This window comes from Pseudomonas sp. KD5, from assembly GCF_012932895.1.
GTDB lineage: Bacteria > Pseudomonadota > Gammaproteobacteria > Pseudomonadales > Pseudomonadaceae > Aquipseudomonas.
Map to the genome: position 1 here is coordinate 1 of NZ_JDWJ01000003.1, position 54,070 is coordinate 54,070.

Below are 54,070 nucleotides of genomic sequence, written 5' to 3' on the forward strand. Positions count from 1 at the left end.
TTCACAAAAGCCGCACAAACTATCGCATACCCAATTTGCTGAAGCGTCGAAAGACGGTTCGGTACCCGAATTTCTTGACGACCATAGAGCATTGGAACCACCTGATCCCATCCCGAACTCAGAAGTGAAACGATGCATCGCCGATGGTAGTGTGGGGTTTCCCCATGTGAGAGTAGGTCATCGTCAAGATTAAATTCCGAAACCCCTATCTGCGTACGCAGGTAGGGGTTTTGTTTTGCCCGCAGGAAAACTGACGTTTAGGGTTTCTATGCAACTGCTCGGTGCATGGCTATCATGCGGGCCTCATTGTGAGGCGAGACTTGCATGCTGACGTTGTTAAAGCTTCTTAAGGATGGTCGATTCCATTCGGGCCAGGCCCTGGGCGTCGCCTTGGGCGTCAGTCGTAGTGCTGTATGGAAGCAGCTTCAGCATTTGGAGGCTGAGCTCGGCTTGTCCATTCATAAAGTGCGCGGTCGCGGCTATCAGCTGGCTGCGCCATTGACGCTGCTTGATCCTGTCGAGATATGCGCGCGTGAGCCTTCCTGTGAGTGGCCCATCCTGGTCCTCGACTCAATTGACTCTACCAATGCTGAAGCCTTGCGCGCTATTGAGCGTGGCCAGGTCGCGCCATTTCTGGTGCTTGCTGAGCGGCAAACGGCCGGTCGCGGACGGCGTGGACGCAAGTGGGTGAGTCCGTTCGCAGAAAACATCTATTACAGCCTGGTGTTGCGCATTGAGGGTGGGATGCGGCAGCTGGAAGGCTTGAGTCTAGTTGTTGGGCTCGCCGTACTGCAGGCCTTGCGAGAGCTTGGTATTTCAGGCGCGGGGTTGAAGTGGCCCAATGATGTTCTGGTTGGTCAGAAAAAAATTGCTGGAATATTGCTCGAATTGGTGGGTGATCCTGCAGATGTGTGTCACGTAGTGATCGGTGTCGGGATCAATGTGAACATGCAGATGACTGATGAGGTTGACCAGCAGTGGACGTCCATGCGGCTCGAGTCGGGCAAGGCGGTTGATCGCAATCACCTGGTTGCGAAGTTGGGGGTGATGCTCCGGGCCTACTTGAGTCGCCACCAGGTCGGCGGATTTCCGGCTATCCGGGCGGAGTGGGAGCAAAATCATCTATGGCAGGGACGCGCCGTGTCGTTGATTGCTGGAGCTAGTCAGATAGATGGAGAGGTGTTGGGTATCGATGGTCAGGGTGCCTTGCGCTTGAAGGTGGATGGCGTGGAAAAAGTCTTTAGTGGTGGTGAGCTCAGCCTGAGGTTGCGTGATGATTCTTGAGCTCGATTGTGGAAACAGTTTCATCAAGTGGCGTGTGCTCGGCGCGGATGTCGGGCGGGTGGTTGGTGAGGGTGTCGTTGATTCGGATCTTGCGCTGCTTGAGAGCTTGAGGGGGCTCAAGGGGCTCGCTCTCAAGCATTGTCGGTTAGTGAGCGTCAGAACCGCTGAAGAAACCGGAGCCTTGATCTCTTTGTTGTCAGAGGCTTTCGGTGTTTCCGTGGTGTGCGCCACACCGGCTCGGGAAATGTCCGGGGTTCGTAATGGCTATGAAGAGTTCGAGCGGCTAGGGCTTGATCGCTGGCTAGCAATGCTCGGAGGATTTCACCTGGCTTCAGGTGCTTGTCTGGTGCTCGACTTCGGTACCGCAGTCACTGCTGATTTTGTCGCTAGGGATGGCGAGCATCTTGGAGGGTTCATCTGTCCGGGAATGCCCTTAATGCGTAACCAGTTGCGTACTCATACCCGTAGAATCCGCTATGGCGACCTTGCTGCCGAGCGCGCTTTGGAGAGTCTTGTTCCCGGGCGTACTACCGTCGAGGCGGTCGAGCGAGGTTGCTTGCTGATGTTGAGGGGCTTTGTTCAGGCTCAGCTAGAGTTGGCGCGCAGCTATTGGGGGGAGGATTTCGCTGTATTCCTCACAGGAGGAGATGCTGATCTGGTCTCCGAGATTGTGCCTGAGGCCAGGGTGGTTCCAGATCTGGTGTTTGTAGGGTTGGCTATGGCGTGTCCCTTGTCTTGAGGTTTTTATGCGTTGGTTGTTCCTGCTACTGCTTGTTCTCAATGTGTTCTATTACGTCTGGCACCAACAGGAGGCTCCGCTTCGCGCGAAGGATGTGACCCCCTTGAGTTTGTATCGGGGCTCTCAGCAGGACATTCGTTTGTTGAGCGAGGCGACTGATACGACCCGAGACAAAGGAAAATCCACGCAGACGGAAAGCAGTTGTCTCTATCTGGGCGGTTCTGCCCGGCAGGAAGTCGCTCAGGCAATCGAACATCGATTGAGTGGCATGGACATCAAGTTTCAGTCCTTGCCGAAGGATCTCCCTGAATATGCGGGTTACTGGGTGCGTGTGGCGCCGGAAAGCCGGCGTTTGCTGGATGACTTGCAGTTGCAAAGCCTTTCTAAAGAATTCAATGAGTTAAAACATAAAATAATGCCGTGCGAGGGGGTTGCACCTGTCGAATAGTTTGCATAGAATGGCGCCCGCTTCGCAGTGAAGACCTTTTAAAGGTTGACGGTGCGAAGCGAGGTCAACGCAGCTAACCTCAGGTTTTTAATGAGAAAATGCTTGACAGAAGGCTGGCATAGTATAGAATGCCGGCTCGCTTAGGAGGGGTTCCCGAGCGGCCAAAGGGATCAGACTGTAAATCTGACGTCTACGACTTCGAAGGTTCGAATCCTTCCCCCTCCACCATTTTTAGCGAGAGCTGCAAGCTCCGCGGGTATAGTTTAGTGGTAGAACCTCAGCCTTCCAAGCTGATGATGCGGGTTCGATTCCCGCTACCCGCTCCAGGTTTGCAGGTCCTGCAAAGTGTTACGCTCTTGTAGCTCAGTTGGTAGAGCACACCCTTGGTAAGGGTGAGGTCAGCGGTTCAAATCCGCTCAAGAGCTCCATATAACAAGGCAGATATGAAAATATCTGCCTTTGTTTTAATGGCTTGTAGATGCGCGTTGTTGCCTGAGAGGGTGTTGTGCGTCTTAGGTGCTGGTGTGCATGGCCAGGATCGATGAGTAAATTGTTGTAAAGTCTTTTTCGGGCCGGCATAATGGTCGGCCTGATTTTGTTTTAGGTCAGTAGCTCAATTGGCAGAGCGACGGTCTCCAAAACCGTAGGTTGGGGGTTCGATTCCCTCCTGACCTGCCAGATTCACCAGGTGTGTCTGGCTTTCTTTTCACAGGATCTTCATAGATGACTCCTAAAGCTGAAGCTCAAGGCTCTCGCTTCGATATACTTAAGTGGCTGGTAGTAGTTGCTTTGGTGATTGTTGGCGTTGTTGGCAATCAGTATTACTCTGCTTCGCCGATCCTGTACCGCGTGCTCGCTTTGCTGGTCATTGCTGCTGTAGCTGCCTTTGTAGGCCTGCAGACGGTTAAGGGCAAGTCTTTCTTTGTACTGGTTAAGGAAGCGCGCACCGAGATTCGTAAAGTCGTTTGGCCAACTCGCCAAGAAACTACGCAGACCACGTTGATCGTTGTGGCTGTTGTTCTGGTTATGGCGTTGCTGTTGTGGGGGCTTGATTCCCTGCTCGGCTGGCTTGTTTCCTTGATCGTCGGCTAAGGGTGTCCCGTGGCTAAGCGTTGGTACGTTGTGCATGCTTACTCCGGTTACGAGAAGCATGTCATGCGTTCGTTGATCGAGCGCGTAAAGCTGGCTGGCATGGAAGATGGCTTCGGCGAAATTCTGGTTCCCACTGAAGAAGTGGTTGAAATGCGTAATGGCCAGAAGCGCAAAAGCGAGCGCAAATTCTTCCCAGGTTATGTGCTGGTTCAGATGGACATGAACGAGGGTACTTGGCACTTGGTCAAGGATACTCCTCGGGTGATGGGTTTCATCGGTGGTACTGCCGACAAGCCTGCACCAATCACAGATAAAGAAGCAGAAGCGATTCTGCGTCGCGTTGCTGATGGTAGCGACAAGCCGAAGCCGAAGACGTTGTTCGAGCCGGGTGAGTCGGTACGTGTCAACGACGGGCCGTTTGCCGATTTTACCGGCACGGTTGAAGAGGTTAACTACGAAAAGAGCCGGATCCAAGTGGCGGTGCTCATTTTCGGTCGCTCTACTCCGGTAGAGTTGGAGTTCAGCCAGGTCGAAAAGGTCTAGCTGAGCAAGCATCCCAACCCCGCAGCCCTAGGCTGTGGGGTTTTGTCGTCACTGGGATAAACGCGCAAGTAACCGGGGAGCCTTTCGAGGCGTTTGAACCCGTAATTGGAGTGCCTCATGGCCAAGAAGATTACCGCTTACATCAAGCTGCAAGTGAAGGCCGCTCAGGCTAACCCAAGCCCACCTGTTGGTCCTGCTCTGGGTCAGCACGGCGTGAACATCATGGAATTCTGCAAGGCTTTCAACGCCCGTACTCAGGGTCTTGAGCCAGGTCTGCCGACTCCAGTGATCATCACTGTCTACAGCGACCGTAGCTTCACGTTCGAAACCAAATCCACTCCTGCTTCGGTTCTGCTGAAGAAGGCTGCTGGTCTGACTAGCGGTTCCGCTCGTCCGAACACCGTTAAGGTTGGCACTGTGACTCGTGCTCAGCTGGAAGAAATCGCGAAAACCAAAAACGCGGATCTGACTGCAGCTGATATGGAAGCAGCCGTGCGTACTATCGCCGGTTCTGCTCGTAGCATGGGCCTTAACGTGGAGGGTGTGTAATGGCTAAGCTGACCAAGCGTCAAAAGGCTATCGCCGGCAAAATCGAAGCAGGCAAGGCCTACAACTTTGTAGACGCTGCTGCTCTGCTGTCCGAGCTGTCGACTGTCAAGTTCAGCGAGTCGTTCGACGTAGCTGTGAATCTGGGTGTTGACCCGCGTAAATCCGACCAGGTCGTTCGTAGCGCTACCGTGCTGCCGCACGGTACCGGCAAGACCGTTCGCGTTGCTGTGTTCACTCAGGGTCCAGCTGCCGAGGCCGCTCTGGCTGCCGGCGCTGACCGTGTAGGTATGGACGACCTGGCTGCCGAAATGAAAGGCGGCGACCTGAACTATGACGTAGTGATCGCATCCCCGGATGCAATGCGCGTTGTAGGTCAGTTGGGTCAGATCCTCGGTCCACGTGGTCTGATGCCTAACCCTAAAGTCGGCACTGTAACTCCAGACGTAGCTACCGCGGTTAAAAACGCCAAGGCTGGTCAGGTTCGTTATCGCACCGACAAAAACGGCATCATCCACACTTCCGTTGGCAAAGTCGGCTTCGATGCCGTCAAGCTGAAGGAAAACGTTGAAGCCCTGATCGCTGATCTGAAGCGTATCAAGCCAGCTTCCTCGAAAGGTATTTACGTCAAGCGCGTTACCCTGAGCACTACTATGGGCCCAGGTCTGGTCATCGACCAGGGTTCGCTCGACGCGTAAGACGCAGGTTGGCGCAAGTAATTGCGCCAATTGAAAGATTGGGGTCCCTGCCTGGCGGGGGCTATCCAAGACCGTAGGCGACGCAAGTCTTAAACCTCAAGCCTACGCAGATGGTGCTCCCGGTTCCTTACCGAATCAGACACCAAAACGACATCCGGTTTCGACTGGATGAAACGGTAACAAGCAGGAGTTAAACCCGTGGCAATTAAACTCGAAGACAAGAAGGCCATCGTCGCTGAAGTCAACGAGGCTGCCAAAGTCGCTCTGTCCGCTGTCGTGGCTGATGCCCGTGGCGTAACAGTAGGCGCGATGACCGGACTCCGTAAAGAGGCTCGTGAAGCTGGCGTTTATGTACGTGTCGTACGTAACACCCTGCTCAAGCGCGCTGTTGCTGACACTGAATTCAGTGTCCTCAACGACGTGTTCACCGGCCCTACCCTGATTGCATTCTCCAAAGAACATCCAGGCGCTGCTGCCCGGATTTTCAAAGAGTTCGCCAAGGGTCAGGACAAGTTCGAGATCAAGGCAGCTGCGTTTGATGGCAAGTTCCTTGCCGCTAACCAGATCGACGTGTTGGCTACCCTGCCGACCCGCGACGAAGCTATTGCGAAACTGATGAGCGTGATCCAAGGCGCTACCAGCAAGCTGGCTCGTACCCTGGCAGCCGTTCGCGACCAGAAAGAAGCAGCTGCTGCCTAAGGCACAGCGAGACCTTTCAAAATCATATGTTTAATTTGATGGCTGCGTAAGCTGTCACCCCAATACAGGATTCAAGTCATGTCTCTGACTAACGAACAAATCATCGAAGCAATCGGCCAGAAAACCGTTCTGGAAGTTGTCGAGCTGATCAAAGCAATGGAAGAAACCTTCGGCGTTACCGCTGCTGTTGCTGCTGCTGGTCCAGCTGCTGCTGCCGCTGTTGTTGAAGAGCAAACTGAATTCAACGTCATGCTGACCGAAGCTGGCGAGAAGAAAGTTAACGTGATCAAGGCTGTACGTGAACTGACCGGTCTGGGCCTGAAAGAAGCCAAGGCTGTAGTTGACGGCGCTCCTGCCATGGTTCTGGAAGCTGTTGCCAAAGACGCAGCTGACAAAGCCAAAGCAGCTCTGGAAGAAGCAGGCGCTAAAGTCGAGCTGAAATAAGCATCGACTTTGCTCCTCCAGCCCGAGCGTTAAGCGAAAGGCTGATGGCTGGTGGCTCTTGCCACCGGCCTTTTTCCGTTATTGGCAGCCGACTGGGTCGGTGCTGGTAACGAGCTGTATCCACCCGATGTGGTGGCGCAAACCATGGGGTTTGCACGATTTTCTGGCTGCTCCCGTCGGGAGGGGCCAAACAAGCAGGTGACCAAGCTGGGGAACGCTGATGGCTTACTCATATACTGAGAAAAAACGTATCCGCAAGGACTTTAGCAAGTTGCCGGACGTCATGGATGTGCCGTACCTCCTGGCCATCCAGCTGGATTCGTATCGTGAATTCTTGCAAGCGGGAGCGACTAAAGATCAGTTCCGCGACGTGGGCCTGCATGCGGCCTTCAAATCCGTTTTCCCGATCATCAGCTACTCCGGCAATGCTGCGCTGGAGTACGTCGGTTATCGCCTGGGCGAACCGGCATTTGATGTCAAAGAATGCGTATTGCGCGGTGTAACTTACGCCGTACCTTTGCGGGTAAAAGTGCGCCTGATCATTTTCGACAAAGAATCGTCGAACAAAGCGATCAAGGACATCAAAGAGCAAGAAGTCTACATGGGTGAAATCCCCCTGATGACTGAGAACGGTACCTTCGTAATCAACGGTACCGAGCGTGTAATCGTTTCCCAGCTGCACCGTTCCCCGGGCGTGTTCTTCGACCACGACCGTGGCAAGACGCACAGCTCCGGCAAGCTGCTGTACTCCGCGCGCATCATTCCTTACCGCGGTTCGTGGCTGGACTTCGAGTTCGACCCGAAAGATTGCGTATTTGTGCGTATCGACCGTCGTCGCAAGCTGCCTGCATCGGTACTGCTGCGTGCGCTGGGCTATACCACTGAAGAAGTGCTGGACGCGTTCTACACCACCAACGTCTTCCACGTGCAGGGTGAAAACCTCAGCCTGGAACTGGTGCCTCAACGCCTGCGTGGTGAAATTGCTGTCCTCGATATTCAGGATGACAAAGGCAAGGTTATTGTCGAGCAAGGTCGTCGTATCACCGCTCGCCACATCAACCAGCTGGAAAAAGCCGGGATCAAAGAGCTGCAAGTGCCTCTGGACTACGTCCTGGGTCGCACTACTGCCAAGGTCATCGTGCATCCGGCTACCGGCGAAATCCTGGCAGAGTGCAACACCGAGCTGAACACCGAAATCCTGGCAAAAATTGCCAAGGCGGGCGTTGTTCGCATCGAAACTCTGTACACCAACGATATCGACTGCGGTCCGTTCGTCTCCGACACCCTGAAGATCGACTCCACCAGCAACCAATTGGAAGCGCTGGTCGAGATCTATCGCATGATGCGTCCAGGCGAGCCGCCAACCAAGGACGCTGCCGAGACACTGTTCAACAACCTGTTCTTCAGTCCTGAGCGCTATGACCTGTCTGCGGTCGGCCGGATGAAGTTCAACCGTCGTATCGGTCGTACCGAGATCGAAGGTTCGGGCGTGTTGTGCAAAGAAGACATCGTCGCGGTTCTGAAGACTCTGGTCGACATCCGTAACGGTAAAGGCATCGTCGATGACATCGACCACCTGGGTAACCGTCGTGTTCGCTGCGTAGGCGAAATGGCCGAGAACCAGTTCCGCGTTGGCCTGGTACGTGTTGAACGTGCGGTCAAAGAGCGTCTGTCGATGGCGGAAAGCGAAGGCCTGATGCCGCAAGACCTGATCAACGCCAAGCCAGTGGCTGCGGCGGTGAAAGAGTTCTTCGGTTCCAGTCAGCTGTCCCAGTTCATGGACCAGAACAACCCGCTGTCCGAGATCACCCACAAGCGTCGTGTCTCTGCACTCGGCCCAGGCGGTTTGACTCGCGAACGTGCAGGTTTCGAAGTCCGTGACGTACACCCGACTCACTACGGTCGTGTATGCCCGATTGAAACGCCGGAAGGTCCGAACATCGGTCTGATCAACTCCCTGGCCGCCTATGCGCGCACCAACCAGTACGGCTTCCTCGAGAGCCCGTACCGCGTGGTGAAAGACGCTCTGGTCACCGACGAGATCGTTTTCCTGTCCGCCATCGAAGAAGCTGATCACGTGATCGCTCAGGCTTCGGCCACGATGAACGACAAGAAAGTCCTGATCGACGAGCTGGTAGCTGTTCGTCACTTGAACGAGTTCACCGTCAAGGCGCCGGAAGACGTCACCTTGATGGACGTGTCGCCGAAGCAGGTAGTTTCGGTTGCTGCGTCGCTGATCCCGTTCCTCGAGCACGACGACGCCAACCGTGCGTTGATGGGTTCGAACATGCAGCGTCAAGCTGTACCAACCCTGCGTGCTGACAAGCCGCTGGTAGGTACCGGCATGGAGCGTAACGTGGCTCGCGACTCCGGCGTTTGCGTCGTGGCTCGTCGTGGCGGCGTGATCGATTCCGTCGACGCCAGCCGTATCGTGGTTCGTGTTGCTGATGATGAAGTTGAAACCGGCGAAGCTGGTGTCGACATCTACAACCTGACCAAGTACACCCGCTCCAACCAGAACACCTGCATCAACCAGCGTCCGTTGGTGAGCAAAGGTGATCGGGTTCAGCGCAGCGACATCATGGCCGACGGTCCGTCCACCGATATGGGTGAACTGGCTCTGGGTCAGAACATGCGCATCGCGTTCATGGCATGGAACGGCTTCAACTTCGAAGACTCCATCTGCCTGTCCGAGCGTGTTGTTCAGGAAGACCGTTTCACCACGATCCACATCCAGGAACTGACCTGTGTGGCGCGTGACACCAAGCTTGGGCCAGAGGAAATCACTGCAGACATCCCGAACGTGGGTGAAGCTGCACTGAACAAGCTGGACGAAGCCGGTATCGTTTACGTAGGTGCTGAAGTAGGCGCAGGCGACATCCTGGTAGGTAAGGTCACTCCGAAAGGCGAGACCCAGCTGACTCCGGAAGAAAAACTGCTGCGTGCGATCTTCGGTGAAAAAGCCAGCGACGTTAAAGACACCTCCCTGCGTGTGCCTACCGGCACCAAGGGTACTGTCATCGACGTACAGGTCTTCACCCGTGACGGCGTTGAGCGTGATGCTCGTGCACTGTCGATCGAGAAGACTCAACTCGACGAGATCCGCAAGGACCTGAACGAAGAGTTCCGTATCGTTGAAGGCGCTACTTTCGAACGTCTGCGTTCCGCTCTGGTCGGCCACAAAGCCGAAGGCGGTGCCGGTCTGAAGAAAGGTCAGGAAATCACCGACGAAGTTCTCGACGGTCTTGAGCACGGCCAGTGGTTCAAACTGCGCATGGCTGAAGATGCTCTGAACGAGCAGCTCGAGAAGGCTCAGGCCTACATCGTTGATCGCCGCCGTCTGCTGGACGACAAGTTCGAAGACAAGAAGCGCAAGCTGCAGCAGGGCGATGACCTGGCTCCAGGCGTGCTGAAAATCGTCAAGGTTTACCTGGCAATCCGTCGTCGCATCCAGCCGGGCGACAAGATGGCCGGTCGTCACGGTAACAAGGGTGTGGTCTCCGTGATCATGCCGGTTGAAGACATGCCGCACGATGCCAATGGCACCCCGGTCGACGTCGTCCTCAACCCGTTGGGCGTACCTTCGCGTATGAACGTTGGTCAGATCCTTGAAACCCACCTGGGCCTCGCGGCCAAAGGTCTGGGCGAGAAGATCAACCGGATGGTCGAAGAGCAACGTAAGGTTGCTGAACTTCGCACCTTCCTGGACGAGATCTACAACCAGATCGGCGGTCGTAACGAAGATCTGGATAGCTTCTCCGACCAGGAAATCCTGGATCTGGCGAAGAACCTGCGTGGCGGCGTTCCAATGGCCACTCCAGTGTTCGACGGCGCCAAGGAAAGTGAAATCAAGGCCATGCTGAAACTGGCAGACCTGCCAGAAAGCGGCCAGATGCAGCTGACCGACGGCCGTACCGGCAACAAGTTCGAGCGCCCGGTTACTGTTGGCTACATGTACATGCTGAAGCTGAACCACTTGGTAGACGACAAGATGCACGCTCGTTCTACCGGTTCGTACAGCCTGGTTACCCAGCAGCCGCTGGGTGGTAAGGCGCAGTTCGGTGGTCAGCGTTTCGGGGAGATGGAGGTCTGGGCACTGGAAGCATACGGTGCTGCTTACACTCTGCAAGAAATGCTCACAGTGAAGTCGGACGATGTGAACGGCCGGACCAAGATGTACAAAAACATCGTGGACGGCGATCACCGTATGGAGCCGGGCATGCCCGAGTCCTTCAACGTGTTGATCAAGGAAATTCGTTCCCTCGGCATCGATATCGATCTGGAAACCGAATAACACGTGACGCGAATCGAGAGCGGGGCAGGATTGCCCGCTCTCTGCTCCGCCAGGAGGAAAGGCCTTGAAAGACCTACTGAATTTGCTGAAAAACCAGGGTCAAGTCGAAGAGTTCGACGCCATCCGTATTGGATTGGCATCGCCTGAGATGATCCGTTCGTGGTCGTTCGGTGAAGTTAAAAAGCCGGAAACCATCAACTACCGTACGTTCAAACCTGAGCGTGACGGCCTGTTCTGCGCCAAGATCTTTGGCCCGGTAAAGGATTACGAGTGCCTGTGCGGTAAGTACAAGCGCTTGAAACACCGTGGTGTGATCTGCGAGAAGTGTGGCGTTGAAGTCGCGCTGGCAAAAGTTCGTCGTGAGCGCATGGCGCACATCGAGCTGGCCTCGCCAGTAGCTCACATCTGGTTCCTGAAATCGCTGCCGTCCCGTATCGGCTTGCTGATGGACATGACCCTGCGTGATATCGAGCGCGTTCTCTACTTCGAGAGCTATGTCGTTATCGATCCAGGCATGACCACCCTTGAAAAGGGGCAGCTGCTCAATGACGAGCAGTACTTCGAAGCGCTGGAAGAGTTCGGCGACGATTTCGATGCCCGCATGGGTGCCGAAGCTGTCCGCGAACTGCTGCACGCTATCGACCTGGAGCACGAGATTGGCCGTCTGCGTGAAGAAATTCCGCAAACCAACTCCGAAACCAAAATCAAAAAGCTGTCCAAGCGTCTGAAGTTGATGGAAGCCTTCCAGGGTTCCGGCAACCTGCCAGAGTGGATGGTGCTGACCGTTCTGCCGGTGCTGCCGCCAGATCTGCGTCCACTGGTCCCATTGGATGGCGGTCGTTTCGCGACTTCCGACCTCAACGATCTGTATCGTCGAGTGATCAACCGTAACAACCGTTTGAAGCGCCTGCTTGATCTGTCCGCTCCGGACATCATCGTGCGCAACGAAAAGCGTATGTTGCAGGAAGCCGTCGATGCACTGCTCGACAACGGTCGTCGTGGCCGCGCTATCACCGGTTCCAACAAGCGTCCTCTGAAATCCCTGGCTGACATGATCAAGGGTAAGCAAGGTCGTTTCCGTCAGAACTTGCTCGGTAAGCGCGTTGACTACTCCGGTCGTTCGGTAATTACCGTAGGTCCGACCCTGCGTCTGCACCAGTGCGGTCTGCCGAAGAAGATGGCTCTCGAGCTGTTCAAGCCGTTCATTTTCGGCAAGCTGGAAATGCGTGGTCTTGCAACCACCATCAAAGCGGCCAAGAAGATGGTCGAGCGCGAGCTGCCAGAGGTTTGGGACGTTCTCGCTGAAGTGATTCGCGAACACCCGGTTCTCCTCAACCGTGCACCGACCCTTCACCGTCTGGGTATCCAGGCGTTTGAACCGGTACTGATCGAAGGTAAGGCTATCCAGCTGCACCCTCTGGTCTGTGCTGCGTACAACGCCGACTTCGACGGCGACCAAATGGCCGTGCACGTACCGCTGACGCTGGAAGCCCAGCTGGAAGCGCGCGCGTTGATGATGTCGACCAACAACATTCTGTCGCCAGCCAACGGTGAGCCAATCATCGTTCCGTCGCAGGACGTTGTATTGGGTCTGTACTACATGACTCGTGAAGCGATCAACGCCAAAGGCGAAGGTCGTGTGTTCGCGGATCTGCAGGAAGTTGACCGTGTGTTCCGTGCCGGCGAAGCCGCACTGCACGCCAAGGTCAAGGTGCGGATCAACGAAACCGTGAACGATCGTGATGGCGGCAGCGTGACCAACACCCGTATCGTCGACACTACCGTCGGCCGTGCGCTGTTGTTCCAGGTTGTGCCAAAAGGTCTGTCCTTCGACGTCGTCAACCTGCCGATGAAGAAGAAGGCGATCTCCAAGCTGATCAACCAGTGCTACCGCGTGGTTGGTTTGAAAGAGACCGTGATCTTCGCTGACCAGTTGATGTACACCGGTTTTGCCTATTCGACCATCTCCGGCGTTTCCATCGGTGTTAACGACTTCGTTATCCCGGATGAAAAAGCCCGCATCATCGGTGCAGCCACCGACGAAGTGAAAGAGATCGAAAGTCAGTACGCCTCCGGCCTGGTAACCCAGGGCGAGAAGTACAACAAAGTGATCGACCTTTGGTCCAAGGCGAACGACGAAGTTTCCAAGGCGATGATGGCCAACCTCTCGAAAGAGAAAGTCATCGACCGTCATGGCGTCGAAGTCGACCAGGAATCCTTCAACTCGATGTACATGATGGCCGACTCGGGTGCACGGGGTTCTGCTGCGCAGATCCGTCAGCTCGCCGGTATGCGTGGCCTGATGGCCAAGCCGGACGGTTCCATCATCGAAACGCCGATTACTGCGAACTTCCGTGAAGGTTTGAGCGTACTTCAGTACTTCATCTCTACTCACGGTGCTCGTAAAGGTCTGGCGGATACCGCGTTGAAAACTGCGAACTCCGGTTACCTGACTCGTCGTCTGGTAGACGTGGCGCAGGATCTGGTTGTGACCGAGATCGATTGCGGCACCGAACATGGCTTGGTAATGACTCCGCACATTGAAGGCGGTGACGTTGTTGAGCCGTTGGGTGAGCGCGTATTGGGTCGTGTCATTGCTCGTGACGTATTCAAGCCAGGTACCGAGGAAGTTATCGTTCCTGCCGGCACTCTGGTAGACGAGAAGTGGGTCGAGTTCATCGAGCTGAACAGCATCGACGAAGTGATCGTGCGTTCGCCGATCAGCTGCGAAACCCGCTACGGCATTTGCGCCAAGTGCTACGGCCGTGACTTGGCTCGTGGTCACCAGGTGAACATCGGTGAAGCGGTCGGCGTTATCGCTGCCCAGTCCATCGGTGAGCCGGGTACCCAGCTGACCATGCGTACGTTCCACATCGGTGGTGCGGCAAGCCGGACCTCCGCAGCCGACAGCGTTCAGGTGAAGAATGGCGGTACCGTCCGTCTGCATAACCTGAAGCACGTTGAGCGAGTGGACGGTTGCCTGGTTGCTGTGTCCCGTTCCGGTGAGCTGGCAATCGCTGATGACTTCGGTCGTGAGCGTGAGCGCTACAAGCTGCCGTACGGTGCTGTGATTTCGGTTAAAGAAGGTGACAAGGTCGACGCTGGCGCAATCGTGGCCAAGTGGGATCCGCACACTCACCCAATCGTTACCGAAATGAAAGGTACCGTGACCTACGTGGGCATGGAAGAAGGCATCACGATCAAGCGTCAGACTGACGAATTGACCGGTATGACCAACATTGAAGTACTCGACGCCAAAGACCGTCCAGCTGCCGGTAAAGATATCCGTCCTGCTGTGAAGATGGTTGATGACAACGGCAAGGATCTCTTGCTGCCGGGTACCGACGTAATTGCTCAGTACTTCCTGCCTGCTAACGCCCTGGTCGGTGTAGCGGACGGTGCGAAAATCGCGATCGGTGATGTTATCGCTCGTATTCCGCAAGAGACTTCGAAGACCCGTGACATCACCGGTGGTCTGCCGCGTGTTGCCGACTTGTTCGAAGCCCGTCGTCCGAAAGAAGCCTCGATTCTGGCTGAAGTCAGCGGCACCATCGCGTTCGGTAAAGAGACCAAAGGCAAGCGCCGTCTGGTTATCACCCCGAACGACGGTAGCGATCCGTACGAAGAGCTGATTCCGAAGTGGCGTCACCTGAACGTCTTCGAAGGCGAACAGGTAAACCGCGGCGAAGTTATCTCCGACGGTCCGAGCGATCCACACGACATCCTGCGTCTGCTGGGTGTGAGTGCGCTGGCCAAGTACATCGTGAACGAGATCCAGGACGTTTACCGTCTGCAAGGCGTGAAGATCAACGACAAGCACATCGAGACCATCCTGCGTCAGATGCTGCGTAAAGTTGAGATCGCTGAATCCGGCGATTCCAGTTTCATCAAGGGCGACCAGATGGAATTGACTCACGTGCTGGTAGAGAACGAGCGTCTGAGCAATGAAGACAAATTTGTCTCCAAGTTCACTCGCGTTCTGCTGGGTATCACCAAGGCGTCGTTGTCCACCGAATCGTTCATCTCGGCGGCTTCCTTCCAGGAAACCACTCGCGTACTGACCGAGGCGGCGGTAACCGGCAAGCGCGATTACCTGCGCGGCCTGAAAGAAAACGTGGTCGTGGGTCGTCTGATCCCGGCCGGTACCGGTCTGGCTTATCACAGCGAGCGCAAGCGCCGCCGTGATGCTGACAAACCGTTGCGCGTGAGCGCCAGTGAAGTGGAAGCTGCACTGACCGAAGCGCTGAACTCGAGCGGTAACTGAGTTCTGCGGTAGTAAATGAGTGCAGGCCCTGATCGCTCCGTTCATCCAGTCGAGACAATTTGTCGAGGTTGGATGGGGGGAGAGGTCGGGGCCTTGCCTTGACTGGGGGCAAGATCCTCTTTAGACTCTTGTACCCCTAAATTTGGCGGGGATTCGTTCCTGCCATTTTGCTTTTCTTGCAAGACAATAGCGTCGCAAGACAACAGTGGAGCTAGTAGATGGCAACTATCAACCAGCTGGTACGTCAGCCGCGTAAGCGTATCGTCGAGAAATCCGACGTGCCTGCGCTGCAGAACTGCCCGCAACGTCGTGGCGTATGCACCCGTGTGTATACCACTACGCCGAAAAAACCTAACTCGGCACTGCGTAAAGTATGCCGTGTGCGTCTGACCAACGGTTTCGAGGTTTCCTCGTACATCGGCGGTGAAGGCCACAACCTGCAAGAGCACAGCGTGGTACTGATCCGCGGCGGTCGTGTAAAAGACTTGCCAGGTGTTCGTTACCACACCGTTCGCGGCTCTTTGGATACTTCCGGCGTTAAAGGTCGTAACCAAGGTCGTTCGAAGTACGGTACCAAGCGTCCGAAGTAATAGTCGCTTGCAGCAAAAAACCGATTTCTATTTTTCTGAGTCGATAAGAGTAAGGTCGGAGGCGTCCCGAAAGGGCACCGATTCCGAGCGAACCTGAAGACCGTTTGAGGGCTTATCCATGCCAAGAAGACGCGTAGCAGCCAAGCGCGAAGTGCTTGACGATCCAAAATACGGAAGCCAAATCCTGGCCAAGTTCATGAACCACGTGATGGAAAGCGGCAAAAAAGCCGTTGCCGAGCGTATCGTTTATGGCGCGCTGGAAAAGGTTAAAGAACGCAAGAACAGCGACCCCCTGGAAATCTTCGAGAAAGCTCTCGACGCCATCGCTCCGCTGGTCGAAGTAAAGTCGCGCCGTGTAGGCGGTGCTACTTACCAGGTTCCGGTCGAAGTTCGTCCGTCCCGTCGTAACGCGCTGGCAATGCGCTGGTTGGTAGACTTCGCCCGTAAGCGCGGCGAGAAGTCTATGGCTCTGCGTTTGGCTGGCGAACTGTTGGACGCTGCTGAAGGTAAAGGTGCTGCTGTTAAGAAGCGTGAAGACGTGCACCGTATGGCTGAAGCCAACAAGGCTTTCTCGCACTACCGCTTCTAATTTTAGCTTCACTAATTTTGCGAGGGCTTTATGGCTCGTACTACTCCGATTAGCCGCTACCGTAACATCGGTATCGTTGCTCACGTGGATGCTGGTAAAACCACCACCACCGAGCGCGTCCTTTTTTACACTGGCAAAAGTCACAAAATGGGCGAGGTGCATGACGGCGCCGCGACCACAGACTGGATGGTGCAGGAGCAGGAGCGTGGTATTACCATTACTTCTGCTGCAATCACCGCCTTCTGGAAAGGTTCTGAGAAGCAGTACTCGCACGAACACCGTTTCAACGTTATCGATACCCCGGGCCACGTAGACTTCACTATTGAAGTTGAACGCTCCCTGCGCGTACTCGACGGCGCTGTCGTTGTGTTCTGCGGTACTTCGGGTGTTGAGCCTCAGTCGGAAACCGTATGGCGTCAGGCCAACAAGTACGGCGTTCCACGTCTTGTTTACGTAAACAAGATGGACCGTGCTGGCGCTAACTTCCTGCGCGTGATCGGTCAGATCAAGCAGCGTCTGGGTCACACTCCGGTGCCAATCCAGTTGGCTATCGGTTCCGAAGACAACTTCCAGGGTCAGATCGATCTGATCAACATGCAAGCTGTCTACTGGAATGACTCTGACAAGGGTATGGTCCCTGTTCGCAAGGACATTCCTGCTGAGCTGCAAGAGCTGGCTGAAGAGTGGCGCAGCAACATGGTCGAGGCTGCGGCCGAAGCCAACGAAGAGCTGATGAACAAGTATCTCGAAGGGGAAGAGCTCTCCATCGAGGAAATCAAGGCCGCTCTGCGTCAGCGTACTATCGCTGGTGAGATCGTTCTGGCTGTTTGCGGTTCTTCCTTCAAGAACAAGGGTGTTCCCCTGGTTCTCGACGCCGTTATCGACTTCCTGCCTGCTCCAACCGACATTCCTGCTATCAAGGGTTCCAACCCGGATAACGAGGAAGAGGAAATGGAGCGTCATGCAAGCGACGACGAGCCTTTCGCGGCTCTGGCGTTCAAGATCGCTACCGACCCATTCGTGGGTACCTTGACCTTTGTTCGGGTTTACTCGGGCGTGTTGGCCTCCGGCGACGGCGTGATCAACTCGGTAAAAGGCAAGAAAGAGCGCGTGGGTCGTATGGTGCAAATGCACGCAAACGCCCGTGAAGAAATCAAGGAAGTACGCGCTGGTGACATCGCGGCCTTGATCGGCATGAAGGACGTCACCACTGGTGAAACTTTGTGCAACGCTGACAAGCCAATCATCCTGGTTCGCATGGACTTCCCGGAGCCGGTTATTTCGGTTGCCGTAGAGCCTAAGACCAAGGATGACCAGGAAAAAATGGGTATCGCTCTGGGCAAGCTTGCTCAGGAAGACCCGTCTTTCCGCGTCAAAACTGATGAAGAGACTGGTCAAACGATCATCTCCGGCATGGGCGAGCTGCACCTGGACATCCTGGTTGACCGGATGCGCCGTGAGTTCAACGTCGAAGCCAACATCGGTAAGCCTCAAGTTTCGTACCGTGAGCGCATCACGAAGAGCTGCGAAATCGAAGGCAAGTTCGTTCGTCAGTCCGGCGGTCGTGGCCAGTTTGGTCATTGCTGGATCCGTTTTGCACCTGCTGACGAAGGTCAGGAAGGTCTGCAATTCCTGAACGAAGTAGTGGGTGGTGTGGTTCCTAAGGAATACATCCCGGCTATCCAGAAGGGTATCGAAGAGCAGATGAAGAACGGTGTTGTTGCCGGCTATCCGCTGATCGGCCTGAAGGCTACCGTGTTTGATGGTTCTTACCACGACGTCGACTCGAACGAGATGGCGTTTAAGGTGGCTGCTTCCATGGCGACCAAGCAACTGGCCCAGAAGGGTGGTGGTGAGTTGCTTGAGCCGATCATGGCGGTAGAGGTTGTTACGCCTGAAGACTATATGGGTGACGTGATGGGCGACCTTAACCGTCGTCGCGGCATGATTCTGGGTATGGAAGATACGGTTTCCGGTAAAGTAATTCGTGCCGAGGTTCCGTTGGGCGAGATGTTCGGTTATGCGACCGACGTTCGTTCCATGTCTCAGGGTCGCGCAAGCTACTCTATGGAATTCAAAAAATACAATACGGCTCCGTCGCACATCGTCGAAACCGTTACCAAAAAACAAGGCTGATTCAGTCCTTTAGGCAAGGAGTTAATTGTCGTGGCTAAAGAAAAATTTGATCGTTCCCTACCGCACGTCAACGTTGGCACTATCGGTCACGTTGACCACGGTAAAACCACTCTGACCGCTGCTCTGACTCGCGTCTGCTCCGAAGTTTTCGGTTCGGCTCGTGTTGACTTCGACAAAATCGACAGCGCACCAGAAGAGAAAGCTCGCGGTATCACCATCAACACCGCTCACGTTGAGTACAACTCGAAGATCCGTCACTACGCTCACGTTGACTGCCCAGGTCACGCTGACTATGTGAAGAACATGATCACCGGTGCTGCTCAAATGGACGGCGCTATCCTGGTTTGCTCGGCCGCTGATGGTCCGATGCCACAAACCCGTGAGCACATCCTGCTGTCCCGTCAGGTAGGCGTTCCGTACATCGTGGTTTTCCTGAACAAGGCTGACCTGGTAGACGACGCTGAGCTGCTGGAACTGGTTGAGATGGAAGTGCGCGATCTGCTGAGCACTTACGACTTCCCAGGCGACGACACTCCAATCATCATCGGCTCCGCTCGTATGGCGCTGGATGGTCTGGACGATAACGAGATGGGCACCACTGCCGTCAAGAAACTGGTTGAAACTCTGGACAGCTACATCCCAGAACCAGTTCGTCTGACTGACAAGCCGTTCCTGATGCCAATCGAAGACGTATTCTCGATCTCGGGTCGCGGTACTGTTGTGACTGGTCGTATCGAGCGCGGTATCGTTCGCGTTCAGGACCCACTGGAAATCGTTGGTCTGCGTGACACTACCGTCACCACCTGCACCGGTGTTGAAATGTTCCGCAAGCTGCTCGACGAAGGTCGTGCTGGCGAGAACTGCGGCGTGCTGCTGCGCGGCACCAAGCGTGATGACGTGGAGCGTGGTCAGGTTCTGGTTAAGCCGGGTACCGTTAAGCCGCACACCAAGTTCACCGCAGAAGTTTACGTTCTGAGCAAGGAAGAAGGCGGTCGTCACACTCCGTTCTTCAAAGGCTACCGTCCACAGTTCTACTTCCGTACTACTGACGTGACTGGTAACTGCGAACTGCCAGAAGGCGTTGAAATGGTAATGCCAGGCGATAACATTCAAATGACTGTTACCCTGATCAAAACCATCGCAATGGAAGACGGTCTGCGTTTCGCTATTCGCGAAGGCGGCCGTACCGTTGGTGCTGGCGTTGTAGCTAAAATCATCGAGTAAGCTTCTCTTTTGAGATAGCTTCGATGCTTTGAAAAAGCCCCCGCTTAGCGGGGGCTTTTTTATTGGGTTGACACCTATCGGGGGCGTCTATAGAATTGCGCCTCCTTTTAACGGGCGTATTGCGCCCGGTGGGAATAGCAGCCGGAGTCTGAAATCCAATGCAAAATCAGCAAATCCGTATCAGGTTGAAGGCTTTTGACCATCGCCTGATCGACCAATCCACCCAGGAAATCGTGGAAACCGCGAAACGTACTGGTGCTCAAGTGCGTGGTCCAATTCCACTGCCTACCCGTAAAGAGCGGTTCACCGTTCTGGTCTCCCCGCACGTCAACAAAGACGCGCGTGACCAGTACGAGATCCGTACTCATAAGCGCGTTCTGGACATCGTCCAGCCAACGGATAAAACCGTTGATGCTCTTATGAAGCTTGATCTTGCGGCCGGTGTGGAAGTGCAGATCAGCCTCGGCTAAGACTCGGTCTTAGTCGTGTAACGCTCTGAAATGGGCGGCCATAGCGGGTGAAAGCCCCGTACACTCATGAGGTTTACAACATGACTATTGGTGTAGTCGGTCGTAAATGCGGTATGACCCGTATTTTCACCGAAGAAGGTGTCTCCATTCCGGTCACGGTCATTGAGATCGAACCGAATCGCGTCACCCAGTTCAAAACTGAAGAGACCGATGGCTATCGTGCAGTGCAAGTCACTGTAGGCGAGCGTCGTGCTTCGCGTGTTACAGCTGCGCAAGCTGGCCACTTCGCTAAGGCGAACGTTGCCGCTGGTCGTACCGTAATGGAATTCCGCCTTGAAGAAGGCGAGTACCAGGCCGGCGATCTGATCAATGCTGAAATCTTCGCTGCTGGTCAACTGGTTGATGTAACCGGTCAGTCCAAAGGTAAAGGCTTCCAGGGTACGATCAAGCGTTGGAATTTCCGCGGGCAAGATAACACCCACGGTAACTCCGTATCCCACCGCGTTCCAGGCTCTATCGGCCAGTGCCAGACTCCTGGTCGTGTATTCAAGGGCAAAAAAATGTCCGGTCATATGGGCGCTGAGCGCGTGACCGTGCAGTCCCTCGAAGTAGTGCGCGTGGACGCTGAACGCAATCTGTTGTTGGTCAAGGGCGCTGTTCCTGGCGCTACTGGCGGCAACTTGGTTGTACGTCCAGCAGCCAAGGCTCGCGGTTAAGGGGAAGCTGACATGCAATTAAATGTAAATGACGCTCAAGCGATCGAAGTTTCCGAACTGACATTTGGCGGCGAATTCAACGAGACGCTGGTTCACCAAGCAGTCGTGGCCTATATGGCCGGCGGCCGTCAAGGTAGCAAGCAGCAAAAGACCCGTTCCGACGTTCGTGGCGGCGGTAAGCGCCCATGGCGTCAGAAAGGTACTGGCCGTGCTCGTGCCGGTACTATCCGTAGCCCAATCTGGCGTGGCGGCGGTACCACTTTCGCAGCTCGTCCTCAGGATCACTCCCAGAAGCTGAACAAGAAGATGTATCGCGCAGCAATGCGTTCCATCCTTGCTGAGCTGGTGCGTACTGATCGTCTGGTCGTGGTTCAGGATTTCGCTGTTGAAACGCCGAAAACCAAAGACCTGCTGGGCAAGCTGAACAACATGAGCCTGACCGACGTTCTGATCGTGTCGGACGCTGTTGATCAGAACCTGTACCTGGCTGCTCGTAACCTGCCGCACGTTGATGTACGTGATGTGCAAGGTTCCGATCCAGTTAGTCTGATCGCATACGACAAGGTGTTGATCACCGTGTCGGCCGTGAAGAAATTCGAGGAGCTGCTGGGATGAACCAGGAACGCGTATTTAAAGTTCTGCTTGGCCCGCACGTTTCCGAGAAGGCTACGGTTCTGGCAGACAAGAAAGGCCAGTTCGTTTTCAAGGTTGCCACTGACGCAACCAAGCTGGAAATCAAGAAGGCCGTCGAAAGCCTGTTCAGCGTGAAAGTAGAGCGTGTTACTACCCTGAATGTTCTGGGTAAGAGCAAGCGCACTGCTCGCGGTCTGGGCAAGCGTAATGACTGGAAGAAGGCAGTTATCTCCCTTCAGCCAGGCCAAGATCTCGATTTCAGCAGCAGTGCTGAGTAAGGAAGGGGTGCATCATGGCAATCGTTAAATGCAAACCGACTTCCCCTGGCCGCCGTTTTGTGGTCAAGGTGGTCAACCAGGAGCTGCATAAAGGCGCTCCTCACGCACCGCTGCTCGAGAAAAAATCGAAGTCTGGTGGTCGTAACAACAATGGTCGTATTACCACTCGTCACATCGGTGGTGGCCATAAGCAGCATTATCGTCTGGTCGATTTCCGTCGCAACGACAAAGATGGCATCGCTGCCACTGTTGAGCGTATCGAATACGATCCAAACCGTACTGCTCACATCGCTCTGCTGCTGTACGCAGATGGCGAGCGTCGCTACATCATCGCGCCTAAAGGCGTGAGTGCTGGCGACCAGCTGATCGCAGGTGCTCTGGCACCGATCAAGCCGGGCAACGCTCTGCAACTGCGTAACATTCCAGTTGGTAGCACCGTACACGGCATCGAATTGAAGCCAGGTAAAGGCGCGCAAATCGCTCGTTCCGCTGGTGCTTCGGCTCAGCTGATCGCTCGTGAAGGTGTCTACGTGACCCTGCGTCTGCGTTCTGGTGAGATGCGTAAAGTGCTGGCTGAATGCCGCGCGACCCTGGGCGAAGTCTCGAACTCCGAGCACAGCCTGCGTTCGCTGGGTAAAGCTGGTGCCAAACGCTGGCGTGGCGTTCGCCCAACCGTTCGTGGTGTTGCCATGAACCCGGTTGACCACCCACATGGTGGTGGTGAAGGTCGTACCTCTGGTGGTCGTCATCCGGTATCGCCATGGGGCTTCCCGACTAAGGGCGCGAAGACTCGTGGTAATAAGCGTACCGACAAAATGATCGTCCGTCGTCGCAAGTAAATAGAGGGATACGACAGTGCCACGTTCTCTGAAAAAAGGTCCTTTTATCGATCTTCACCTACTGAAGAAGATCGAAGTGGCGGCGGAAAAGAACGATCGCAAACCAGTTAAAACCTGGTCGCGTCGCTCGATGATCCTGCCACAAATGGTCGGTCTGACCATCGCAGTACACAACGGTCGTCAACACGTCCCAGTTCTCGTTAACGAAGACATGGTCGGCCACAAACTGGGCGAGTTCGCCGGTACCCGCACATATCGTGGGCACGTGGCAGACAAGAAAGCCAAGCGTTAAGGGGTTAGGAAATGGAAGTAGCCGCTAAGTTGTCGGGCGCTCGAATCTCCGCCCAGAAAGCCCGCTTGGTCGCCGACCAGATCCGCGGGAAGAAGGTGGGCGAAGCGCTCAACCTGTTGGCTTTCAGCAGTAAGAAAGCCGCCGAGATCATGAAGAAAGTGCTGGAGTCGGCCGTAGCCAACGCCGAGCATAACGAAGGCGCAGACGTTGATGACCTGAAAGTCAGCACCGTTTTCGTCAACGAAGGGCGTTCGCTGAAGCGCATCATGCCACGTGCCAAAGGCCGTGCTGATCGCATCGTCAAGCGGTCTTGCCATATCACTGTCAAGGTTGCTGACAAGTAACGGAGTCGAAGAGATGGGTCAGAAAGTACATCCCATTGGCATTCGCCTGGGAATCGTCAAGGAGCACACCTCCGTCTGGTACGCAGACGGTCGGACTTATGCGGACTACTTGTTCGCTGATCTGAAGGTGCGTGAGTATCTCCAAGACAAACTAAAAAGCGCGTCCGTAAGCCGTATCGATATCCATCGTCCGGCCCAAACTGCACGTATCACCATCCACACCGCTCGTCCAGGTATCGTTATCGGGAAGAAAGGTGAAGATGTTGAGAAACTGCGTCAGGACCTGACCAAGCAAATGGGTGTGCCTGTGCACATCAATATCGAAGAGATCCGCAAGCCGGAGCTCGACGGTATGCTGGTTGCGCAGAGCGTAGCTCAGCAGCTGGAGCGTCGCGTAATGTTCCGTCGCGCTATGAAGCGCGCTGTTCAGAACGCCATGCGCATTGGTGCCAAAGGCATCAAAATCCAAGTGAGCGGTCGTCTCGGCGGTGCTGAAATCGCACGTACTGAATGGTATCGCGAAGGTCGTGTGCCTCTGCACACCCTGCGTGCCGACATCGACTATGCCAACTACGAAGCTCACACCACTTATGGTGTGATCGGTGTAAAGGTTTGGATCTTCAAAGGCGAAGTAATTGGTGGTCGCCAAGAAGAACTGAAACCACAAGCACCAGCGCCTCGTAAAAAAGCTGCTAAGTAAGGGGTACGCCAAATGTTGCAACCAAAGCGTACGAAGTTCCGCAAGCAAATGACTGGTCACAACCGTGGCCTGGCATTGCGCGGTAGCAAAGTCAGCTTCGGCGAGTTCGCGCTGAAGTCTGTTGCTCGTGGTCGTCTCACCGCTCGTCAGATCGAGTCAGCGCGTCGTGCACTGACCCGTCACGTTAAACGTGGCGGCAAGATCTGGATCCGTGTATTCCCGGACAAGCCTATTTCCAAAAAGCCACTCGAAGTTCGGATGGGTAAAGGTAAGGGTAACGTGGAGTACTGGGTTGCCCAGATTCAGCCAGGCAAAGTCCTGTATGAAATCGAGGGTGTTTCTGAAGAGCTGGCGCGTGAGGCTTTCGCCCTGGCTGCTGCAAAGCTGCCGCTCGCCACCTCCTTTGTTAAACGGACGGTGATGTGATGAAAGCGAATGAACTTCGTGAAAAATCCGCACAGCAGCTGAACGAGCAACTGCTCGGCCTGCTGCGCGACCAGTTCAATCTGCGTATGCAGAAAGCAACTGGCCAGTTGGGGCAGTCTCATCTGCTCTCGCAAGTTAAGCGTGACATCGCTCGCGTGAAGACTGTGCTCAACCAGCAGGCAGGTAAGTAATCATGGCTGAAGCCGAAAAAACTGTCCGTACGCTGACTGGCCGTGTTGTCAGCGACAAGATGGACAAAACCATCACCGTTCTGATCGAGCGTCGCGTTAAGCACCCGATCTACGGTAAATACGTTAAGCGTTCGACTAAGCTGCACGCGCACGACGAAACCAATCAGTGCCACATCGGCGACAAAGTCACTATTCGTGAAACTCGTCCTTTGGCCAAGACCAAGTCTTGGGCGCTGGTTGATGTTCTCGAACGCGCTGTGGAAGTCTAAGGACTAGGGGTCGGAGAAATTATATGATTCAGACTCAATCCATGCTCGATGTGGCCGATAACAGCGGCGCTCGCCGCGTTATGTGCATCAAGGTGCTGGGTGGCTCCCATCGTCGTTACGCTGGTATCGGTGACATCATCAAAGTTACCGTGAAGGAAGCAATTCCTCGCGGTAAGGTGAAAAAAGGCCAAGTGATGACTGCTGTTGTAGTCCGCACTCGTCACGGCGTTCGCCGTGCAGATGGCTCCATTATCCGCTTTGATGGCAACGCTGCTGTTCTTCTGAACAACAAGCAAGAGCCGATCGGCACCCGTATCTTTGGGCCAGTGACCCGTGAACTTCGTACTGAGAAGTTCATGAAGATCGTCTCGCTCGCCCCAGAAGTGCTGTAAGGAGATCCGACATGCAAAAGATTCGTCGTGACGACGAGATCATCGTGATCGCCGGCAAAGACAAAGGTAAGCGCGGTAAGGTGCTGAAGGTTCTTGCTGATGACCGTCTGGTCGTTGGTGGTCTGAACCTGGTCAAGCGTCATACCAAGCCTAACCCGATGTCGGGCGTACAGGGCGGTATCGTCGAGAAAGAAGCGCCACTGCACGCTTCCAACGTCGCCATCTTCAACGGCGAAACCAACAAGGCTGACCGCGTTGGTTTCAAAGTAGAAGACGGTAAGAAAATTCGTGTCTTCAAGTCGACCCAAAAAGCGGTTGATGCTTGAACACTGCTAGGTAGAAGACCATGGCACGACTAAAAGAGATTTACCGGAAGGAAATCGCACCGAAACTTAAGGAAGAACTTAAGCTTTCGAACGTGATGGAAGTTCCGCGCGTTACCAAAATCACCCTGAACATGGGTCTGGGCGAAGCGATCGGCGACAAAAAAGTCATCGAACACGCTGTTGCTGACCTGGAAAAGATCACCGGCCAGAAAGTCGTTGTGACCTACGCTCGGAAATCCATCGCTGGCTTTAAAGTCCGTGAAGGTTGGCCGATCGGCGTCAAAGTGACCCTGCGCCGTGAGCGTATGTACGAGTTCCTGGATCGTCTGCTGTCGATCTCCCTGCCTCGGGTTCGCGACTTCCGCGGCCTGAATGCCAAGTCCTTCGATGGTCGTGGTAACTACAGCATGGGCGTTAAAGAGCAGATCATCTTCCCGGAAATCGACTACGACAAGATCGATGCTCTCCGCGGTCTGGACATTACCCTGACCACCACTGCCAAGAACGATGATGAAGGTCGCGCCCTGTTGCGTGCTTTCAAATTCCCGTTCCGCAACTGATTGGAGTAGGAAAATGGCCAAGATGAGCATGAAAAACCGCGAGCTGAAGCGTCAGCTCACGGTTGCCAAGTACGCCAAAAAGCGTGCAGCACTGAAAGCTATCATCGTTGATCTGAACGCAAGTCCAGAAGCACGTTGGGAAGCTACAGTAGCTCTGCAGAAGCAGCCACGTGACGCAAGCGCTTCGCGCATGCGTAACCGCTGCCGCCTGACCGGTCGTCCACACGGCGTTTACCGCAAGTTCGGCCTTGGCCGTAACAAACTGCGTGAAGCTGCAATGCGTGGTGACGTACCTGGTCTGGTTAAAGCCAGCTGGTAAGCACTGTCAAAGTCTCGGTGTTCGGGGTCGCAAGATCCTGACCATCGGTGACCTTGAACTTGAATCAAGCCCCTTTTGGGGCTTGATTCATTTGTGGGGTGTGTCTAGAATACCCGGCTCGCCTGAGCCCGTGTTTTTTACGCGGATGTACTCGGCGACACGTAGTAGCCGCAAGGCTAATTTTTTGTGTATTAGGAGCGTCTAGCCCATGAGTATGCAGGACCCGTTAGCGGACATGCTAACTCGAATCCGTAATGCCCAGATGGCTGAAAAGTCCGTCGTAAGCATGCCATCTTCTACTTTGAAGGTAGCTGTTGCCAAAGTCCTGAAGGACGAAGGTTACATTGCGGGTTATCAGATCAGCAGCGAAATCAAGCCACTGCTGTCCATCGAGCTGAAGTACTTCGAAGGCCGTCCGGTCATCGAGGAAGTGAAGCGCGTTAGCCGTCCAGGCCTGCGTCAGTACAAGTCCGTCGATGATCTGCCAAAAGTTCGTGGCGGTCTCGGTGTGTCTATCGTCTCCACCAACAAAGGTGTGATGACGGATCGTGCTGCGCGCGCTGCCGGTGTCGGCGGCGAAGTTCTTTGCACTGTGTTCTAAGGGGGGATAAGCATGTCACGCGTCGCTAAGAACCCCGTTAAGCTGCCAGCCGGTGTCGAAGTCAAATTCGCAGGCCAACAGCTTTCGGTGAAGGGTGCCAAGGGTACTCTCGAACTGAACATCCATTCGTCCGTTGAGATCGTTGAAGAAGCTGGTGAGCTGCGTTTCGCTGCTCGCAATGGCGATCAACAAACTCGCGCAATGGCTGGTACCACTCGTGCGTTGGTTAACAACATGGTCCAAGGCGTAAGCCAAGGCTTCGAGCGTAAGCTCCAGCTGGTCGGTGTTGGTTACAAAGCGCAAGCAAAAGGCACAGTGCTGAACCTGGCTCTTGGCTTCTCGCACCCAGTGGATTATGAACTGCCGGAAGGCATCACCGCTGAGACTCCTAGCCAGACCGATATCCTGATCAAGGGCATCGACAAGCAGCTGGTAGGTCAAGTGGCCGCCGAGATCCGCGACTTCCGTCCACCAGAGCCGTACAAAGGCAAAGGTGTGCGCTACGCGGACGAAGTCGTCCGTCGTAAAGAAGCCAAGAAGAAGTAGGGCATAGCAAATGACCGACAAAAAAGTTACTCGACTGCGTCGCGCTCGCAAAGCACGCCTGAAAATGCACGAACTCGAAGTCGTGCGTCTCTGCGTGTTCCGCTCGTCGCAGCACATCTACGCCCAGGTCATTTCGGCCGACGGCAACAAAGTCCTGGCAAGTGCCTCGACTTTGGATAAAGAACTGCGTGATGGTGCCACCGGCAACATCGACGCGGCCACTAAGGTTGGCCAGCTGGTCGCTACGCGTGCTAAAGCCGCTGGCGTCTCGCAGGTGGCTTTCGACCGCTCTGGCTTCAAGTACCACGGCCGCGTCAAGGCGCTGGCTGATGCTGCTCGTGAAGCTGGGCTGGAGTTCTAAGTTATGTCAAATAACGACCAAAAGCGCGACGAAGGCTACATCGAGAAGCTGGTTCAAGTTAACCGCGTAGCCAAAACCGTTAAAGGCGGCCGTATCTTCACTTTCACCGCGTTGACCGTGGTTGGTGATGGTAAAGGGCGCGTTGGCTTCGGCCGTGGCAAGTCGCGTGAAGTGCCTGCTGCGATCCAGAAGGCAATGGAAGCTGCTCGCCGCAACATGATCCAAGTTGATCTGAACGGCACCACTCTGCAGTACGCAATGAAGTCCGCTCACGGCGCTTCGAAGGTGTACATGCAGCCTGCTTCTGAAGGTACCGGTATCATCGCTGGCGGCGCTATGCGTGCTGTCCTCGAAGTTGCTGGCGTTCAGAACGTTCTGGCCAAGTGCTACGGCTCGACTAACCCGGTAAACGTGGTTCACGCCACTTTCAAAGGTTTGAAAGCAATGCAGTCTCCTGAATCCATTGCCGCCAAGCGTGGCAAAAGCGTCAAGGAGATCTTCTGATCATGGCTACCGTTAAAGTTACGCTGATCAAAAGCATGACCGGCCGCATCCCTAACCACAAACTGTGCGTTAAGGGTCTGGGTCTGCGTCGCATCGGTCACACTGTAGAAGTCCAGGATACTCCCGAGAATCGCGGGATGATCAACAAGGCTTACTACATGCTGCGTGTCGAGGGTTAATCGATGAAACTCAATGATCTGAGTCCAGCGCCGGGTTCCCGTCGCGAAAAGCATCGTCCGGGCCGTGGTATCGGTAGCGGTTTGGGTAAGACTGGTGGCCGTGGCCACAAAGGTCAAACCTCCCGCTCCGGTGGCACCATTGCTCCAGGCTTTGAAGGCGGTCAACAGCCGCTGCATCGTCGCCTGCCGAAGTTTGGTTTCGTTTCCCTGAAAGCCATGGACCGCGCAGAAGTGCGTCTGTCCGAGTTGGCTAAAGTGGAAGGCGACATCGTCACCGTGCAGTCCCTGAAAGATGCCAACGTGATCAACGTCAACGTTCAGCGTGTGAAAATCATGCTGTCCGGCGAAGTTACTCGCGCTGTCACCATCGGAAAGGGAATCGGCGCCACCAAAGGTGCGCGTGCGGCTATCGAAGCAGCTGGCGGCAAGTTCGAGGAATAAATGGCTAAGCAAGGTGCTCTCTCTGCGCTCGGCAAAGGCGGTATGTCTGAACTCTGGGCTCGTCTGCGTTTTCTGTTCCTGGCGATTATCGTCTACCGAATAGGCGCACACATCCCGGTTCCAGGTATCAACCCGGACCGACTCGCGGACCTGTTTCGACAGAATGAGGGGACCATTCTTAGCTTGTTCAACATGTTTTCCGGCGGCGCGCTGGAACGGATGAGCATCTTTGCACTGGGGATCATGCCGTACATTTCGGCATCGATCATCATGCAACTGATGACCGCCGTCAGCCCGCAGCTGGAACAGTTGAAGAAGGAAGGTGAAGCTGGCCGTCGCAAGATCAGCCAGTACACCCGCTACGGCACTGTCGTCCTCGCTCTCGTCCAGGCTATTGGCATGTCCATTGGTCTGGCGGGGCAGGGCGTTGCGTTCACTGGTGACTTTGGCTTCCATTTCGTCGCGGTATCCACTTTTGTGGCTGGTGCGATGTTCATGATGTGGCTGGGTGAGCAGATTACTGAGCGTGGTGTTGGCAACGGTATCTCGATGTTGATTTTTTCGGGTATCGTCGCCGGTCTTCCGAGAGCGATCGGGCAGTCTTTCGAGTCTGCACGTCAGGGTGATATCAACATCTTCGCCCTGGTTGCCATCGGTTTGCTGGCAGTAGCGATTATCGGTTTCGTGGTGTTCATTGAGCGTGGCCAGCGTCGTATTGCTGTTCACTACGCCAAGCGTCAGCAGGGCCGTAAGGTCTTCGCTGCGCAGACCAGCCACTTGCCGCTGAAGGTGAACATGGCCGGTGTTATTCCGGCTATTTTCGCGAGCAGCATTTTGCTGTTCCCGGCTTCGTTGGGTGCCTGGTTCGGTCAGTCTGAAGGTATGGGCTGGTTGCAGGACATCTCGCAGTCGATCGCTCCTGGTCAGCCGTTGAATATTCTGCTGTTTAGTGCAGGGATTATTTTCTTCTGCTTCTTCTATACGGCGTTGATGTTCAATCCGAAAGACGTAGCGGAAAACCTGAAGAAGTCCGGTGCCTTTATTCCGGGCATCCGTCCAGGTGAGCAGTCTGCGCGCTACATTGATGGCGTTCTGACTCGCTTGACCATGTTCGGTGCTCTTTACATGACGGCCGTCTGCCTGTTGCCCCAGTTCCTGGTGGTTGCAGCAAACGTACCGTTCTACCTTGGCGGGACCTCGTTGCTGATCGTGGTCGTGGTTGTGATGGACTTCATGTCCCAAGTACAATCGCACCTCGTTTCGCACCAGTACGAATCCCTGATGAAGAAAGCCAACCTGAAGGGTTACGGCAGCGGCATGTTGCGCTGAGTACCCATAAGGTTCGAGGAGTTGGTGATGAAAGTTCGTGCATCGGTGAAAAAGCTGTGCCGTAACTGCAAGATTATTCGCCGCGAAGGTGTTGTTCGAGTAATTTGCAGCGCGGAACCGCGTCACAAACAGCGCCAAGGCTGAGTGTGATTGTGCTTCAAGCCCGGCAGCTAGTGCGCTGCCGGGTTGATTATTTGTTATTACAGCGATATTATCTCGCGCCCTATTTCTTGGCTTCCGGGGCGTAGGTAGCTGTCAATTGGAGTCCCACTGAATGGCCCGTATTGCAGGCGTTAACATTCCAGATAACAAGCATACTGTTATCTCGCTGACCTACATCTATGGTGTTGGTCGCACTACTGCACAGAAAATTTGTGCAGTGACTGGGGTAAACCCAGCGGCAAAGATCAAAGATCTGAGCGACGAGCAGATTGAACAGCTGCGTGGCGAAGTGGCGAAGTTCACCACTGAAGGTGACCTGCGTCGCGAAATCAACATGAAAATCAAGCGTTTGATGGACCTCGGTTGCTATCGCGGTCTGCGTCATCGTCGTGGTCTGCCAGTACGCGGTCAGCGTACCAAGACCAACGCGCGTACCCGTAAAGGTCCGCGTAAGCCGATCCGCAAGTAATCGCCCCAGCGAATCGACAGGAAATTAATCATGGCAAAACCTGCTGCTCGTCCTCGTAAAAAAGTTAAAAAGACAGTGGTTGATGGCATCGCCCACATCCATGCTTCTTTTAACAACACCATCGTGACCATCACCGACCGTCAAGGTAACGCTCTTTCCTGGGCTACCTCCGGTGGTTCGGGTTTCCGCGGTTCCCGCAAGTCCACCCCGTTCGCTGCTCAAGTAGCTGCTGAACGTGCTGGTCAAGCTGCGCTGGAATACGGCCTGAAAAACCTCGACGTTAACGTCAAAGGTCCAGGTCCAGGTCGTGAATCCGCAGTCCGCGCTTTGAACGGCTGTGGCTACAAGATCGCCAGCATCACCGACGTGACGCCAATCCCGCACAACGGGTGCCGTCCGCCGAAGAAGCGCCGCGTGTAATCCAGGAGATTGTAAAGAATGGCTCGTTACATTGGTCCAAAATGCAAACTCGCTCGTCGCGAAGGCACCGATCTCTTTCTGAAGAGCGGCGTGCGCGCGATCGAATCGAAGTGCAACATCGAAGCAGCACCTGGTATCCACGGCCAACGCCGCGGTCGCCAGTCCGATTACGGCACCCAACTGCGTGAAAAGCAGAAGGTCCGTCGTATCTACGGCGTTCTCGAGCGTCAATTCAGCGGCTACTACAAAGAAGCTGCTGGCAAGAAAGGCGCAACTGGCGAAAACCTGTTGCAACTGCTCGAATGCCGTCTGGACAACGTTGTATACCGTATGGGTTTTGGCTCTACTCGTGCCGAATCCCGTCAGCTGGTATCGCACAAGTCGATCAGCGTTAACGGTCAGACCGTAAACGTTCCGTCCTACCAGGTTCGTGCTGGTGACGTGGTCGCAGTTCGCGAGAAAGCAAAGAACCAACTTCGCATTGTCCAAGCTCTCGATCTGTGTGCCCAACGTGGCCGCGTAGAATGGGTAGAAGTAGACACTGAGAAGAAGTCGGGCGTTTTCAAGAACGTTCCTGCTCGCAGTGATCTGTCCGCCGACATCAACGAAAGCCTGATTGTCGAGCTCTACTCCAAGTAAGGGCTAGAAAATAGGTGCATCCATGCAGATTTCGGTAAATGAGTTCCTGACACCCCGCCATATTGATGTGCAGGTTGTCAGTCCAACCCGCGCCAAGATCACACTCGAGCCTCTCGAGCGTGGTTTCGGCCACACCCTGGGCAACGCGCTGCGCCGCATCCTGTTGTCCTCAATGCCCGGCTGTGCAGTAGTCGAGGCCGAGATTGACGGTGTGCTCCACGAGTACAGCGCCATCGAAGGTGTACAGGAAGACGTAATTGAAATCCTGTTGAACCTTAAAGGTCTGGCTATCAAGCTGCACGGTCGAGACGAAGTTACGCTGACCTTGTCGAAGAAGGGTTCGGGGGTGGTTACCGCTGCCGATATTCAGCTGGATCATGATGTCGAGATCGTTAACCCCGATCACGTAATCGCTAACCTGGCGTCTAACGGCGCCCTGAACATGAAGCTCACCGTAGCTCGTGGTCGTGGTTATGAACCGGCAGACTCGCGTCAGAGCGATGAAGACGAAAGCCGCAGCATCGGTCGCTTGCAGCTCGACTCTTCGTTCAGCCCGGTTCGCCGTATCGCATACGTGGTGGAAAACGCCCGTGTCGAACAGCGTACTAACCTGGACAAGCTGGTTATTGATCTGGAAACCAACGGTACCCTGGATCCTGAAGAGGCTATCCGCCGTGCTGCAACCATTCTGCAACAGCAGTTGGCTGCGTTCGTCGATCTCAAAGGTGACAGTGAGCCAGTGGTTGTCGAGCAGGAAGACGAGATCGATCCGATCCTGCTTCGCCCGGTTGACGATCTGGAACTGACTGTACGTTCGGCTAACTGCCTTAAGGCGGAAAACATCTACTACATCGGCGACCTGATTCAGCGTACCGAAGTAGAGCTGTTGAAGACTCCGAACCTTGGCAAGAAATCCTTGACTGAAATCAAGGACGTTCTGGCCTCCCGCGGTCTGTCCCTCGGCATGCGCCTCGACAACTGGCCGCCTGCAAGTCTTAAGAAGGACGACAAGGCGACTGCCTGATCGTCGTAATCACCGAACGTTGTGTTTGGTAAGGAATGAACCATGCGTCATCGTAAAAGTGGTCGTCACCTGAGCCGCACCAGCTCGCACCGCAAGGCCATGTTTCAAAACATGGCGGTGTCGCTGTTCGAGCACGAGCTGATCAAAACTACACTGCCAAAAGCCAAAGAACTGCGCCGCGTTGCTGAGCCGCTGATCACTTTGGCCAAGACAGACAGCCTGGCTAACCGCCGTCTGGCTTTCGACCGTACTCGTTCGAAAGCTATCGTTGGTAAGCTCTTCAACGACCTGGGCAAGCGTTACGCTACCCGTGAGGGTGGCTACCTGCGCATCCTCAAGTGCGGTTTCCGCGCTGGCGACAACGCGCCTATGGCGTACGTCGAGTTGGTTGATCGTGCTGTCGGCGGTGAAGCTGTATCCGCTGAGTAAGACGTCAGTCTGAAACAAAGAACCGGGCCTAGTGCCCGGTTTTTTGTGCCCGCAAGAAATGCGCCCTGCGTACAAGCTTCAAACCCTTCCCTATAGGCACTATATGCTTGGGTTGATCATTAGTAATTTTCTATTGATGTCTGCAAATTAATGAATTTGTGACTGTCATGTTGATGATCAATACTTCCCACCAAGCCGATTTAGCCGGCAGTTCAAGACTGACAGAGGAAGAGATCGCATGAGCCAAAACAAAACACTTACGACCGCCAGCGGCGCTCCTGTCGCCGACAACCAGAATTCCCGCTCCGCCGGCCCTCGTGGCCCTCTGCTGCTCGACGATTTCCACCTGATCGAGAAGCTTGCCCACTTCAATCGTGAAAACATCCCGGAGCGTCGCGTACACGCCAAAGGCTCGGGTGCTTACGGCACGTTCACTGTGACTCGCGATATCACTCAATACTCCAGCGCCAAGCTGTTTGAGTCTGTTGGCAAACAAACCCCGACCTTCCTGCGGTTCTCCACAGTGGGTGGCGAGCGCGGCTCGGCTGACACCGAGCGTGATCCACGCGGTTTTGCCCTGAAGTTCTACACCGAGGAAGGCAACTGGGACATCGTCGGTAACAACACGCCGGTGTTCTTCATCCGTGATCCGCTGAAATTCCCTGACTTTATCCACACCCAGAAGCGTCTGCCGCAAAGCAACCTGAAAAGCGCGCAGATGATGTGGGATTTCTGGTCGCATTCGCCTGAGGCGCTGCACCAGGTCACTATCCTGTTTTCGGACCGCGGCATCCCTGACGGTTACCGTCACATGCACGGTTTCGGCAGCCACACCTACAGCTTGATCAACGCCAATGGCGAGCGTCATTGGGTGAAGTGGCATTATAAAACCAAGCAAGGGATCAAGAACCTCGCTCCGGCAGAAGCGGCGCGCCTGGCCGGTACCGATCCGGATTACGCACAACGTGACCTGTTCGGCGCCATTGAGCGCGGTGACTTCCCGAAATGGAGTGTCAACATTCAGATCATGACCGAGGCTCAGGCCTCGGCTCACTACGAGAACCCGTTTGACGTGACCAAGACCTGGTCGCAGAAAGAGTTTCCGTTGATCGAAGTGGGCGAGCTTGAGCTCAACCGCAATCCGCTGAACTACTTCGCTGAAGTCGAGCAGGCCGCGTTCGGTCCGAGCAACATGGTCCCAGGCGTCGGCCTGTCACCTGATCGCATGCTGCAGGGGCGTGTGTTCGCTTACGCGGATGCTCACCGCTACCGCGTGGGCACCAATCACCAGCAGCTGCCAGTGAATGCACCTCGCAGTCCGGTCAACACTTACCAGCGCGATGGTTCGATGGCGTTTGGCAGTAATGGCGGTGCGGCGCCGAACTACGAGCCGAACAGCTACGTTGAATCACCGAAACAGGCACCGCACTACGCGGAACCTGCCTTGGCCTTGAGCGGTGCGGCTGACCGCTACGATCATCGTGAGGATACCGACTACTACAGCCACGCGGGTGCGCTGTTCCGTCTGATGAACGATGAGCAGAAAGCGCTGCTGATCAACAACATTGCCGGTGCGATGGCTGGGGTTTCCGGCGACGTGGTTGATCGTCAGCTGCAGCATTTCTTCAAGGCCGATCCGGCTTATGGAGAAGGCATCGCGAAGGCGTTGGGCGTACAGCTTAACGAAGTCTAAACGAGAAGCAGAACCGCCCTCATTAGGGCGGTTTTTTGCGTTATTTGAACCCATTTTCTCAGAATATCTTCGCTTTTATTGCGACGGGCGAGTGACCTTCAGGTCAGGTTGGTTCAAACTACAGCCTTTCAAGCAGGGAGATGTAGGGCGATGCAAGGTCACCCAGACGTAATCGATTACCTCAACACGTTGCTGACAGGCGAACTGGCAGCGCGTGATCAATATTTCATCCATTCGCGGATGTACGAGGACTGGGGGTTCACCGAGCTCTACGAGCGTATCAACCACGAGATGGAAGAAGAGGCTCAGCACGCTGATGCGCTGATGCGTCGGATCCTGATGCTCGAAGGTACGCCGCGCATGCGTCCGGACGATCTCGATGTTGGCACCACTGTGCCTGACATGCTCGCCGCTGACCTGCGTCTGGAATATAAAGTTCGTGCAGCTCTGTGCAAAGGCATCGAGCTTTGCGAGTTGCACAAGGACTATGTCACCCGCGAGATCCTGCGCATTCAGCTGAACGACACCGAGGAAGATCACACCTATTGGCTGGAGAAACAGCTGGGTTTGATCAAGTTGATCGGTCTGGAGAATTACCTGCAATCGCAGTTCTGATTTTTAGACCGGCGACGCACAAAAAAGCCCCTGTCACCGACAAAGTGACAGGGGCTTTTTCATGGGCCTGATTCAGGCCTTGTCGCGAGCCAGCAGTGGTTTGAGGTAGTAGCCAGTGTGAGACTGCTTCATCTCGGACACGTCTTCCGGCGTACCGACGGCAATGATCTGGCCGCCCTTGGAGCCGCCTTCCGGCCCCAGGTCCACCAACCAGTCGGCGGTCTTGATCACATCCAGGTTGTGTTCGATCACCACCACGGTATTGCCGTGATCGCGCAAGCGATGCAGAACATCGAGCAGTTGTTGGATATCAGCGAAGTGCAAGCCGGTAGTCGGCTCATCGAGGATATACAGGGTTTTGCCGGTATCGCGCTTGGACAACTCGCGGGACAGTTTCACCCGCTGGGCCTCACCGCCCGACAGCGTCGTCGCCGATTGTCCCAGCTTGATGTACGAAAGGCCTACGTCCATCAGCGTCTGAAGCTTACGGGCCAAGGCCGGAACCGCGTCGAAGAACACCCGGGCTTCCTCGATGGTCATTTCGAGGGTTTCGTGGATGCTCTTGCCCTTGTATTTGATCTCAAGGGTTTCGCGGTTGTAGCGCTTGCTCTTGCAGACGTCGCACGGGACATAGATGTCCGGCAGGAAGTGCATCTCCACCTTGATCAGGCCATCGCCCTGGCAAGCTTCACAGCGCCCGCCCTTCACGTTGAAGGAGAAACGCCCTGGCCCGTAACCGCGGGAGCGGGATTCCGGTACGCCGGCGAACAACTCGCGAATTGGCGTGAACAACCCGGTGTAGGTCGCCGGGTTGGAGCGCGGCGTGCGACCGATCGGGCTCTGATCGATGTCGACGACTTTATCCAGGTGCTCAAGGCCCTTGATGCTGTCGTGAGCCGCCGCTTCCAGGGTCGTTGCCCCGTTGAGTGCGGTAGCGCTCAAGGGAAACAACGTGTTGTTGATCAGCGTCGATTTGCCCGAGCCGGACACGCCGGTCACGCAAGTCAGCAGGCCGATTGGAATCTCCAGGTCGACATTGCGCAGATTGTTGCCGCGAGCACCCTTGAGGGACAGCGACAGCTTCTTGTTACGAGGTGTGCGTTTGGCTGGAACGGCGATCTTCACTCGGCCCGACAAATACTTGCCAGTCAGAGAGTCAGGGTGAGCCATGACTTCGTCCGGCGTACCTTCGGCAACGATATGTCCACCGTGCACACCCGCGCCCGGGCCGATATCCACTACATAGTCGGCCAGACGAATCGCGTCTTCGTCGTGCTCGACCACGATTACCGTGTTGCCGATGTCCCGCAGATGCTTGAGGGTGCCCAGCAACCGGTCGTTGTCCCGCTGGTGCAGGCCAATTGACGGTTCATCGAGGATGTACAGAACCCCCACCAGGCCGGCGCCAATCTGACTGGCCAGGCGGATACGCTGGGCCTCACCGCCGGACAGCGTGTCGGCACTGCGATCCAGTGACAGATAGTCCAGGCCTACGTTGACCAGAAACTGCAGGCGTTCGCGGATTTCCTTGAGGATCTTGTCGGCAATTTCGCCACGGCGGCCGGTCAGCTTCAGCACGCCGAAGTATTCGCAGGCATCGCCGATCGGCAAGTTGGTCACCGCCGGCAAGGTCTTCTCGCCAACCCAAACGTGTCGCGCCTCGCGACGCAGACGGGTGCCACGGCAATCCGGGCAAGGCTGGGTGCTGAGGAACTTGGCCAGTTCTTCACGGACCGAAGCCGATTCGGTTTCGCGGTAGCGACGTTCCAGGTTCGGCACGATGCCTTCGAACGGGTGCGAACGTTTGACGATATCGCCGCGGTCGTTCAGGTACTTGAAGTCGACATTCTGCGAGCCGCTACCATGCAGGATGAATTTCTGCTGATCGGCCGGCAGTTCGTTGAACGGCACTTCGAGGCTGAACTTGTAGTGGGCGGCCAGCGAGCCAAGCATCTGGAAGTAATAGACGTTTCGCCGGTCCCAGCCGCGGATCGCGCCTTCGGCCAGGGTCAGTTCACTGTTCACCAATCGTTTGGTGTCGAAGAACTGTTTAACCCCCAGGCCATCACAGGTCGGGCAGGCGCCGGCTGGGTTGTTGAAGGAAAACAGCTTGGGTTCCAGCTCGCTGATGGCGTGGCCGCAGATCGGACAGGCAAAGCGTGCGGAGAAGATGATTTCTTCGCCGGGCTCGTCGTCCATTGGCGCCACGAGAGCGATGCCGTCCGCCAGTTTCAGCGCGGTCTCGAACGATTCGGCCAGGCGTTGTTGCAGATCGGCGCGGACCTTGAAGCGGTCGACCACGACGTCGATCGAATGCTTCTTCTGTTTATCCAGCTTCGGCAACTCGTCCAGCTCACAGAGCTTGCCGTTGACCCGGGCCCGCACAAAGCCCTGGGCCCGCAGTTCTTCGAAGACCGAGAGGTGTTCGCCCTTGCGCTCGCGGATCACAGGGGCCAGTAGCATCAGTTTGCTGCCCTCCGGTTGCGCCAGCACCAGGTCGACCATCTGGCTGACGGTCTGGGCTTCCAGCGGAATGTCGTGGTCCGGGCAGCGCGGAATACCGACGCGAGCGTAGAGCAGGCGCAGGTAATCGTAGATTTCGGTAATGGTGCCAACCGTCGAGCGTGGGTTGTGCGAGGTCGACTTCTGTTCGATGGATATCGCTGGCGACAGACCTTCGATGGTGTCGACGTCAGGTTTTTCCATCATCGACAGGAATTGCCGGGCGTAGGCCGACAGCGATTCGACATAGCGGCGCTGGCCTTCGGCGTACAGCGTGTCGAAGGCCAGGGACGACTTGCCGGATCCGGACAGGCCGGTGATGACGATCAGTTTGTCCCGTGGCAGGGTCAGGTCGATGTTCTTCAGGTTGTGGGTTCGGGCCCCACGAATCAGGATCTTGTCCAAAGTGGCCTCGCTCGGCGGGCGTCGAAAACGTAGGAGTATACGGCCAAATACTGGATGGATGCACACTATCAAATGAGGGGCGCGCAGCCTTGCGTGAAGATTGCGTCATCTGTACGCGTCATAGCGTCGCGATATACCCCGTCAATCGATGGGACTGGTAGAATCGCCGCCGGTTCACATGAGGTTTTTCCATGCACGATCCCCACAGCGAACGCATGAGTGGCAGTGAGACCCGCGCAGCAAGCGGTCTGGCCCTGGTGTTCGCCTTCCGTATGCTTGGCATGTTCATGGTGTTGCCGGTGCTGGCGACCTATGGGATGGACCTGGCGGGCGCGACCCCGGCCCTCATCGGGTTGGCGATTGGCGCTTACGGCCTGACCCAGGCGATTTTTCAGATTCCCTTTGGCTTCATTTCCGACCGCATCGGTCGACGTCCAGTGATTTACCTGGGGCTGATCGTTTTCGCCCTGGGGAGTGTGCTGGCGGCCAATGCCGATTCGATCTGGGGCGTTATCGCCGGACGCATCCTGCAGGGCGCCGGGGCGATTTCCGCGGCGGTCATGGCGTTGCTGTCGGACCTGACCCGGGAACAGCATCGGACCAAAGCCATGGCCATGATCGGCATGACGATCGGTCTGTCGTTCGCGATCGCCATGGTGGTAGGGCCATTGCTGACCCGTGCCTTCGGCCTCTCTGGGCTGTTCTTCGCCACCGGCGGGATGGCACTGCTTGGCATCGTTATCGTGATGTTCATGGTGCCGCGCGCCACCGGGCCATTGCAGCACCGCGAGTCCGGTGTCGCGCGTCAGGCGCTGATACCGACGCTCAAGCACCCGGACCTGCTGCGCCTGGACCTGGGCATTTTTGTGTTGCACGCGATGTTGATGTCGAGCTTCGTTGCATTACCCCTGGCGCTGGTCGAAAAAGCCGGTTTGCCCAAGGAGCAGCACTGGTGGGTGTACCTCGCTGCGCTGCTGATTTCTTTCTTCGCCATGATCCCGTTCATTATCTACGGCGAGAAGAAACGCAAAATGAAACGAGTTTTATTGGGCGCGGTGCTGACGCTGATGCTCACTGAGCTATTCTTCTGGCAGTTCGGCGACAGCTTGCGGGCTCTGGTAATCGGCACGGTGGTGTTTTTCACCGCGTTCAATCTGCTGGAAGCGTCCTTGCCGTCGCTGATCAGCAAGGTTTCACCGGCAGGCGGCAAAGGCACGGCGATGGGGGTTTATTCCACCAGTCAGTTCCTCGGTTCGGCACTGGGCGGGATCCTCGGCGGCTGGCTGTTTCAGCACGGCGGTTTGTCGGTTGTGTTCCTGGGATGTGCCGGGCTGGCTGCACTTTGGCTGGCCTTTGCTGTTACCATGCGCGAACCACCTTACGTCACGAGCCTGCGCTTGCCGTTGTCGCCCGAGGCGATCCGCGAAGCGGGTCTGGTTGAGCGCCTGAAGGCCGTCGTAGGGGTAACAGATGCGGTGATCGTTGCTGATGAAGCGGCGATTTACATCAAATTGGACACAGAACTATTGGATCGCACGACCCTTGAGCGCCTGGTGAACAACCCGGCCGAGGCAGCGTGCGTAGCCTAGGAGAACGTTATGGCCCGTGGGGTTAACAAAGTCATATTGGTCGGCACTTGCGGCCAGGATCCCGAAGTTCGCTACTTGCCTAACGGTAACGCCGTGACCAACCTGAGTCTGGCGACCAGCGAACAGTGGACCGACAAGCAAACCGGTCAGAAGGTCGAGAAGACCGAATGGCACCGTGTTTCGATGTTCGGCAAAGTGGCCGAAATCGCCGGCGAATACCTGCGTAAAGGTTCGCAGGTCTACATCGAAGGCAAGCTGCAGACCCGCGAGTGGGAAAAAGACGGTATCAAGCGTTACACCACTGAAATCGTGGTCGACATGCAAGGCACCATGCAACTGCTGGGCGGCCGTCCACAGCAGGGCGACCAACAAGGCGGGGGCAATAACTACCAGCAATCCGCTCCAGCCCCACGCCAGCAGGCTCCGCGTCCGCAGCAGTCGGCACCGCAACAGTCGCGCCCGGCTCCTCCGCAGGCCGCACCGCAACCGGCTCCGGATTTCGACAGCTTTGATGACGATATTCCGTTCTAGGCATTACCATAGACTTTTTTGTAAAGTTTAGGTCTGGAACCCCCGATCAGTCCTCTCGACTGGTCGGGGGTTTTCTTTTGCGCACCAGATTGTAGGAGCCGGCTTGCTGGCGATGAACGATAACTCGGTTTGTCTGGTTAACCGCGGCGCCTGGATCGCCAGCAAGCCGGCTCCTACAGAGAGGTCATGTTGGCCCGCGCCATGTGCAGTTTTTTGTAGCTGTCGATCAGGCGCAAGTGTCTATCGAGCCCCTCCAGCTTCATGCTGGTCGGCGTCAAGCCATGGAAGCGCACGCTGCCGTTCACCGATCCGATCGCTGCATCCATCCGCTCGTTGCCAAACATCCGGCGGAAGTTGGCCTCGTAGTCTTCCAGTTCCAGGTCTTCGTCCAGTTTCATCTCCAGCACCACATTCACGGCTTGATAGAACAAGCCGCGCTCAACCGTGTTGTCGTTGTACTGCAGGAACATTTCCACCGCCTCTTTCGCTTCTTCAAATTGTTGCAAGGCGAGATAGATCAGCAGCTTCAACTCCAGGATCGTCAGCTGACCCCAGGCGGTATTGTCGTCAAATTCGATGCCGATCAAGGTGGTGATGTCGGTGTAGTCGTCCAGCTCACTTTCCACCAGACGCTCAACCAGCGCTTGCAGCTCTTCTTCGTCCAGGCGATGCAGGTTCAGGATGTCGGCGCGGAAGAACAGCGCTTTGTTGGTGTTATCCCAGATCAGATCGTCTACTGGATAAATTTCCGAATAGTCTGGCACCAGGATGCGGCAGGCCGTTGCACCGATATGCTCGTAGACCGCCATGTACACTTCTTTGCCCATGCCTTCGAGAATGCCGAACAAGGTCGCGGCTTCCTCGGCATTCGAGTTTTCACCCTGGCCGGAGAAGTCCCACTCCACGAATTCGTAATCCGATTTTGAGCTGAAGAAGCGCCACGACACCACGCCGCTGGAGTCGATAAAGTGCTCGACGAAGTTATTCGGCTCGGTCACCGCATGACCTTCAAACGTCGGCTGGGGCAGGTCGTTGAGGCCTTCGAAGCTGCGGCCCTGGAGCAATTCGGTCAGGCTGCGTTCCAGCGCCACTTCCAGGCTCGGGTGCGCGCCGAACGAGGCGAACACCCCGCCGGTACGCGGGTTCATCAACGTGACGCACATCACCGGGAATTCACCTCCCAGGGACGCATCCTTCACCAGCACCGGGAACCCTTGCTCTTCCAGTGCCTGAATCCCGGCCAGTATTCCAGGGTACTTCGCCAGCACGTGAGCCGGCACATCCGGCAGGGCAAATTCACCTTCGATGATTTCGCGTTTTACCGCGCGCTCGAAGATCTCCGACAGGCACTGCACCTGGGCTTCGGCCAGCGTGTTACCGGCACTCATGCCGTTGCTCAGGAACAGGTTTTCAATCAGGTTGGATGGGAAATACACCACCTCGCCGTCGGACTGGCGCACGTACGGCAGCGAGCAGATGCCGCGCTCTTCATTGCCCGAGTTGGTATCGATCAGATGGGAACCACGCAGCTCGCCGTCGCGGTTGTAAATCTTCAGGCAGTACTCGTCGAGGATTTCGGCCGGCAGTGCATCTTTACGGCCAGGCTTGAACCAGCGTTCGTCCGGGTAGTGCACAAACGCTGCGTCGGCGATGTCTTCGCCCCAGAACTGGTCGTTGTAGAAGAAGTTGCAGTTGAGTCGCTCGATAAACTCGCCCAACGCCGACGCCAACGCGCCTTCCTTGGTCGCACCCTTGCCGTTGGTAAAGCACATCGGGGAGTGCGCATCGCGGATATGCAGCGACCACACATTGGGCACGATATTGCGCCACGAGGCGATTTCAATCTTCATGCCCAGGTCCGCCAGAATGGCCGACATATTGCCGATGGTTTGCTCCAGCGGCAGATCCTTGCCGGCAATATAGGTGCTCGCCCCTGAGTTGGAAGCAGGCATCAACAACGCCTGGGCATCGGCGTCGAGGTTGTCCACCTCTTCGATCACAAACTCAGGCCCGGCTTGCACCACTTTTTTCACGGTGCAACGGTCGATGGAGCGCAGGATGCCCTGGCGGTCCTTGTCGGAGATGTCCGCCGGCAACTCGACCTGGATCTTGAAAATCTGGTTGTAGCGGTTTTCAGGGTCAACAATATTGTTCTGCGACAGGCGGATGTTATCCGTGGGGATATTGCGCGTGTTGCAGTACAACTTCACAAAATACGCCGCACACAACGCCGACGAAGCCAGGAAGTAGTCGAACGGACCCGGTGCCGAGCCATCGCCCTTGTAGCGGATAGGTTGATCGGCCACCACCGTGAAGTCATCGAACTTGGCTTCAAGTCGCAGGTTGTCGAGAAAGTTGACCTTGATTTCCATGGGGGATTACCAGAATAACGGCTAAACGAATGGCCGCCATTATCCGGCATTTGCGCAGTAAGTCTTGTAGGTGTCTGACGATATGTCGACACCAGTCCTTTTTAGTGGGCGATGGAGGGCTCAGTCGAGTATCAGATGCGGCAAGAACCGGCTCGAATCCTTGGTAATCAAGCTGTTGTCCTCACGCACGCCGATACCGGCTGCCTGATCCCCGATTACCCAGGAGCCGATCAGCGTGTAGCTGTCGCCAAATTTCGGCAGCGGGGCAAACTCCTGAAGGATAAACGGCGCATCAGTGTAGGGGCCGTCCTCTTTTACGATCAGACCCTCAGCGGTTTGCAGCTCAATGTTTGCGCCTTCCCGTGAGAAGAACGGCTTGCGGACCCAACCTTTGGGCACCGCTTTACTCGGATCGGAGTCCAGATGCGCCGCGAGCAGGTTCGGGTGACCTTGGTTGAACTCCCACAGCAGCGGCAGGATGCCCTTGTTGGAGATGATGGATTTCCAGGGTGGTTCGAAAAACTGCGTATCGCTCTGCGCAATCGCTGTGCCGAAGGGTTCGTGGAAGATGAACTCCCAGGCATGCAGTTTGAACAGGTGAGGGATCCAGCGATCTTCGAGGTCAACGAAACGTCCGTCACTGGTGAGGCCAATGTCCTCGATATCGATGTGCCGCGATTTGATGCCGACCTTTTCCGCGACCAGGCGCAGGTAGTCGGTGGTGCCCTTGTCTTCGACCGAGTCTTTCATCGAGGCGAAATAGAAGGGCTGTTTGAGCTGCAGTTGGGCAAAAGCCTGATGCAGCTTGGTGTCGATGCTGTTGAACTGGTCGGCGTGCCTGGGCAGCAAGCCGCGCTCGATGCATTGCTCCAGCCAGCCCCACTGAAACGCCGCGGCCTCATACAGGCTGGTCGGCGTGTCGTAGTTGAGTTCCAGCAGCTTGGCTGGCCCGCTGCCGTTGTAGGAGAAGTCCATGCGCCCATACAGGTGCGGGTGGCCTTCGAGCCATGAAGTGCGAACCATGTCGAAGAACGGCGCGGGGATGCTCAGGCGCTCCAGCAACTCTTCGCTTTGCACCACTCGCGCCACCAGGTCCATGCACATCTCATGAACTTCGGTGGTCGGGTCTTCGAGGTCGTTCTCGATCTGCTTGAGCGTGAACTGGTAGTACGCGCTCTCGTCCCAATAGGGTTCGTCGTCGATGGTATGGAACAGAAAGCCGAGACTTTCGGCGGTCTGTTTCCAGTCATGACGCTCTGCGCAGAGGATTTTCTTCATGGCCTTGTTCCCTTAGCTGCTCGAACCGCCAAAGCTCTTGCCTGATCCACCCCAGCCACTGCGTGCGCTGGCCTGGCTGCCGAAGCCGCCGCGGGAAGTGGATGATGCAACGGACACTGGCTTGCTGCGGGTGATGGTGTCGGTGTAACTGCCACTGCTGCCGTACCGCGCCTGATTGGACCTGTTGAAGGTTGAACCTGACGATACCCGCTGACTGAGTGTCGAGGACGAGTAGTCACCGCGATCATCGCGATAGCGGTAGACCGGCTCGGAGTAGTAACTGTTGCGGTTGTTGCTGAGCATGTTGCCGATCAACAGTCCCGTCAGCAGGCTACTGCCGGAGAAGCCCGACCCTGCGGCATTGGCTTCCGATGCGGGCAATTTAGCCTTGGCCGCGTCCACTTCGGACTGCGTCACCTCGCCATCGGCACTCAGTTCGAAGCCGCCGAGCTTGGGGATGAATTTGCCGGCGGAATCCTGCTGGCACCAGTCGGCGACAAAGTCGGCGTCGCAATCAGCCTGGTTGTCGTACACCGGCGCAATGCTTCGATGCTGGGCCATGGCCTTCATATAGGCGTCAGAACAGATGTCGACCGGGAGCTTTTCATCGGCGCACTGCTGAACGGACTGGAAATTGTACTTTTTGTGTATCTCGTAGGTTTTTTCCGTCGGCCCGCAGCCTGATATGGCCATGGCGACCGATGCCGCCAGCGAGAGCTGAACGTACTTGCTTCGTTTCATCGCAATCTCCGTGGCGCAATCAGTTCTGGGAAGGGGTCATGCACGCGGCGTTCAACATGCCGACGCTGATGGCCACTGCCGCGACATAGATACCCGCAGCGATTTCGCCGTTCTTGATGCGTTCAGAGGCGCCTTTGAGCACCAGGCTGGTCACCAGGAACGCCAGCAGTTGGACGAAAGCGGCGATCACCGCCCAGACGACGAAGTCCAGAATGCTGATCGAGTAGGCGATTACATTGCTGGCCGGAATGGCGAATCCGATGATGGCGCCTCCCAGTGCGATGGCGGCCGCAACGTTGCCCGCACGGATCAGTTCGAATTCCCGGTGCGGTGTGATTCGGGTGTAGATGAACTGGAACAGCGCGAACAGCACGGCGGCGCCGAGGATGTACAAAACAAACCCGAGTACGGCGGCTTTGTTCAGGGAGATTGAGAGCGCTTCAAGCATGGACTTCTTCCTTTTTAAAAAGTGTTCAGGTCGGTGGTGTACAGCGAAATACCCAGCGAAGTGCTCAAGCTGATGGTGCCCTCGGCGTCTTCTTCGACGGAAAACAGCAGGAATTCCCGGCGATCGGTCAGGCCGGTTTCGCGGGCGTACAACATCGAACGGTGCCCGATGCTGTAGGTCTCATCCGGATTCTTCAGGTGTTCGCTCAACGGCACCAGTTCGGTCTGGCCGTTCTCGGTGCCCCATTCGCGGGTGTATTCGACCCCGTTTAGGGTGTAGGTCGGCAGCCCGATCAGGCTTTGAGGGCCGGCCAGCCGCCGCAGCTCCGCTTCACTGTTGATGGTGACGTAACTGAGGTAGTTGAACAGGATCACCGACTCGACCTGCCCGGCGATGTCGCCGGTGGTGTGCACTTGCAGCCAGTAATCCTCGTCGTTCATGTAATAGCGCGACAGCCAGTTCGACTGCCCGAGATCAACGGTGCCGGCGCTCCAGATCTGTTGGGAGCCAGGGATGATCACGTTGGTGTTGCCGTCGAGCAACAGCTTCAGGGTGGTGTCGAACATAACCCCTTTGCCAAATGCCAGGCCCAGAGGCCCGGCGACAGGCGAGGTTCCGCTGGCTGTCCATTTCGATTCGGTATTCGCGTTCGGGGCCTCAAGCCCCAGCAACTGTTTAAACCATCCCATTGGAGATTTCCTTGAGGCGAGTAGAGGCGATGTAGAAGAGTTCGCCGCCCTTGACGCGAGTGGCGCCGGGCGGGTTGATCGAAGGCTGTCGGGCGCCTTTGGCGCGGTAGCCGATAAGGGTCGCGTTATGGCGTTCTTTCATCTGTGCATACAGATCGCCGAACGTTGCTTCAAAGGTTTCGGGCAGTCTCATCAGGTATTGGGTGGCGCCTTGGCCCACGCACAGCAATTCATTGATGACCACTGACGAGCCCGGATCCTGAGAGGCGCGCACCAACATCTCGATGGCCATGCTTGAGGTGCATTCCAGGCTGGGCGCGTAGGCGCTGGCGAGCGCGGCGATTTCATTTTCATTGAAGTGGGCGACCACATGCCCGACCGGGCTCAGTTGATTGACCGCCAGCACGGTGGCCAGGGTCAGATCATCTGAATGGGTACGCACCAGTACGCGTTCGGCGCCAGGCACGCCGGCACGCAGCAAAAGCGCGGCAGATGACAGGCTTTCACCTTTGATAAAGGCGGCCTTGCCCGGCATGGGGTTTTCTTCGAGGTCGCAATCGCAAATGACGATCAGGTTGTCATTGGACGTTTCGTCCTGCAGCAGCAACTCAATAACCCGCTCGCTGGACGCGCCTTCCCAGCCGATGAGAACGGTATGGCCGACCTTGCCGGTGAAATCGCCTTTGCCCTTCATGCCTTTTCTCCATACATCGATGACACTGCTGGTGGTTTTGCCGATGGCTGCCGTCAGCAGCGCAATGCCCCCGAGCATGACCCAGGTGGCCACGAAAATCCGTCCCGCAGCTGTCTGTGGCGCAAGATCGCCGTAGCCGACGGTGAGCGTAGTGGTGAGATAGAAGTAGGTGAACGTGGCGGGAGCGATGAGGTGTTGTTCGCCCAGAAACGCCAGGCCGAGCCAGGCCGTGCTCAGGTGTACGCCCAGCGCAATGGCCAGGCCGGCCCAGCCGAAGCGATGGAAGAAGGACGCAGCGTACGCGCGCAATAAAAGGAAAATCGACATTACATCCCTGACTCCTTGGGGGCTCATTCCTGGCGACGTAATCGCTCGGGCATCTGAGTGCTCGAGTGCGGTTACCGGGCGGCATTAAACCTGCTGCGCGGCGTAGATAACAGTACCTTGGCTGCAATAAAACCGCCGATTGCACCAAAAATATGCCCTTCGAAGGAAATGCCCCGGCGCGGAAGGAAGCCAACAATCAGCCCGCCATAAAGCAGGGCCACGACACTGGCCGTTATCAGGTTGCTCCAGCTCCTCTGGAACCAGGCGCGCGAAAGAAGATACGCCCACAGCCCGAACACCCAGCCGCTGGCACCGATATGCACGCCGGCAAAACCGAACAGCCAGATCAGCGAACCGCCCAGCAAAATGATGATAGCGCTGACGGCCATGAACCGGTTGAGCCCTTCGACGATGACCAGGGTACCGAGGATCAAAAAGGCAATCAGGTTGGCACTCAGGTGCGCAAAGGATGTGTGCAAGAAAGGCGAGGTGATGATGCCGACCAGTCCGTGCAGGGTTCTCGGAACCAGGCCGAAGGCGTTAAGGCTGTAGCCGGTCGCCACATTGAGCAGTTGCAGCGCAACCATGAAGATGGCCAGGCCAGCGATTGTCTTGAAACCCTTCAGGGCATCCATCCTTGACCTCGACTCGGCAGTAAAGAAGGGCGATCAATTAATGCCTGCCAGTTAAGAGATAGAACAAGCACTGAGTAAAGTTGTGGCGAGGGAGCTTGCTCCCTCGCCACAGGGTCAGCGCACTTGACTGACTGGCATCAGGGCAATGAATGCCCTTTCTGCTGGGGTATTGCTTACTCGGCCGATTTTTTCTTCAGGCGTTCCAGGATCGCATTGGCGCTGCCTTCATCCGGCGTGATGCCGGCTTCGCGAAGCTTGCGCTCCAGGTCGGTGCCGGTCGACGCGTCGGCCAGTTCGTCCTGGGCTTGCAGTTCAGCGGCGCGTTGCTGCTGCTTGGCCTGCAGGCGGTTCAGCGTACCGACGGCGGTTTCCAGCTTGCCGTTGGCGCCGCCACTGGCGATCGAAGCGCTGACCTGGGCTTTCTGTACGCTTTCGCGAGCCTTGGCCATGTCCACTTGCTGGCGCAGGCTTTTGATGCGGTTTTCAGCCTTGGTGATGTCTTTGCGCATGTTGTCGGCGTATCCACCGAATTCGGTGGCCTGCTTTTGCTCGACATCCAGTTCATTGGTCAGGGTCGAAATGGCTTCGGCCACCTCCAGTGCCAGGTCTTCGCGGTTGGCCTGGATGGCGGCCAGGGCCTTGGATTCCAGGTCCTTGATCTTGGCGTTGTACTCGCTGACGCGGTCAGCCGACAGTTTGTGCTTGGCCATGATGGTGACCAGCTCACGCTTGGCGTTGGCCAGCGCGCTGTCCGCATCGCGAATTTCCTGGTCGAGAATGCGCAGGGCCTGTTGGTCGACGATCGATTCGCCGACTTCATTGGCACCGCCACGCAACGCGGTGAACAATTTGCTCCAGATGGACTGAGTCATTGGATATATCCTGTTCCCGAATAATTAATTGAAGAAGCGTTCAAAGGCTTCGCTGGCGCGCTGGACGTTGTCGACGAGGGTTTTGATCTCAGTCACGACGTTGGTCAGGCTGGAGTCGGAGCTCAGCGCGCCGAACATGTTGTAAACGACCTGCCCGTTGGGCATGGACTCGATACCGATCGAGGACAGCGGGAACATTTCCCGGCTGCGCAGCACGGCATCGTTGAAGGCCGGGACGTCGTTGATCGACTCGACATCGACCAGAACGGTATCGACGATGATCTGATCGCCCACCACCGCGATGTAAATCGGCAAGCCACCGAAATCGTTCATTTCCAGCTTGATGCTGGATTCGGAGCCTTGAACGAGGGAGAGGGTGATTTCGTTCGCAACCACTTCGTCGAGGGCCTGGAGGGCGCTGTAGAGGCGATCGATGTTCCAGTTATTACCTGCGCTCATGTAATTCTCCGACATGAATGAGCCAGCCAGAATCGGTTGGCGTAGCTGTTTCTCCATCTGCTTGAGCAGGCTTCGATTTTCGGGAAGCACCCAAGTCTCGTGTTTCACATAGCCGGCGGCACCCAGGCCCGCGCGCATCTGCTTCATGTAGAAGCTCGATGGTTTTTTCGCGGAGGGTTTCGAGCGCTCTCCTTTGCGGCTCGCTGAATCGGTAACAGACCCGGTAGGCGGATCTGATGGAGAGCTGCTTTTCATGGTGCTGATCCCGTTGTGAAAAAACTCACGCGTGAGAAACACTACAGGCAATATTTGCGGACCTCAATAGCTCACGCGTGAGATTTTTTCGACGGTTGCGCAGGTGTATGAAAAAGAAGGGAAGCAGCATGATTCCGGTCAGTTAAGCGTAATCCTGTGGAACGGGCCTCTCATCTAACCAGCCAGAAAATCATCGGTGGACACCACGCTCGCATAAGCAAACCCCAAGGCCGACATGAACGCGGCATGCACATGGGCGGCCGGGACGGTGACGCCGTTGAACTCCAGGTCAAGGGTGGCACAGGCGTCGTGGATCACCGTGACCGTATAGCCGAAGTCTGCTGCGGCACGGGTGACGCCGTCGATGCACATGTGGCTCATGCTGCCGACGACCACCAGGTGTTCGATACCTTGCTGGTCGAGGATGGCCTTGAGTTCGGTTTCGCGGAACGCGTTGACGAAGTGCTTGAGCACCACCGGTTCATCGGCGCGGTTGAGGACTTTGGGGTGCAGCTTCGCGCCGTCGGAGCCCGGGGTGAAGAACGGCGCGGCGTCGGAGGTGAACTCGTGGCGGATGTGTACCACCGCGTCACCGGCCTCGCGAAAGGCCTGGATCAGCCGTGCAGCGTTGTCTGCGGCGGCATCGGCGCCTGCCAAAGGCCACTTGCCCTGAGGGAAGTAGTCGTTCTGGATATCGACTACGATGAGTGCTTGCTTGGTCATGAGTGTTTCCTCGAAGTGCTTGTTGGGCGTGATTCAAGTATCAGGTTTTGCAGGCCGTCCGAGGATTGGCCGCACCGACAATAGAAGGGGGAAAACTGACAATGGGCGTAGAAAGGGCAGTCGTCGAATTGGGCGTGCTGATCTATCCCGGCGCGCAGATGGCGGCGGTGCATGGGCTGACGGATCTGTTCGGGGTGGCCAACCGGATTGCCGCCGAGCATCAGACGGCGCAGTTGCCGTTGTTGCGGATCAGCCATTGGCGGGTCGAGGGCGATCAGGCGCCCGAGCGGGTCTACGACAGTCAACCCGGTCCGGACGGCGCGCTGGTGGCGGTGTTGATCCCGCCTTCGATTGGGGGTTTTTCCAAGGGCCAGGCACCGCAGGGACTGATTCGCTGGATTCGTCAGCAACACGCCAGCGGCGCGACCCTAGGCGGAGTTTGCGTGGGTTCTATACTGTTGGCCGAAAGCGGTCTGCTCGACGGTCGGAGCGCCACCACCCACTGGACCTCGGCCAAAGCCTTCGCCGAGCGTTACCCGGCGATCAAGCTCAAGGCCGACACGCCCATCGTCGATGACGGCGATCTGATCACCACCGCCGGGCTGATGGCCTGGTCAGAGCTGGGATTGCGCCTGGTGAACCGTTTACTGGGGCCGAGCATCGCCACCAGCACGGCACGCTTTCTGGTGGTGGAGCACAGCGACAGCGCGAGCGAATGCGGCAGTAATTTTTCACCGATTCTCAGCCATGGCGATGCCTCGATTCTCAAGGTCCAGCATTGGCTGCAAAGCACCGGGGCGGTCGATGTCTCGCTGGCGGCAATGGCCGAACGGGCGGGGCTGGAAGAGCGCACCTTCCTGCGGCGATTCCGCGCGGCGACCGGGTTGAAACCCACCGAGTACTGCCAGCACCTGCGCGTCGGCAAGGCGCGCGAGATGCTCGAATTCACCAACGGCACCATTGATCACATTGCCTGGACCGTGGGTTATCAGGACCCGAGTGCGTTTCGGGCGACGTTCAAAAAGATTACCGGGCTAGCGCCGAGTGATTACCGGACGCGGTTTGGCGTGACGCCGCAGAGAGCGATTCTTTAAACGCGGTTTTGACCTGTTATATTTTTTGAGGATAGGGAGCTATATTTTAAGTTGACGTCTCTTTGAGTGGAGACGCCAAATTATTGGGCTTCTATTTTGACGAGTGCCATATATTAATTTTTTTGATGATGGCTAAAGACCAAGGGCTGATTCGATCTTTTCGGCCTTTATTTTTAGTGATACATACTGTACAAACTCCTCACTATTGAACATTCCTTTCATGAGAGCGCAGCGCCAATGACTTTGCCCAAAGCGCGATACGGTTTTATTATAAAAGGACTTTAGGTCTTCCTTGATTTCATGAGGCTGAAATCGCATGGAGAATGCAGTAATAGAGTCTAAGGTATTAGTTATTTCGTCATTGGATGCCTCTTTGTATCTCTCTAGTAGATTTAATCTCGCGAAGTGTGATGTGATCATTTCGAAAGATTCAATTCGGATTCCTTCGTTATGGACTAGTTTATATCTCGCTACCGGAATGCCATTTTCATATGTGATATTGCAGGTAAGGAATTCCTGGGTAGGTATTTCGTCAAGATAAAAGTTTATTATCTTTCGCTTGTGGTTTAATCTCCAGTAATCCCCTTTTTTGCCGTTGCATTCAAGGCAGCAAGGAATTAAGTTGATTGCCAAGACTGCGTATTCAGGGTAGTTATCTTTAGGTAAGTAGTGGTCAGTCGAATTTGGTGAAAGTATTCCGCAGTAGGGGCAGGTATTTTGCCAGTCGACGTGTTGAAGTTTTTTTATTGCTGTTTTCATTGCGTCAAGTTGTTTGCCATTGCCCGTGTAAGTGTCTAGCAAACTAATTTTTTCTAGTCCTGCATATGTGGAGTCTTCGATCAAGTGAAGTTTTATTTTGTCAAAATTTGACTCATAATGTTCGTATTTTGTCTTTATGGCTGCAGATATAAGAATCAGGGCGGCTTTTTTTTCGTTCGGTTTCGTTTTTACCGTATTTTGTTTTGCGTTAACTATTTGCTGGAAATAGGTGAAGTGCTGGTCGGGGAGATATTTAAAGTTTTTCATTCTGTATAGCACCCCTTCAAGTAGATTTCTGCGTTTAAACTTAATCGTCCTGAAAACATTGCCTGGATATTTTCGAATGAATGCTTTGCTGACAATAGTTTTAAAACTTTTTTGTAGTTTTGTTCGGTGTTTACGGTTTCGAATACTGATTTTGTAATTGTTGTCAAATTTTCGCCAAAGGTTTCAATGTCCAAGTTTCGAACATTGGGCGTGTTTCCTGTGCGTTCAAAAACTCTAACGTTTGTCGAAGGTATTTCTTGTAGGATAATAGGGGAGTGGGTCGCCAGAATAGCGTACGAATTAAAATTTTTTAGTAAGTGGTTAAGCATTATTACAAGTTTTGAAATTGCATTCGGATGCAGGTGCATTTCTGGTTCGTCAAATAAGATCAGAGAGTCGTCTCTTATGTTTGCAATGATCTCGGTGATTACATACATTAGAATGCTCTGGCCGGAACTCAACGTTCCCTCACTGTTGTGAGCTACTTTTGAATATAGTTCTTTTACGAAAAGATCTTCATAAATATTGTTTAATATCGGAGGATCAATAATTATGCTTAGCACCGCACTCCAGTGGGAAACTCTGGATGACTTTACAATTCGATCACAGGCCTGTTTGTAGATGCTCTCGAGCTTTTTGGGGGTCATGAAACCGCTGTCATCTTTCAGGCCGCAGTATTTATAACTAAAAGTTTTTTTTGTTCGGGGGCGTTTAAATTTGTCAAATGCACTATAAGAAACAGCTATGATCTTGTTGAAGAGAGGTCGGCTAGGAGAGAATGTTCCATGCGCCTCTTCACCACTTAAAGCAAGAGATAATTTTGATAGGTATTGAGTCTTGCCTGTGCCATTGCCCCCGACGATAGCTATCACTCTATTGGGGAGTTCTGTGTTTTTTATAAATTTGAAGTTTGCATCATGTTCAGTATCCGCACTTCCTATGCGACAAGAAAAATTAAAGTCGAACTCCTCGTCAAATGAGGTTTTTTGTAGAGTATTTAATCCTCTTTTTAAAGATTTTTCAGCTTCGCTGAAACGAATGAGCGAGCTCGTATACACATCAAGGTGGTCAAAATCGTCGACTAAGCCAGGGTTTGTTGCTAGGTCGTTCAAAGAGTCAAGTAGTTGTGCGGATTCATTATTTAAGTTGTTCGCTACTCTGTTATAGAATTCAAGGTCTTGGCCTAATGAGCAATAGGCTTCTGGTAATGTTGTAAAGGGGTCGGGGATGAGTACGTAGCCATTTGAGTCGTAATGGCTTTCATCGTTTGAGATAATTTTTATTTTGCCTAGAGATGTCCGAAGAGACGTTGATTTGTAAACCCATAACGTGAAAAGTGTTTTCTTTCCATAATCGTCCCAAGTGTCACGAGTCAGAGTGAAAAAAGGAAAGTCTTTGATGCTCAGGATTTTTGCTGCAGAAGGCTCTAGATGAAATTCCATATTCATTCCTTTGATTCTATTATGATGTGGTGCAGAGATTTAATTTGGACAAATTAACGGTGTTATTTGATAAAGCCGCCATGCAAAAAGCGATAGATTCAATCGGTATCGTGCAAAATACCACAGGCCAAACGCCATTACACGGTGCCAACCTACTGATCTTACGATGGTTGTTTATTCGTATGGTTTTGGCCTGATCCCTGCACCCCTCCAGCTACATTTATCCAACGC

61 protein-coding genes, 4 tRNA genes and 1 rRNA gene are annotated in these 54,070 nt (G+C 55.3%); 53 read left to right on the top strand and 13 right to left on the bottom strand.

The window, feature by feature from the left end; genetic code table 11:
- The first annotated feature begins 73 nt into the window (after window positions 1–73).
- From rrf to bfr, 50 genes are all read left to right on the top strand, one after another.
- Window positions 74–189: ribosomal RNA gene (gene rrf, locus AF70_RS06925) — 5S ribosomal RNA — on the top strand.
- Between the two features lie 135 nt (window positions 190–324).
- Window positions 325–1,284 carry a bifunctional biotin--[acetyl-CoA-carboxylase] ligase/biotin operon repressor BirA gene (gene birA / locus AF70_RS06930; RefSeq protein ID WP_019581415.1) on the top strand — a complete coding sequence of 320 codons (960 nt, stop codon included), beginning with the start codon at window positions 325–327 and terminating at the stop codon, window positions 1,282–1,284.
- On the top strand, window positions 1,274–2,023 hold the full coding sequence (locus AF70_RS06935; protein ID WP_019581414.1) for a pantothenate kinase: 750 nt from the start codon (window positions 1,274–1,276) through the stop codon (window positions 2,021–2,023). The genes birA and AF70_RS06935 overlap by 11 nt, the downstream gene beginning before the upstream one ends.
- A gap of 7 nt (window positions 2,024–2,030) precedes the next feature.
- Window positions 2,031–2,471 carry a hypothetical protein gene (locus tag AF70_RS06940; RefSeq protein ID WP_019581413.1) on the top strand — a complete coding sequence of 147 codons (441 nt, stop codon included), beginning with the start codon at window positions 2,031–2,033 and terminating at the stop codon, window positions 2,469–2,471.
- Between the two features lie 143 nt (window positions 2,472–2,614).
- Window positions 2,615–2,699, top strand: a tRNA-Tyr gene (locus AF70_RS06945).
- 24 nt (window positions 2,700–2,723) lie between these two features.
- A tRNA-Gly gene (locus AF70_RS06950) sits at window positions 2,724–2,797 on the top strand.
- A gap of 26 nt (window positions 2,798–2,823) precedes the next feature.
- A tRNA-Thr gene (locus tag AF70_RS06955) sits at window positions 2,824–2,899 on the top strand.
- A gap of 174 nt (window positions 2,900–3,073) precedes the next feature.
- A tRNA-Trp gene (locus tag AF70_RS06960) sits at window positions 3,074–3,149 on the top strand.
- Between the two features lie 45 nt (window positions 3,150–3,194).
- Window positions 3,195–3,563 (top strand): preprotein translocase subunit SecE, encoded by a 369-nt coding sequence (gene secE / locus AF70_RS06965; RefSeq protein WP_028938800.1) that lies wholly within the window; start codon window positions 3,195–3,197, stop codon window positions 3,561–3,563.
- A 9-nt stretch (window positions 3,564–3,572) separates the two neighbouring features.
- Window positions 3,573–4,106 carry a transcription termination/antitermination protein NusG gene (gene nusG, locus AF70_RS06970; RefSeq protein WP_007933727.1) on the top strand — a complete coding sequence of 178 codons (534 nt, stop codon included), beginning with the start codon at window positions 3,573–3,575 and terminating at the stop codon, window positions 4,104–4,106.
- 117 nt (window positions 4,107–4,223) lie between these two features.
- Entirely contained in the window at window positions 4,224–4,655 is a 432-nt protein-coding gene (gene rplK, locus AF70_RS06975) for a 50S ribosomal protein L11 (protein ID WP_007933726.1), read from the top strand.
- The gene (gene rplA, locus AF70_RS06980; protein WP_007933725.1) at window positions 4,655–5,350 is read left to right on the top strand and encodes a 50S ribosomal protein L1; all 696 of its coding nucleotides are present in this window, start codon (window positions 4,655–4,657) and stop codon (window positions 5,348–5,350) included. The genes rplK and rplA overlap by 1 nt, the downstream gene beginning before the upstream one ends.
- Window positions 5,351–5,548: 198 nt before the next feature.
- Complete coding sequence (gene rplJ, locus AF70_RS06985; protein WP_018925653.1) at window positions 5,549–6,049, top strand: 50S ribosomal protein L10; 501 nt, start codon at window positions 5,549–5,551, stop codon at window positions 6,047–6,049.
- A gap of 78 nt (window positions 6,050–6,127) precedes the next feature.
- On the top strand, window positions 6,128–6,493 hold the full coding sequence (gene rplL, locus AF70_RS06990) for a 50S ribosomal protein L7/L12 (RefSeq protein WP_018925654.1): 366 nt from the start codon (window positions 6,128–6,130) through the stop codon (window positions 6,491–6,493).
- 220 nt (window positions 6,494–6,713) lie between these two features.
- The gene (gene rpoB, locus AF70_RS06995; protein WP_018925655.1) at window positions 6,714–10,787 is read left to right on the top strand and encodes a DNA-directed RNA polymerase subunit beta; all 4,074 of its coding nucleotides are present in this window, start codon (window positions 6,714–6,716) and stop codon (window positions 10,785–10,787) included.
- 64 nt (window positions 10,788–10,851) lie between these two features.
- On the top strand, window positions 10,852–15,051 hold the full coding sequence (gene rpoC, locus AF70_RS07000; protein ID WP_007933713.1) for a DNA-directed RNA polymerase subunit beta': 4,200 nt from the start codon (window positions 10,852–10,854) through the stop codon (window positions 15,049–15,051).
- Between the two features lie 218 nt (window positions 15,052–15,269).
- Window positions 15,270–15,641: a 30S ribosomal protein S12 gene (gene rpsL, locus AF70_RS07005; RefSeq protein WP_003186084.1), complete on the top strand. Its 372-nt coding sequence runs from the start codon at window positions 15,270–15,272 to the stop codon at window positions 15,639–15,641.
- Between the two features lie 118 nt (window positions 15,642–15,759).
- The gene (gene rpsG, locus AF70_RS07010; protein WP_002555493.1) at window positions 15,760–16,230 is read left to right on the top strand and encodes a 30S ribosomal protein S7; all 471 of its coding nucleotides are present in this window, start codon (window positions 15,760–15,762) and stop codon (window positions 16,228–16,230) included.
- A gap of 30 nt (window positions 16,231–16,260) precedes the next feature.
- Entirely contained in the window at window positions 16,261–18,366 is a 2,106-nt protein-coding gene (gene fusA / locus AF70_RS07015; RefSeq protein ID WP_007933703.1) for an elongation factor G, read from the top strand.
- 30 nt (window positions 18,367–18,396) lie between these two features.
- Window positions 18,397–19,590, top strand: coding sequence for an elongation factor Tu (tuf, locus tag AF70_RS07020; protein ID WP_007933700.1), 1,194 nt, complete (start codon window positions 18,397–18,399; stop codon window positions 19,588–19,590).
- A gap of 158 nt (window positions 19,591–19,748) precedes the next feature.
- Window positions 19,749–20,060, top strand: coding sequence for a 30S ribosomal protein S10 (gene rpsJ, locus AF70_RS07025; RefSeq protein ID WP_003186070.1), 312 nt, complete (start codon window positions 19,749–19,751; stop codon window positions 20,058–20,060).
- Between the two features lie 80 nt (window positions 20,061–20,140).
- On the top strand, window positions 20,141–20,776 hold the full coding sequence (gene rplC, locus AF70_RS07030) for a 50S ribosomal protein L3 (protein WP_003186059.1): 636 nt from the start codon (window positions 20,141–20,143) through the stop codon (window positions 20,774–20,776).
- Between the two features lie 12 nt (window positions 20,777–20,788).
- Window positions 20,789–21,391 carry a 50S ribosomal protein L4 gene (gene rplD / locus AF70_RS07035; protein WP_003228735.1) on the top strand — a complete coding sequence of 201 codons (603 nt, stop codon included), beginning with the start codon at window positions 20,789–20,791 and terminating at the stop codon, window positions 21,389–21,391.
- Window positions 21,388–21,687: a 50S ribosomal protein L23 gene (gene rplW / locus AF70_RS07040; RefSeq protein WP_002555488.1), complete on the top strand. Its 300-nt coding sequence runs from the start codon at window positions 21,388–21,390 to the stop codon at window positions 21,685–21,687. Before rplD ends, rplW begins: the two co-directional genes overlap by 4 nt.
- 14 nt (window positions 21,688–21,701) lie before the next feature.
- A complete protein-coding gene (gene rplB / locus AF70_RS07045) occupies window positions 21,702–22,526 on the top strand; it encodes a 50S ribosomal protein L2 (RefSeq protein WP_003186055.1) in 825 nt (274 codons plus the stop codon).
- 16 nt (window positions 22,527–22,542) lie between these two features.
- Window positions 22,543–22,818 carry a 30S ribosomal protein S19 gene (gene rpsS, locus AF70_RS07050; protein ID WP_002555486.1) on the top strand — a complete coding sequence of 92 codons (276 nt, stop codon included), beginning with the start codon at window positions 22,543–22,545 and terminating at the stop codon, window positions 22,816–22,818.
- Between the two features lie 11 nt (window positions 22,819–22,829).
- Window positions 22,830–23,162, top strand: a complete 333-nt coding sequence (rplV, locus tag AF70_RS07055; RefSeq protein ID WP_003103908.1) for a 50S ribosomal protein L22 — start codon at window positions 22,830–22,832, stop codon at window positions 23,160–23,162.
- 13 nt (window positions 23,163–23,175) lie between these two features.
- Window positions 23,176–23,862, top strand: coding sequence for a 30S ribosomal protein S3 (rpsC, locus tag AF70_RS07060; protein ID WP_003176422.1), 687 nt, complete (start codon window positions 23,176–23,178; stop codon window positions 23,860–23,862).
- A gap of 12 nt (window positions 23,863–23,874) precedes the next feature.
- Window positions 23,875–24,288: a 50S ribosomal protein L16 gene (rplP, locus tag AF70_RS07065; RefSeq protein WP_003228729.1), complete on the top strand. Its 414-nt coding sequence runs from the start codon at window positions 23,875–23,877 to the stop codon at window positions 24,286–24,288.
- Window positions 24,288–24,479 carry a 50S ribosomal protein L29 gene (gene rpmC, locus AF70_RS07070; protein ID WP_002555481.1) on the top strand — a complete coding sequence of 64 codons (192 nt, stop codon included), beginning with the start codon at window positions 24,288–24,290 and terminating at the stop codon, window positions 24,477–24,479. The genes rplP and rpmC overlap by 1 nt, the downstream gene beginning before the upstream one ends.
- A gap of 2 nt (window positions 24,480–24,481) precedes the next feature.
- Window positions 24,482–24,748: a 30S ribosomal protein S17 gene (gene rpsQ / locus AF70_RS07075; RefSeq protein WP_003176419.1), complete on the top strand. Its 267-nt coding sequence runs from the start codon at window positions 24,482–24,484 to the stop codon at window positions 24,746–24,748.
- A gap of 23 nt (window positions 24,749–24,771) precedes the next feature.
- Window positions 24,772–25,140, top strand: coding sequence for a 50S ribosomal protein L14 (gene rplN, locus AF70_RS07080; RefSeq protein ID WP_002555479.1), 369 nt, complete (start codon window positions 24,772–24,774; stop codon window positions 25,138–25,140).
- Between the two features lie 11 nt (window positions 25,141–25,151).
- Entirely contained in the window at window positions 25,152–25,466 is a 315-nt protein-coding gene (gene rplX, locus AF70_RS07085) for a 50S ribosomal protein L24 (protein ID WP_007896770.1), read from the top strand.
- A 20-nt stretch (window positions 25,467–25,486) separates the two neighbouring features.
- Entirely contained in the window at window positions 25,487–26,026 is a 540-nt protein-coding gene (gene rplE, locus AF70_RS07090) for a 50S ribosomal protein L5 (RefSeq protein WP_003210069.1), read from the top strand.
- A gap of 13 nt (window positions 26,027–26,039) precedes the next feature.
- A complete protein-coding gene (rpsN, locus tag AF70_RS07095; RefSeq protein ID WP_003176414.1) occupies window positions 26,040–26,345 on the top strand; it encodes a 30S ribosomal protein S14 in 306 nt (101 codons plus the stop codon).
- Window positions 26,346–26,553: 208 nt separating this feature from the next.
- Window positions 26,554–26,946: a 30S ribosomal protein S8 gene (rpsH, locus tag AF70_RS07100; RefSeq protein ID WP_003186040.1), complete on the top strand. Its 393-nt coding sequence runs from the start codon at window positions 26,554–26,556 to the stop codon at window positions 26,944–26,946.
- Window positions 26,947–26,958: 12 nt separating this feature from the next.
- Window positions 26,959–27,492, top strand: a complete 534-nt coding sequence (rplF, locus tag AF70_RS07105; RefSeq protein ID WP_003176412.1) for a 50S ribosomal protein L6 — start codon at window positions 26,959–26,961, stop codon at window positions 27,490–27,492.
- A gap of 10 nt (window positions 27,493–27,502) precedes the next feature.
- Window positions 27,503–27,853 (top strand): 50S ribosomal protein L18, encoded by a 351-nt coding sequence (gene rplR / locus AF70_RS07110; protein ID WP_003186037.1) that lies wholly within the window; start codon window positions 27,503–27,505, stop codon window positions 27,851–27,853.
- Between the two features lie 3 nt (window positions 27,854–27,856).
- On the top strand, window positions 27,857–28,357 hold the full coding sequence (gene rpsE, locus AF70_RS07115) for a 30S ribosomal protein S5 (RefSeq protein ID WP_003186035.1): 501 nt from the start codon (window positions 27,857–27,859) through the stop codon (window positions 28,355–28,357).
- A gap of 2 nt (window positions 28,358–28,359) precedes the next feature.
- The gene (rpmD, locus tag AF70_RS07120) at window positions 28,360–28,536 is read left to right on the top strand and encodes a 50S ribosomal protein L30 (protein ID WP_003176408.1); all 177 of its coding nucleotides are present in this window, start codon (window positions 28,360–28,362) and stop codon (window positions 28,534–28,536) included.
- Window positions 28,537–28,539: 3 nt separating this feature from the next.
- Window positions 28,540–28,977 (top strand): 50S ribosomal protein L15, encoded by a 438-nt coding sequence (gene rplO / locus AF70_RS07125; RefSeq protein WP_003228720.1) that lies wholly within the window; start codon window positions 28,540–28,542, stop codon window positions 28,975–28,977.
- On the top strand, window positions 28,978–30,306 hold the full coding sequence (gene secY / locus AF70_RS07130) for a preprotein translocase subunit SecY (protein WP_003228718.1): 1,329 nt from the start codon (window positions 28,978–28,980) through the stop codon (window positions 30,304–30,306).
- 27 nt (window positions 30,307–30,333) lie between these two features.
- Window positions 30,334–30,450, top strand: a complete 117-nt coding sequence (gene rpmJ, locus AF70_RS07135; RefSeq protein ID WP_002555468.1) for a 50S ribosomal protein L36 — start codon at window positions 30,334–30,336, stop codon at window positions 30,448–30,450.
- A gap of 130 nt (window positions 30,451–30,580) precedes the next feature.
- Entirely contained in the window at window positions 30,581–30,937 is a 357-nt protein-coding gene (gene rpsM / locus AF70_RS07140; RefSeq protein WP_003186020.1) for a 30S ribosomal protein S13, read from the top strand.
- 30 nt (window positions 30,938–30,967) lie between these two features.
- On the top strand, window positions 30,968–31,357 hold the full coding sequence (gene rpsK, locus AF70_RS07145) for a 30S ribosomal protein S11 (protein ID WP_002555466.1): 390 nt from the start codon (window positions 30,968–30,970) through the stop codon (window positions 31,355–31,357).
- A gap of 18 nt (window positions 31,358–31,375) precedes the next feature.
- The gene (rpsD, locus tag AF70_RS07150) at window positions 31,376–31,996 is read left to right on the top strand and encodes a 30S ribosomal protein S4 (RefSeq protein ID WP_003176404.1); all 621 of its coding nucleotides are present in this window, start codon (window positions 31,376–31,378) and stop codon (window positions 31,994–31,996) included.
- Window positions 31,997–32,018: 22 nt separating this feature from the next.
- Window positions 32,019–33,020 (top strand): DNA-directed RNA polymerase subunit alpha, encoded by a 1,002-nt coding sequence (gene rpoA / locus AF70_RS07155; protein ID WP_003186012.1) that lies wholly within the window; start codon window positions 32,019–32,021, stop codon window positions 33,018–33,020.
- Between the two features lie 42 nt (window positions 33,021–33,062).
- Entirely contained in the window at window positions 33,063–33,449 is a 387-nt protein-coding gene (gene rplQ / locus AF70_RS07160) for a 50S ribosomal protein L17 (RefSeq protein WP_007924175.1), read from the top strand.
- Window positions 33,450–33,687: 238 nt separating this feature from the next.
- A complete protein-coding gene (locus AF70_RS07165) occupies window positions 33,688–35,142 on the top strand; it encodes a catalase (protein WP_018925656.1) in 1,455 nt (484 codons plus the stop codon).
- 150 nt (window positions 35,143–35,292) lie between these two features.
- Window positions 35,293–35,757 (top strand): bacterioferritin, encoded by a 465-nt coding sequence (bfr, locus tag AF70_RS07170; RefSeq protein ID WP_019581411.1) that lies wholly within the window; start codon window positions 35,293–35,295, stop codon window positions 35,755–35,757.
- 72 nt (window positions 35,758–35,829) lie between these two features.
- Here bfr and uvrA read toward each other — a convergent pair whose 3' ends face one another.
- Window positions 35,830–38,664 carry an excinuclease ABC subunit UvrA gene (gene uvrA / locus AF70_RS07175; protein WP_007933691.1) on the bottom strand — a complete coding sequence of 945 codons (2,835 nt, stop codon included), beginning with the start codon at window positions 38,662–38,664 and terminating at the stop codon, window positions 35,830–35,832.
- Window positions 38,665–38,855: 191 nt separating this feature from the next.
- On the opposite strand from uvrA, the gene AF70_RS07180 reads away from it, so the two are divergent.
- Both AF70_RS07180 and AF70_RS07185 read left to right on the top strand, forming a co-directional pair.
- Entirely contained in the window at window positions 38,856–40,253 is a 1,398-nt protein-coding gene (locus tag AF70_RS07180) for an MFS transporter (RefSeq protein ID WP_019650831.1), read from the top strand.
- 9 nt (window positions 40,254–40,262) lie between these two features.
- Window positions 40,263–40,784, top strand: a complete 522-nt coding sequence (locus tag AF70_RS07185) for a single-stranded DNA-binding protein (RefSeq protein WP_007933689.1) — start codon at window positions 40,263–40,265, stop codon at window positions 40,782–40,784.
- Between the two features lie 173 nt (window positions 40,785–40,957).
- Here the strand turns inward: AF70_RS07185 and AF70_RS07190 are convergent, their stop codons facing one another.
- From AF70_RS07190 to AF70_RS07235, 10 genes are all read right to left on the bottom strand, one after another.
- Window positions 40,958–43,156: an OsmC domain/YcaO domain-containing protein gene (locus tag AF70_RS07190; protein ID WP_028938801.1), complete on the bottom strand. Its 2,199-nt coding sequence runs from the start codon at window positions 43,154–43,156 to the stop codon at window positions 40,958–40,960.
- A gap of 120 nt (window positions 43,157–43,276) precedes the next feature.
- Entirely contained in the window at window positions 43,277–44,434 is a 1,158-nt protein-coding gene (locus AF70_RS07195) for a glutathionylspermidine synthase family protein (protein ID WP_028938802.1), read from the bottom strand.
- A gap of 12 nt (window positions 44,435–44,446) precedes the next feature.
- A complete protein-coding gene (locus AF70_RS07200; RefSeq protein WP_019581406.1) occupies window positions 44,447–45,175 on the bottom strand; it encodes a DUF1190 domain-containing protein in 729 nt (242 codons plus the stop codon).
- A 19-nt stretch (window positions 45,176–45,194) separates the two neighbouring features.
- Window positions 45,195–45,623 (bottom strand): DUF350 domain-containing protein, encoded by a 429-nt coding sequence (locus AF70_RS07205; protein ID WP_018925663.1) that lies wholly within the window; start codon window positions 45,621–45,623, stop codon window positions 45,195–45,197.
- 14 nt (window positions 45,624–45,637) lie between these two features.
- Complete coding sequence (locus AF70_RS07210) at window positions 45,638–46,312, bottom strand: DUF2491 family protein (RefSeq protein WP_019581405.1); 675 nt, start codon at window positions 46,310–46,312, stop codon at window positions 45,638–45,640.
- Window positions 46,299–47,333: an ion channel gene (locus AF70_RS07215; protein WP_028938803.1), complete on the bottom strand. Its 1,035-nt coding sequence runs from the start codon at window positions 47,331–47,333 to the stop codon at window positions 46,299–46,301. The genes AF70_RS07210 and AF70_RS07215 overlap by 14 nt, the downstream gene beginning before the upstream one ends.
- Window positions 47,334–47,404: 71 nt before the next feature.
- Window positions 47,405–47,968 carry a rhomboid family intramembrane serine protease gene (locus AF70_RS07220; RefSeq protein ID WP_028938804.1) on the bottom strand — a complete coding sequence of 188 codons (564 nt, stop codon included), beginning with the start codon at window positions 47,966–47,968 and terminating at the stop codon, window positions 47,405–47,407.
- A gap of 173 nt (window positions 47,969–48,141) precedes the next feature.
- Window positions 48,142–48,840 carry a PspA/IM30 family protein gene (locus AF70_RS07225; RefSeq protein ID WP_007933675.1) on the bottom strand — a complete coding sequence of 233 codons (699 nt, stop codon included), beginning with the start codon at window positions 48,838–48,840 and terminating at the stop codon, window positions 48,142–48,144.
- A 24-nt stretch (window positions 48,841–48,864) separates the two neighbouring features.
- Entirely contained in the window at window positions 48,865–49,446 is a 582-nt protein-coding gene (locus AF70_RS07230) for a YjfI family protein (RefSeq protein ID WP_018925667.1), read from the bottom strand.
- Window positions 49,447–49,728: 282 nt separating this feature from the next.
- The gene (locus AF70_RS07235; RefSeq protein ID WP_028938805.1) at window positions 49,729–50,277 is read right to left on the bottom strand and encodes a cysteine hydrolase family protein; all 549 of its coding nucleotides are present in this window, start codon (window positions 50,275–50,277) and stop codon (window positions 49,729–49,731) included.
- Window positions 50,278–50,378: 101 nt separating this feature from the next.
- On the opposite strand from AF70_RS07235, the gene AF70_RS07240 reads away from it, so the two are divergent.
- On the top strand, window positions 50,379–51,371 hold the full coding sequence (locus AF70_RS07240; RefSeq protein ID WP_028938806.1) for a GlxA family transcriptional regulator: 993 nt from the start codon (window positions 50,379–50,381) through the stop codon (window positions 51,369–51,371).
- Window positions 51,372–51,503: 132 nt separating this feature from the next.
- Here AF70_RS07240 and AF70_RS07245 read toward each other — a convergent pair whose 3' ends face one another.
- Window positions 51,504–52,397, bottom strand: a complete 894-nt coding sequence (locus tag AF70_RS07245) for an HNH endonuclease (protein WP_028938807.1) — start codon at window positions 52,395–52,397, stop codon at window positions 51,504–51,506.
- Window positions 52,394–53,839, bottom strand: a complete 1,446-nt coding sequence (locus AF70_RS07250; protein WP_028938808.1) for an ATP-dependent endonuclease — start codon at window positions 53,837–53,839, stop codon at window positions 52,394–52,396. The genes AF70_RS07245 and AF70_RS07250 overlap by 4 nt, the downstream gene beginning before the upstream one ends.
- Between the last annotated feature and the right edge of the window lie 231 nt (window positions 53,840–54,070).

What these genes read in the sequence shown, in the direction of transcription:
- AF70_RS07215 (WP_028938803.1), bottom strand. Translation starts at nt 47,333, where the DNA reads ATGTCGATTTTCCTTTTATTGCGCGCGTACGCTGCGTCCTTCTTCCAT.
- rplE (WP_003210069.1), top strand. Translation starts at nt 25,487, where the DNA reads ATGGCACGACTAAAAGAGATTTACCGGAAGGAAATCGCACCGAAACTT.
- rplC (WP_003186059.1), top strand. Translation starts at nt 20,141, where the DNA reads ATGACTATTGGTGTAGTCGGTCGTAAATGCGGTATGACCCGTATTTTC.
- rpmC (WP_002555481.1), top strand. Translation starts at nt 24,288, where the DNA reads ATGAAAGCGAATGAACTTCGTGAAAAATCCGCACAGCAGCTGAACGAG.
- AF70_RS07205 (WP_018925663.1), bottom strand. Translation starts at nt 45,623, where the DNA reads ATGCTTGAAGCGCTCTCAATCTCCCTGAACAAAGCCGCCGTACTCGGG.
- rplO (WP_003228720.1), top strand. Translation starts at nt 28,540, where the DNA reads ATGAAACTCAATGATCTGAGTCCAGCGCCGGGTTCCCGTCGCGAAAAG.
- rplR (WP_003186037.1), top strand. Translation starts at nt 27,503, where the DNA reads ATGACCGACAAAAAAGTTACTCGACTGCGTCGCGCTCGCAAAGCACGC.
- rpsQ (WP_003176419.1), top strand. Translation starts at nt 24,482, where the DNA reads ATGGCTGAAGCCGAAAAAACTGTCCGTACGCTGACTGGCCGTGTTGTC.
- rpsK (WP_002555466.1), top strand. Translation starts at nt 30,968, where the DNA reads ATGGCAAAACCTGCTGCTCGTCCTCGTAAAAAAGTTAAAAAGACAGTG.
- rplL (WP_018925654.1), top strand. Translation starts at nt 6,128, where the DNA reads ATGTCTCTGACTAACGAACAAATCATCGAAGCAATCGGCCAGAAAACC.
- rplQ (WP_007924175.1), top strand. Translation starts at nt 33,063, where the DNA reads ATGCGTCATCGTAAAAGTGGTCGTCACCTGAGCCGCACCAGCTCGCAC.
- AF70_RS07195 (WP_028938802.1), bottom strand. Translation starts at nt 44,434, where the DNA reads ATGAAGAAAATCCTCTGCGCAGAGCGTCATGACTGGAAACAGACCGCC.
- rpsE (WP_003186035.1), top strand. Translation starts at nt 27,857, where the DNA reads ATGTCAAATAACGACCAAAAGCGCGACGAAGGCTACATCGAGAAGCTG.
- birA (WP_019581415.1), top strand. Translation starts at nt 325, where the DNA reads ATGCTGACGTTGTTAAAGCTTCTTAAGGATGGTCGATTCCATTCGGGC.
- AF70_RS07220 (WP_028938804.1), bottom strand. Translation starts at nt 47,968, where the DNA reads ATGGATGCCCTGAAGGGTTTCAAGACAATCGCTGGCCTGGCCATCTTC.
- AF70_RS06940 (WP_019581413.1), top strand. Translation starts at nt 2,031, where the DNA reads ATGCGTTGGTTGTTCCTGCTACTGCTTGTTCTCAATGTGTTCTATTAC.
- secE (WP_028938800.1), top strand. Translation starts at nt 3,195, where the DNA reads ATGACTCCTAAAGCTGAAGCTCAAGGCTCTCGCTTCGATATACTTAAG.
- rpsL (WP_003186084.1), top strand. Translation starts at nt 15,270, where the DNA reads ATGGCAACTATCAACCAGCTGGTACGTCAGCCGCGTAAGCGTATCGTC.
- rpsD (WP_003176404.1), top strand. Translation starts at nt 31,376, where the DNA reads ATGGCTCGTTACATTGGTCCAAAATGCAAACTCGCTCGTCGCGAAGGC.
- AF70_RS07230 (WP_018925667.1), bottom strand. Translation starts at nt 49,446, where the DNA reads ATGAAGCAGATGCGCGCGGGCCTGGGTGCCGCCGGCTATGTGAAACAC.
- AF70_RS07200 (WP_019581406.1), bottom strand. Translation starts at nt 45,175, where the DNA reads ATGAAACGAAGCAAGTACGTTCAGCTCTCGCTGGCGGCATCGGTCGCC.
- bfr (WP_019581411.1), top strand. Translation starts at nt 35,293, where the DNA reads ATGCAAGGTCACCCAGACGTAATCGATTACCTCAACACGTTGCTGACA.
- rplK (WP_007933726.1), top strand. Translation starts at nt 4,224, where the DNA reads ATGGCCAAGAAGATTACCGCTTACATCAAGCTGCAAGTGAAGGCCGCT.
- AF70_RS07240 (WP_028938806.1), top strand. Translation starts at nt 50,379, where the DNA reads ATGGGCGTAGAAAGGGCAGTCGTCGAATTGGGCGTGCTGATCTATCCC.
- rplP (WP_003228729.1), top strand. Translation starts at nt 23,875, where the DNA reads ATGTTGCAACCAAAGCGTACGAAGTTCCGCAAGCAAATGACTGGTCAC.
- rplN (WP_002555479.1), top strand. Translation starts at nt 24,772, where the DNA reads ATGATTCAGACTCAATCCATGCTCGATGTGGCCGATAACAGCGGCGCT.
- AF70_RS07185 (WP_007933689.1), top strand. Translation starts at nt 40,263, where the DNA reads ATGGCCCGTGGGGTTAACAAAGTCATATTGGTCGGCACTTGCGGCCAG.
- rplA (WP_007933725.1), top strand. Translation starts at nt 4,655, where the DNA reads ATGGCTAAGCTGACCAAGCGTCAAAAGGCTATCGCCGGCAAAATCGAA.
- rplW (WP_002555488.1), top strand. Translation starts at nt 21,388, where the DNA reads ATGAACCAGGAACGCGTATTTAAAGTTCTGCTTGGCCCGCACGTTTCC.
- secY (WP_003228718.1), top strand. Translation starts at nt 28,978, where the DNA reads ATGGCTAAGCAAGGTGCTCTCTCTGCGCTCGGCAAAGGCGGTATGTCT.
- AF70_RS07190 (WP_028938801.1), bottom strand. Translation starts at nt 43,156, where the DNA reads ATGGAAATCAAGGTCAACTTTCTCGACAACCTGCGACTTGAAGCCAAG.
- AF70_RS07245 (WP_028938807.1), bottom strand. Translation starts at nt 52,397, where the DNA reads ATGAAAAACTTTAAATATCTCCCCGACCAGCACTTCACCTATTTCCAG.
- rplD (WP_003228735.1), top strand. Translation starts at nt 20,789, where the DNA reads ATGCAATTAAATGTAAATGACGCTCAAGCGATCGAAGTTTCCGAACTG.
- rpsJ (WP_003186070.1), top strand. Translation starts at nt 19,749, where the DNA reads ATGCAAAATCAGCAAATCCGTATCAGGTTGAAGGCTTTTGACCATCGC.
- AF70_RS07225 (WP_007933675.1), bottom strand. Translation starts at nt 48,840, where the DNA reads ATGACTCAGTCCATCTGGAGCAAATTGTTCACCGCGTTGCGTGGCGGT.
- rplV (WP_003103908.1), top strand. Translation starts at nt 22,830, where the DNA reads ATGGAAGTAGCCGCTAAGTTGTCGGGCGCTCGAATCTCCGCCCAGAAA.
- AF70_RS07165 (WP_018925656.1), top strand. Translation starts at nt 33,688, where the DNA reads ATGAGCCAAAACAAAACACTTACGACCGCCAGCGGCGCTCCTGTCGCC.
- rplB (WP_003186055.1), top strand. Translation starts at nt 21,702, where the DNA reads ATGGCAATCGTTAAATGCAAACCGACTTCCCCTGGCCGCCGTTTTGTG.
- AF70_RS07180 (WP_019650831.1), top strand. Translation starts at nt 38,856, where the DNA reads ATGCACGATCCCCACAGCGAACGCATGAGTGGCAGTGAGACCCGCGCA.
- AF70_RS06935 (WP_019581414.1), top strand. Translation starts at nt 1,274, where the DNA reads ATGATTCTTGAGCTCGATTGTGGAAACAGTTTCATCAAGTGGCGTGTG.
- fusA (WP_007933703.1), top strand. Translation starts at nt 16,261, where the DNA reads ATGGCTCGTACTACTCCGATTAGCCGCTACCGTAACATCGGTATCGTT.
- rpsG (WP_002555493.1), top strand. Translation starts at nt 15,760, where the DNA reads ATGCCAAGAAGACGCGTAGCAGCCAAGCGCGAAGTGCTTGACGATCCA.
- rpsM (WP_003186020.1), top strand. Translation starts at nt 30,581, where the DNA reads ATGGCCCGTATTGCAGGCGTTAACATTCCAGATAACAAGCATACTGTT.
- rpsN (WP_003176414.1), top strand. Translation starts at nt 26,040, where the DNA reads ATGGCCAAGATGAGCATGAAAAACCGCGAGCTGAAGCGTCAGCTCACG.
- AF70_RS07250 (WP_028938808.1), bottom strand. Translation starts at nt 53,839, where the DNA reads ATGGAATTTCATCTAGAGCCTTCTGCAGCAAAAATCCTGAGCATCAAA.
- rpoA (WP_003186012.1), top strand. Translation starts at nt 32,019, where the DNA reads ATGCAGATTTCGGTAAATGAGTTCCTGACACCCCGCCATATTGATGTG.
- rpmD (WP_003176408.1), top strand. Translation starts at nt 28,360, where the DNA reads ATGGCTACCGTTAAAGTTACGCTGATCAAAAGCATGACCGGCCGCATC.
- rpoB (WP_018925655.1), top strand. Translation starts at nt 6,714, where the DNA reads ATGGCTTACTCATATACTGAGAAAAAACGTATCCGCAAGGACTTTAGC.
- rpmJ (WP_002555468.1), top strand. Translation starts at nt 30,334, where the DNA reads ATGAAAGTTCGTGCATCGGTGAAAAAGCTGTGCCGTAACTGCAAGATT.
- AF70_RS07210 (WP_019581405.1), bottom strand. Translation starts at nt 46,312, where the DNA reads ATGGGATGGTTTAAACAGTTGCTGGGGCTTGAGGCCCCGAACGCGAAT.
- rpsC (WP_003176422.1), top strand. Translation starts at nt 23,176, where the DNA reads ATGGGTCAGAAAGTACATCCCATTGGCATTCGCCTGGGAATCGTCAAG.
- rplX (WP_007896770.1), top strand. Translation starts at nt 25,152, where the DNA reads ATGCAAAAGATTCGTCGTGACGACGAGATCATCGTGATCGCCGGCAAA.
- rplF (WP_003176412.1), top strand. Translation starts at nt 26,959, where the DNA reads ATGTCACGCGTCGCTAAGAACCCCGTTAAGCTGCCAGCCGGTGTCGAA.
- AF70_RS07235 (WP_028938805.1), bottom strand. Translation starts at nt 50,277, where the DNA reads ATGACCAAGCAAGCACTCATCGTAGTCGATATCCAGAACGACTACTTC.
- rpsH (WP_003186040.1), top strand. Translation starts at nt 26,554, where the DNA reads ATGAGTATGCAGGACCCGTTAGCGGACATGCTAACTCGAATCCGTAAT.